The organism is Bradyrhizobium sp. HKCCYLRH3061, assembly GCF_051168015.1.
GTDB lineage: Bacteria > Pseudomonadota > Alphaproteobacteria > Rhizobiales > Xanthobacteraceae > Bradyrhizobium.
Genome location: NZ_JBNPUE010000013.1, coordinates 165,832 through 223,502 on the forward strand (window position 1 = coordinate 165,832; position 57,671 = coordinate 223,502).

Consider the following 57,671-nt stretch of genomic DNA (forward strand, 5'->3'; position numbering starts at 1 on the left):
CGCTGCGCTTTGCCCACCGTACGCGCAACTGATCAGTTTCGTCATGGCGAGGAGCGAAGCGACGAAGCAATCCAGACGTCCTTCCCGCTTTGCTCGCAATGACGGAACCGCGAGGTCGGCGACCTCAGGCCCAAACCCCTTAAAACACCGTGCCGTCGGTGAGGATGGTCAGCGGCGGCGAACCGTCCGGGCGGCGGGCGAAGGCGAGCTTGCGGCCCGCGGCCCAGCTGCCGCCTTCGAGGATGCGCGCCAGCGGTAGCTGCTCCGCGGTCTGGCCGGTGCGCCGGCGGATCAGTTCGGCCAGCCGGTCGAGCAGGGCGACGGTCAACGCGCGCCATTCTACCACCAGCGGAGAATCGACCTCATGCACGCGCGCGGCATCGGCGGGATCGCGCAAGCTCAGCACGCCGCCGTCGACGAACAGGCCGCCGTTGCGGTATTCGGCGAGGCCGGTGAGGCCGTCGATGTTGTCCACCACAAGGCCGGCGCGCTGCAGCGGTTCGATCAGCGAATAGCTCAGCCATTGCGACAGCTTGTGCAGCGGGACGAGACCGGTGGTCGCGTCATCGGTGATCAATGATGGATGCCGCCAGCAATCGCCGAGCGCCGTGCCGTGCAGCGTCAGGCGTGACGGCCAGATCGGGCCGAGCTGACGCAGCACCTGCTGCAAAATCGAAGGGGCCTCGATGCGGCCGCCAGCAGCCAACCGATCGAACAGGCCACCCGGCCGCGGACCGTCCTTCGCACCGAAGACCTCGGGACTTGCCGCCACGACGGCGCCTAGCCGCCGCAGCAACTCCACGCGCCCCTCGAGCCCGACCAGCGGATTGTCGGCACCGACCTGAAAACCGCGTTCGAGATCCGCGACCGTGAGCTGCCTGAGCCTCGCCGCATCGGCCCGCAGCGGATCGCTCGCATTGGACGAGAACGCGCCGCTTGCGAACATCTCGAGGCTGGCCAGCGCCAGCCCCTCGGAGCGGCCGACGCTGAAGCCGCTGGCTTCGTCATGATAGCGCCACGCCGCGCCGGCGCCGGCGTCGAGCAGCACGCTCGCGATGGCGAGATCGAACTCGGCGCGCGCCCGCGACGCCGCATTCGGCCAATTCACTTTGTCGGCGATCGCGGCCCAGCGATCGACACCACCGACCACGAAATGCCGCCAGCGCGAGTGGAACGGCACCTCGCCGTCGGGATAGGCCTTGCGGGTCACATCGAGCACGACGTCGGCGATCGCGTCGAGCCGGGCGATGTCGATGCGGAAATGCGGCAGCTTGTCGGCGAGACCGAGCGCAAGCAGCTGATGCGACCGCTCGCGCACGGCGCGGGCCGACAGGAGATATGAGACGTCGTCCATGATCTGCTGCTGCGCTCAGTACTTCTCGAGCGGGCGGCCGACGGTGTCGCCGAGCGCCTCGGGTTTCTGCGGCTCCAGCGAGAAATAGCCGGCCGCCTTCTTGGCCGCGATCTCGACATGGGCGTCGGCGGGAATCAGCTCGTCCGGGATCGGCACGCGCTCGACGATGTCGACGCCTTGGCCCACCAGCGCGTCGTGCTTCATGTCGCTCATCGAGATGAAGCGGTCGATGCGTTTGATGCCGAGCCAGTGGATGACGTCGGGCATCAACTGCTGGAACCGGGCGTCCTGCACGCCGGCGACGCATTCGGTGCGCTCGAAATAGGCCGCTGCGGCGTCGCCGTCCTCCTGGCGCTTGCGCGCATTGTAGACCAGGAATTTCGTCACCTCGCCGAGCGCGCGGCCTTCCTTGCGGTTGTAGACGATGATGCCGAGCCCGCCGTTCTGCCCGGCCGCAACGCATTCCTCGATACCGTGGATCAGATAGGGGCGGCAGGTGCAGATGTCGGAGCCGAACACGTCGGAGCCGTTGCACTCGTCATGCACGCGGCAGGTGATCTTGGTGCGGGGCTCGTTCAGCTTGGTGACGTCGCCGAACAGATAGACCGTGGTGCCGCCGATCGGCGGCAGGAACACCTGCAGGTCGGGCCGCGTCACCAGCTCCGGATACATGCCGCCGGTCTGCTCGAACAGGCCGCGGCGCAGATTGGTCTCGCTGGTGCCGAAGCGCGCGGCGACGCCGGGCAGATACCACACCGGGTCGATCGCGACCTTCACCACCGAGACGCTGCCATTGGCATGCACGACGTCGCCGTCATGGACGAGGCGCTTGGCCGCGAGCGCTGCATGCAGCTCGGGGAGCTCGATGCGCGCCTTGGTCACGGCGATGGTCGGCCGGATATCGATTCCTTCCGCGATCTCGCCGCCGAAATTCTCGGCCACCAGATGGCCCCAGGGATCGAGCGCGACGATCTTCGCCGGATCGCGCCACTGCGCGAACGGGCCGATCGTGGCGGCGGGATGGGTGTTGGTGAGATCGGGGCGGCGGATCGGATCGAGCGCACCGGATGATACCGCGAGCGCGCGGTAGACCGTGTAGGAGCCACCATGGCTGCCGATCACGTTGCGGTCCTGCGGCCGCGACACGGTGCCGATGATCGGCCCGCGCTCGCGCGCGGTCTCGGCGCCCCAGTGGAGCGGGAAATTATGCTTGGCGCCTGGCACCGGGTGCGAGGTCAGGCGGATATGATCCGTGCGGTTGGAGCGAGTCATCGGACAGCCACCCCCAAAACGGCAACGGCCCGCCTTGACGACGGGCCTGAGCAGAACGCGTTTACGTTTTCCATGCATCAATATAGCAGTTTTTCTGCAGCAAACAAGGGTATCCCGGGCGGCATCTATTTGTAAACGAATGGTGACGACGGCCGGCTTGCAATGCAGCGCGGCCTCGCCCGCTGGCATGGCGCTTGCCTTTTGGACGCGACGCCGCCAGCTTGGCGCGCGTAGGGAGTCTTCGGCGGCAAAGGCGGCATGGACCTGATCATTCGCAACGCGGTGCTGGCGCAGCAGGGCGAGCTGCGCCGCGCCGATATCGGAATTTCCAAAGGCCGCATCGCCGCCATCGAGTCCGCGCTGCCGGCCGAGGTGGAGGAGCGCGACGCCGAACATTGTCTCGTCGTGCCCGGCTTCATCGAGACCCATATCCACCTCGACAAGACCTGCATCCTCGACCGCTGCAGCATCCGGGAGGGGACAGTCGCCGAGGCGGTGCGGGAGACCGCGGCGGCCAAGCGCAACTTCACGCCGGAGGATGTCTATGCCAGGGCGAAGCAGACCGTTGAGCGCTGCGTCAGCCATGGCACGATGCGGATGCGCACCCATGTCGAGCTCGATCCCGGCATCGGCTTCATCGCGTTCGAAGCCATCCAACAGCTCGCGCGCGACTACGCCTGGGCGCTCGATCTCGAGATCTGCGTGTTCCCGCAGGAAGGCCTGACGAACTATCCGGGCACCGAGGAGCTGCTGATCGAAGGACTGCGTCGTGGCGCGCGCACCATCGGCGCCGCCCCGTATTTCGACACCAACCCGCCGGCGCAGATCGACCGCATCTTCGCGATCGCGCGCGAACACGACGTCGACATCGACATGCATCTCGATCTCGCCGAGACGCTCGACCACATGCAGATCGAATATGTCTGCCGCAAGACCGAGGAGTACAAGTGGGGCGGGCGCGTCGCTGTCGGCCATGTCACGCAGCTGTCGCTGCTGCCGCCGGAACGCTTCAACGCGATCGCCGCGCAGCTCGCCAATGCCGGTGTCGCCGTGACCGTGCTGCCCTCGACCGACCTGCATCTGATGGGACGGCGGCAGGATCATGCGATCCCGCGCGGCGTGGTCCCGCTGGAGCCGTTGCGCGAGAGGGGCGTGACCTGCTCGCTCTCGACCAACAACGTGCTCAACCCGTTCACGCCCTATGGCGACGGCTCGCTGATCCGGATGGCCAACCTCTACGCCAATGTCTGCCACGTCTCGCGCCCTGACCATCTCGCCGGCTGCCTCGACATGGTGACCCATGATGCGGCGAAGCTGATGCGGCTCGGCAACTACGGCATCACCGTCGGCGCGCCGGCCGATCTCGTCTGCATCGATGCCGCCGATCCGACCGAGGCGGTCGCAACGCTGGCGCAACCGCTGTGGGGCCTGAAGCGGGGGCGGCCGTCGTTCTCGCGCACGCGCCCGGTGCTGCATCGGCCGGGATGATGGCGGCACCAGGTACTTTGGGCATAGTGGCACACGCCGCTCTCTCGATATCGGTTCGGTGCCGCCGGTCATCTCAGCGCTGTCCGATGCAGCGCCCTCTCCCCTTGTGGGAGAGGGCATGTACGGCCATCCGCGTACGCGGTCGGGTGAGGGGTCTCGTTCGACGAGTGCCGCTCGTGGAGAAAGACCCCTCACCCAACCGAGCTTGCCGAGACGTCATACATGCCCTCTCCCACAAGGGGAGAGGGCGCATATACGAACTGATTGTGGAGTTCCATCATGCGCATCGTCAACGTTGCCGCGGCCCAGATGGGGCCGATCCAGCGCGCTGACAGCCGCGAGGCCGTCGTCACGCGCATGATCGCGCTGCTGGACGAGGCCAAGCGCAGGGGCGCTGATCTCATCGTCTATCCGGAGCTGGCGCTCACCACGTTCTTTCCGCGCTGGTACATGGAGGATCAGGCCGATGTCGATGCCTGGTTCGAGCGCGAGATGCCCAACGCCGCGGTGCAGCCGCTGTTCGACCGCGCAGCGCAGCACGGCATCGCGATGTATCTCGGCTATGCCGAGCTGACGCCGGATGGGCATCACTACAACACGGCAGTTCTCACCGACCGCGCCGGCAACATCGTCGGCAAGTATCGCAAGGTACATCTGCCAGGCCACGAGGAGTTCGAACCGGAGCGCAGCCACCAGCATCTGGAGAAGCGCTATTTCGAGCCGGGCGATCTCGGCTTTCCCGTCTGGCGCAATCTCGGCGGCATCATCGGTATGGCGATCTGCAACGACCGCCGCTGGCCGGAGACTTATCGGGTCATGGGCCTGCAGGACGTCGAACTGGTGCTGATCGGCTACAACACGCCGTCGGTGAATTCGCTGAAGTCAGCGGAGGGACTGAAGCAGCGCCTGTTCCACAACCGGCTGTCCGCGCAGGCCGGCGCCTATCAGAACTCGTGCTGGGTCGTGGCGGTCGCGAAGGCTGGCGTCGAGGACGGTCATCACCTGATCGGCGGCAGCCTGATCGTCAATCCCGACGGCGAGATCGTCGCGGAAGCGCTGACGGAGGGCGACGAGGTGCTGGTCGTACCTTGCGATCTCGATGCGACACGGTTCGGCAAGGAGACGATCTTCGACTTCGGGCGGCATCGCCGGGTCGAGCATTACGGGCTCATCACCAGCCGCACCGGCGCAGTGCCGCCGGAGTGACCCAATGTTGTAGTTTGTAGGCGAAATCCTCGCGCGGATCTCGGTGCGCTCCCTCTCCCCGTTCTTACGAGGAGAGGGTTGGGGTGAGGGGCAGCCACGCGCACCGACCGTGCGGAGAGTCCCCCTCACCCGGATTGCATCTGACGATGCAATCCGACCTCTCCCCGCAAGCGGGGCGAGGTGCGCCGAGGTCGCCGCGCGAGTGTTGCCACCAAACAATGCGCTCAGCTGGCAAACGCCACCGCGCCCAGAGCCATGGTCACCGCAGCCTGGGTCGGATCGATCACCGGGATGCCCAGCGCGTCCTCCAGGTTCTTGCGATGCCGCGCCATGCCGGCGCAGCCCATCACGATGGCGCCGGCGCCGTCCTCCTCCTTCAGCGCGCGGCCGACCGCGATCATCTTCGCCAAGGTGCCTTCACCAGATGCCGTCTCGGCCACCGTCATGTCGAGCGGACGCTCGGCGGCGAGGCGGTCCATCAGCCCCATCTGGCGGAGATAGCGGATGTGGCGGCGGATCGAGCGCTGCGCGATGGCGAGCACGCCGAACGTATCGGCGCGGGTCAGCGCGGTGAGCACGCCGCATTCGGCGATGCCGAGCACCGGCCGTGCCGTGGCCTCGCGGCAGACATGCAGCCCAGGGTCGCTGTAGCAGGCGATCACGAAGGCGCTGGAGGCGTTGTCGCCCTCGACGAAGCGTCGCAGCGGCAGAGTGACGCTGTCCGCGTCCTTCTGGCTCTCGATGCCGTAGGGGCCTTCCTTCAGTGTCTCGCAGACGATCTCGGGCCCCTCCGCGAACATCAGCGGCTTGAGCGCCGCCGCGAGACCGTCGGTGACCACCTGGTTGGAGTTCGGGTTGATCACGGTGATGCGCGGGCGGGACATGGGAGCTACCTGCTTCTTCAGTGTTGACGGCGCGTGACAGGCAATCACTATGCCACGGCTGACGCAATGGGGCCGATGCGGCCATCTCGCGTCGACGGCGTTCCATTTGACAGAACTAGGAGATCGCGATGACCGAGCCGGCCTATGACCTGATCATCCGGGGCGGGCGCGTCGCCACCACCACGGATACGTTCGAGGCCGATGTCGCCGTATCAGGCGAGACGATCGCGGCGATCGGCCGCGGGCTCGGGCCCGCCAGGCGCGAGATCGATGCGCGCGGCAAATATGTGCTGCCCGGCGGCGTCGACAGCCATTGCCACATCGAGCAGCTCTCGGCTGCCGGCATCGTCAATGCCGACACGTTCGAGAGCGCGACGACCTCCGCCGCGTTCGGCGGCACCACCAGCGTGATCTCGTTCGCCGCGCAGCATGTCGGTATGCAGCTGCCGCAGGTGCTCGAGGACTATCACGCGCTGGCACGCAAGGGCGCGGTGATCGACTACGCGTTCCACATGATCATTGCCGATCCGACCAAGGAGACCTTGGAGCGCGACCTGCCGGCGCTGATCCGGCAGGGGCACGGTTCGATCAAGATCTTCATGACCTATGACCGGCTCAAGATCGACGACGAGCCGCTGCTCGACATTCTCGTCGCCGCGCGCGAGGGCGGCGCGATGCTGTGCGCGCATGCCGAGAACCACGGCATCATCTCATGGATGGTGAAGCGGCTGCTGGCGCGCGGCTACACCGCGCCGAAATACCACGCCATCAGCCATGCGCGCTTCTCCGAGGCCGAGGCGTTCAACCGCCTGATCGGCATGGCGGCGCTGGTCGATCAGCCGATCATGATCTTCCACGTCTCGACCGCGGAAGGCGCCAAGGTGATCCGCGACGCGCGCGGGCAGGGGCTGAAGGTGTTCGCGGAAACCTGCCCGCAATATCTGTTCATGACGGCTGATGATCTCGACAAGCCTGGCATCGATGGCGCGAAGTGGATGTGCAGCCCGCCGCCGCGCCGCGCGCCCGACCAGGAGGCGCTGTGGCAGGCGCTGGCGCTCGGCGATTTGCAGACGATCTCGTCGGACCACGCGCCGTATCGCTTCGACGAAACCGGCAAGCTGCGCGCCGGTCCGAGCCCGAACTTCAAGCAGATCGCCAACGGGCTGCCGGGCCTCGAGCTGCGGCTGCCGCTGCTGTTCGACGCGATGGTGTCGAAGGGCCGGCTCGGCCTCAACAAGTTCGTCGAGCTGACGGCGACGGCGCCGGCGAAGATTTACAATCTGCATCCGCGCAAGGGGGCGATCGCGATCGGGGCCGATGCCGATATCGCGCTGTGGGATCCGGACAAGCGCGTCACGATCACGGATGCCGCGATGCACGACCTCGCCGGCTACACGCCGTTCGCCGGACGCAGCGTGCAGGGCTGGCCGGTGACCGTGCTGTCGCGTGGCCGGGTGATCGTCGATGGCGGCAAGGTCTCGGTGCAGCCCGGCTCGGGCCAGTTCCTCGCTCGCAGCGGCGGCGAGGCGGCGAAGCCGACGGGACGACTGGTGGCGGACATGGACCCGGAGCAGAATTTCGGGGCGACGCTGCTGTGAGGGCGCGAGCACACGTCGGCCGGTGGCCTCGTGCTTCGAGACGGGCGCTACGCGCCCTCCTCAGCATGAGGAGCGAGGGCGAGGTTCGCGGCGCGCGAGCCGTGTCCCCTCATGGTGAGGAGGCTGCGTCAGCAGCCGTCTCGAACCATGAGGCCCTCGGGGAGGCGTCTTTCGCATGCATGTCCTGATCTTCGGCGGGGCCGGCTTCGTCGGCCTCAACATCGCGCAAGGCCTGCTGGAGCGCGGCCATGCCGTGACGATCTTCGACGCAACAGGTCTGCCCGCGGCGGCGCAGCGTGCGTTTGAACCCTATCGCGAGCGTCTGCACCTGGTGCAGGGCGACGTCACCGATGCGAGCGCTGTGGCGGCCGCGATCGGCAATGGCTGCGATGCCGTCGTGATGGGCGCCGCGATCACCGCGGGCGCCGAGCGCGATGCAGCCGACCCCGAGCGCATCCTCGCGGTCAATCTGCTGGCGCAGGTGCCGATCCTGCGGGCGGCGCGCGGCAGCGGCATCCGCCGGGTCATCAACCTGTCCTCGGCGGCGTCCTATGGCGCGAGCGGTCAGCGCTTTGCCGTGCTGGAGGAGACGACGCCGTGCGAGCCGGTGTCGCTCTATGCGATCAGCAAGTTCGCCTCCGAGCGCGTCGCCGCGCGGCTGAGCGATCTGTGGAAGACGGATGTCATCAGCGTGCGCCTGTCCGCCGTGTTCGGCCCGTTCGAGCGCGGCGGCGGCGTGCGCGACACGCCCTCGCCGCAGGCGCTCATCGCCGCCTGCTGCGCGCGCAACGAGCCTGCGCTGCTGAGCGAGCCGGGCGACAAGGACTGGGTTTACGCGGTCGACGTCGCGGATGCTGTCTGTCTGCTGTTGGAGGCTGAGAAGCCGCAGCACGCGCTCTACAACATCTCCAACGCGGCGACGTTCACAGCCGAAACCTGGGGCCGCGCCTTCGCGACCGGTCGAGCTGGATTCACCTGCCGGCTCAAGGAGCAGGGGGAAACGCCGACGGTGCCGGTGTTCGCGCCCAATCGCGGCCGGCTGTCGACGACGCGGCTGGCCGAGGAGTTCGGCTGGCGCGCGCGCTTCGACTGCGCGGCTTCCGCCGAGCATTTCGGCCGCTGGTTCGATCAGTACGGGAGAGACTGAGATGAGGCTCAAGGCCAAGGTCGCCGTCATCACCGGCGGCGGCTCCGGCATCGGCCGCGCCAGTGCCGTGATGTTCGCGCGCGAAGGTGCGTTCCTCGCGTTGGTCGATCGCGATGCTGCAGGCGCCGAGGAGACACTGGCGCTGGTGCGCAATGCGGGCGGCGACGGCAGCGTCCATGTCGGCGATGTCGGCGACGCCGACTTTGCCAAGGCAACCATCGAGAGCGTGGCCGCCGCGCGCCGCCGGCTGGACGTGCTGATGACCGCGGCCGGTTTTTCCTGTGGCGGCACCGTCGTCACGACCGATCCGGCGGATTGGGATGCGGTGTTCCGAGCCAACGTCGGCGGCACCTGGCTGTGGGCCAAGGTCGCGGTGCCGATCATGCAGAAGCAGAAGGCCGGCTCGATCATCACCGTCGCATCGCAGCTCGCGGTCGCCGGCGGCAAGGGCAATAGCGCCTATATCGCCGCCAAGGGCGCGATCATCAGCCTGACCCGCACCATGGCGGTGGACTTCGCCACCGATGGCATCCGCGTCAACGCACTGGCCCCCGGCGCGATCGACACGCCGCTGCTGCGTCGGAGCTTCGCGCGCCACGCCGATCCCGAGCCGGTGCGCGAGGCCTCGCGCCAGCGCCATGCCATGAAGCGGTTCGGCGCGGCCGACGAGGTCGCCGCCGCCGCGTTATTCTTGGCGAGCGACGAGGCGTCGTTCACCACAGGCATCGTGCTGCCGGTGGATGGCGGCTGGCTCGCGGCGTAACTCAACGCTTCGTAGCCACAGGCTTGCGATCCCGCCCTCGCAAAATATCCGCGAGCGCGGCTGCGTTGCGCGACAGCGGCTCGAACCGAGGCGTCAGCAGATAGGCCCGCATCGGCGTCTTGGGCGCCAGCGGCCGCGCGATCAGGTCGGGCCAGGCGCGGCCGCGCAGCACGAACTCGTCGACGACGGCGAGGCCGGCGCCGGCGCGCACCATGGCGCAGGCGTCGGGCGTGTAGCGCACGATCGTGGCTGGCTCCGGGCCGCCGGCCAGGGCCGACGTGACGATGTGACCATAAGGCGTCTGCGGGCCGAAGCCGACCAGCGGATAGGGCAGCATGTCCTTCGGCCTGATGCTGCGCAGCCTCGTCAGGGCATGGTCGGCCGGCATGATCACGTGTAGCGCGCCCTCCGCGATCGTCTCTACCGCGACTGTCGGCTCGTCGACCGGCAGCACAGTGATGCCGAGATCGGCGCGGGCTGTGCCGACGCGGCCGACGATCTCCAGCAGGGTCAACGATTCGAACTCGACGCGCAGATCTGGAAAGCGGCCGCGCAGCCGCGACAGTGCCTCCGGCAGCATGCCGTGGCCCGCGCTCGGGCTCGCCACCACGCGGATGGTGCCGGTGCCGCCGGCGCGCAGTTCGTCGGCGAGGTCGTTGATGCGCGCGACGCCGCGATGGACGTGCTCGACCTCGGCGAATAACCGCTTGGCCTCCGGCGTCGGCTGCACCCGGCCGCTGATGCGCTCGAACAGCTTGAGCTTGAGGCCATCCTCGGTATAGGCCAGCAGCCGGCTGATCGCGGGCTGCGATACCGAGAGCAGCCGCGCAGCGCCGCTGATCGAGCCTGTCATCATGATCGCGCGGAACACCTCGATCTGGCGCAGATTGAGCGGCATGCGACCTCTTGTCTCGCTGTGGATGGCTGTCGACTCTAGCCGCGGCTGCCGCCCCATAACAAGCTGTTATGGGCGGCGGACAAATCGGTATGGTCGGTCCCAGACCTGCTTTGCTAAGCTTCGCGTGCCGGGTGACATGACTGATGGAGAGAGCGTGAGCGACAGCGAGCGTTCCGATCGCGATTGCGCGTGTTTCATCCGGTGGCCGGCATGAGCGACGGTCTTGCCGCGCTGACGGCCCAGGTTCGCAGCGATCTTGCCAGGATCGCGCATCCCAGCATGCCATGGCTGACGCCTGTCACCGGTCCCGATGGCGGACCTGCGTTCGATGTGCTGATCGTCGGGGGCGGGCAATCGGGTCTCGCGACCGCCTTCGCGCTGCTGCGCTCCCGCGTCGGCAACATTCTCGTGCTCGACAAGGCTGAGGCAGGCCGCGAAGGACCGTGGCTCAGCTATGCGCGCATGCCGACCCTGCGCAGCCCGAAAGACTTCACCGGACCCGATCTCGACATACCTTGTCTGACCTATCAGGCGTGGCACGAGGCGAAGTTCGGCGGCGAGAGCTGGCGCAATCTTGATCTGATTCCGCGCGAATATTGGGCAGACTATCTCGCCTGGTATCGCGAGGTGCTCGACCTTCCCGTGCGCAACGGCTGCGACGTCGTCGATATCGCACCCGCCGCTGACGGACTGCTGCAGGCGACCGTGCGCAGCAAGGATGGTGAGACGACGATCCATGCCCGCAAGATCGTGCTGGCGACCGGGCAGGAGGGGATGGGCGACTGGAGCATTCCGGAGCCGCTGCGCCATCTGCCCGCCACGCGCGGCGCCCATTCCGGCGCCGAGATCGATTTCGACAGCCTGCGCGGCCGCCGCGTCGCCGTGATCGGCGCCGGTGCCTCGGCGTTCGACAATGCGGCGGCTGCACTCGAAGCCGGTGCGGCGCGCGTCGATCTGCTATGCCGCCGCGCGGAAATCCAGCTGATCCAGCCCTATCGCTGGCTGACGTTCCGCGGCTTTCTCAGGCACTTCTCCGAGCTCGACGATGCCTGGCGCTGGCGCTTCATGCGCGCAGTCCTGGAACTGCGCGAAGGTTTTCCGCAGCACACTTATGATCGCTGCGCCCGCCACGCGGCGTTCCGCCTGCAAGAAGGCGCGCCGGTCACGGGCGCGCGCGAGACGGCCGACGGCGTCGTGCTGCAGACAGCGAAGGGCGAGATCACGGCGGACTTCGTGATCAGCGCAACCGGCATCTCGATGGACTTCGCAAAGCGGCCGGAGCTGCGGCGCTTCGCGGCCAACATCGCGCGCTGGTCTGACCGCTACACGCCCGATGCGAGCGAACGCAACGATCGGCTCGGCGCCTTCCCTTATCTTGCAGACGACTATGCGCTGTGCGAGCGCAACGCGGGAGAGACGCCGTGGATCGGCAACATTCACGTGTTCGCCATCGCCTCGACGATGAGCTTCGGCGCGTCGGGATCGTCGATCAACGCAATGACGACCGCAGTGCCGAAGCTCGTGCATGGTTTGACGCGTGGGCTGTTCACGGCTGATATCGACAAGCATTGGGCGAACTTCCGGGCCTATGATGTGAAGCAGGCGACGGTGCGCCGTGGCACGTGATTTGCTGTTGAGCGTCGATGCTGAGAGTCGATCTTGTGCGTCGATCTCATGGTAGCGCGTCGCGGATCTCCGCCGACGCGCGATTTCAGTGCCGGATTTTGAGACCAATGAGGGAACAGGGGCGATGAGTTTCGAGATGTCCAAACGTTCGTTGTTCGCGGCGACCGCGTTGCTCGCGGTGATGCTGGCTGCGCCGTCGGTGCATGCGCAGAGCCGCGCCGAGACTCTGCGCTACGTCACCGGCGCCACCGTCAACACGCTCGATCCGAACATTCCGGGCTCGACGCGCGAGGCCTTCGCGCTGTCGATGTCGAGCTACGACCGGCTGGTGTCGTTCGGCCGCAAGCAGCTCAATGGTAAGTGGGTGTTCGATCTCGACACGATCACCGGCGAGCTCGCCGAATCCTATTCTGTCAGCGCCGACGGTCTGAAGATCACCTTCAAGCTGCGCCCTGATGCGAAGTTCCAGGACGGCTCGCCGGTCACCGCCGAGGACGTCAAATGGTCGCTCGACCGCTGCGTCACCGCGCCGATCCTCGGCAAGGCGCAATTGCTGACGGGGTCGCTGACGTCGGCCGATCAGTTCAAGGTCATCGATCCCCTGACGTTCGAGGTGACCTTGCCGAAGCCGGACAAGCTGGCACTGCCGAATCTCGCGACCGTCTACCCGATCATCATCAACTCCAAGCTCGCAAAGGCGCATGCGACGGCCGAAGATCCGTGGGCGCTGAACTGGACCAAGGAGAATGCGGCCGGCAGCGGCGCCTACATCGTCGAGACCTTCAAGCCCGGCGAGCAGGTGATCGCCAAGCGCAACGAGGCCTGGAATCGCGGCACGCCGGACAAGCCGGCAGCATTCAAGCGCCTGATCATCCAGTCGGTGCCGGAGCCGGCGACGCGCGCCAACCTCGTCGAGCGCGGAGACGCCGATCTCGTGATCGACCTGCAGGCCAGCGACGTGCAGTCGTTGGAGGGCAAGGGCAAGCTGAAGGTGATCTCGACGCCGCAGTATAATGCGGTGACCTTCATCTCGATGAACAACACCATTCCGCCGTTCGACAACGTCAATGTGCGCCGCGCGATCGCCTATGCGCTGCCTTATGACGACATGTTCAAGGCCGCGCTGTTCAGCCGCGGCGCGCCGCTCTATGGCGCGACCTGGGCCGACGGCAAGCCGCCGAGCGGCGGCTATCCGATCCCGCAGCCGATCAAGCTCGACCTGGAGAAGGCCAAGGCCTATCTGAAGGACGCCGGCATGCCCGACGGCTTCTCGACCACCTTCAGTTTCAATGTCGGCCAGGCCGCGACCGCCGAGCCGATGGCGGCGCTGGTGAAGGAGCAGCTCGCCAAGATCGGCATCAAGGTCGACATCCAGAAGCTGCCGGACGCGCAGATGTCGACCGCGATCAACGAGAAGAAGCTGCCGTTCTTCACCGAGGGCATCGTCGCCTGGCTGCCCTCGACGGACTATTTCTACCGCAACTTCTACACCGGCAAGCAGCGCTGGAACTATTCCTCGACCGACAATGCCGAATTGGAGAAGATCGCGCAGGAGGCGCGCTTCGAGGCCGACAAGGCGAAATACGAGGAGCAGGGCAAGGCGCTCAACGCGATCCATTTCGACCAGATGTTCCAGATCCCGATCTGGCAGGCGGCGCAGGATGCGGTGATGCAGCCGACGGTGGACGGCTACGTCTACCAGTTCACGCGACAGGTCGATTATCGTAACCTGAGCCGCAAGTAACCGGGACGGCTGAGGACCATGGGCACGATCGGCGCAACATTGCTGCGGGCGGGACGGCGTTTCGTCTCGTCGCTGCCGGCACTGTTCGGTGTCCTGGTCTTCACCTTCCTCTTGATGCGCGTGCTGCCGGGGGATCCGGCCGTGTTCTTTGCCTCCGGCCCCAATGCCGGCCAGGAGGAGATCGAGGTCATCCGCCGGCAGCTCGGGCTCGACAAGCCGCTGCCGAATCAGCTCGCGATCTACCTCTATGATGTCGGTCGCGGCAACCTCGGCCGCTCGATGATGACCGGGCAGCCGGTCGCCAAGGATCTCAAGGAGCGACTGCCGGCCTCGCTGGAGCTGACCTTGACGGCGCTGCTGATCGCGCTGGTCTCGGCGGTGCCGCTCGGCGTGCTGGCTGCGCTGCGGCCGGGCTCGCTGGTCGATCACGGCGTCCGGCTATTTTGTTCGTTCGGCGTCTGCGTGCCGACCTTCGTCTCCGGGCTCCTGCTGATCTACGTGTTCTATTATCTGCTCGGTTTCGCGCCGGATCCGACAGGGCGGATCGATATCTTCACCACGATGCCGCCATCGCGCACCGGCTTCCTGATCATCGACTTCCTGCTCGCAGGCGATGTCGAGGGCTGGTGGGCGGCGGCGCGGCAGCTGATGCTGCCGGCGCTGACCATGGCGTTGTTCGTGATCGCGCCGCTGGCGCGCATCACGCGGGCCTCGATGCTGGTCTCGCTCGGCAGCGATTTCGTCCGCACCGCGCGCTCGGTCGGGCTGTCGTGGTGGCGCATCGTCGTCACCTATGCCTTGAGGAACGCGATCCTTCCCGTCATCACCATCGCCGGCATCGTGTTCTCGACCATGCTGGGCGCGAACGTGCTGGTGGAGAAGGTGTTCTCCTGGCCCGGCGTCGCTTCCTACGCGCTCGATGCGCTGCTGGTCTCCGACTACGCGCCGGTACAGGGCTTCGTGCTGCTGATGGCGACGATCTTCGTGATCGTCAATCTCCTGGTCGATGTGCTCTATGGCATCGCCGATCCCAGGGCGACGGTGGCGTGAGCATGAGCACGATAGAGACCTCCTCGACCCTGCGCCACACGGCCTTCGTGCTGCGCGGCAATCCGGTCACCGCCGTCGCGGCTAGCGGCGCGCTGCTGCTGGCGCTGATCGCGGTCTTTGCGCCGTGGCTGGCGCCTTACGATCCCGTTGCGTCCGAGGTCTCTGCCGCGTTACAGCCGCCGAGCTCCGCGCACTGGTTCGGCACCGACCAGCTCGGCCGCGACGTGCTCAGCCGCCTGATCGTCGCGAGCCGGCTCGACCTCATGATCGCTGTGACGGCGGTCGCGGTGTCCTTTGCGCTCGGCTCCGTCATCGGTGCGCTGTGCGGCTATGCCGGCGGCCGGCTCGACAAGGCGGTCGGCCGCTTCGTCGACGTGCTGATGGCGTTTCCGCTGTTCGTGCTGGCGATGGCGATGGTCGCGGCGCTCGGCAACCGGGTCGAGAACATCGTGATCGCGACCGCGATCATCAACCTGCCGTTCTACATCCGCTTCGCCCGCGCCGAGGTGAACATCCGCCGCAATCTCGGCTGGGTCGAGGCCGCGCGTGCCTGTGGCGAGAGCCATGTTGCTGTCGTGCTGCGCTTCCTGTTGCCGAACGTGCTGCCGGCGATGGCGGTGCAGATGTCGCTCAATCTCGGCTGGGCGATCCTCAATGCCGCGGGCCTCTCCTTCATCGGCCTCGGCGTCAAGCCGCCGACGCCGGAATGGGGCATCATGGTCGCCGAGGGCGCCCGCTTCATCTCCACCGGGCGCTGGTGGCTGGTGGCGTTTCCCGGCTTCGCGCTGATGACAGCGGTGCTGTGCTTCAATCTGCTCGGCGACGGCCTGCGCGACATCCTGGATCCCCGGATGCGCACATGATGTCTCGTCAGAACACAAATAGCTGGGGCGCATCCGAGGATGCGGACGTGACGGCGCCTGATATTTCCAAGCCGCTGCTCGAGGTCGAGAATCTCAAAGTGACCTTCTCGACCCGTCGTGGGCTCGTCGAGGCGGTGCGCGGCGTGTCGCTGTCGCTCCAGCCGGGCGAGATGCTGGGTCTCGTCGGCGAGAGCGGCTCCGGCAAATCGGTGACCGGCTTTGCCATCACCCATCTGCTCGACAAGGCCGGCCGCATCACCGATGGCTGCATCCGCTTCAAGGGCCAGGACGTCACCCGCGCCGGCGGTGCCGATCTGCGCAGCCTGCACGGCGCGGCCATGGCGATGATCTTCCAGAATCCGCGTGCCGCGCTCAACCCGATCCGCACCGTCGGCCAGCAGATCGCGGATGCGATCCTCGCCCATCGACGGCTGTCGCGGCAGGAGGCGCATGCGGAGGCCTTGTCGCTGCTGAAGGCCGTGCAGATCCGCGATCCTGAGCGCCGCATGGGCGCCTATCCGCACGAACTCTCCGGCGGCATGTGCCAGCGGGTGATGATCGCAATCGCGATCTCCTGCAGCCCGCAGCTGCTGATCGCGGACGAGCCGACCACTGGCCTCGACGTCACCACGCAGAAGGTGGTCATGGATCTTCTTGCGAAGATCGCCGGCGATCGCGGCATGGCGACGATCCTGATCACGCATGATCTCGGGCTTGCCGCGCGCTATTGCGCGCGCGTGGTCGTGATGGAGCAGGGCAGGCTGGTCGAGGAGGCCGCGCCGCTGACACTGTTCCGCCGGCCGCAGCATCCCTACACCAAGCGCCTCGTCGCGGCGTCGCCGACGGCAACCTCGCGTATCGAGGATCTGGTGCCGGACGGCGAAAAAATTCCGCTGGTCGCTGTGACGGAGCTGCCGCCGCTGCCTCACGGCACGCCGCTCCTGCTCGACGTCAAGGGCGTCAGCAAGCGATTCGACGACGGTACGGTCGGCGTCGCCGACTTCTCGATGACCATGCGCGGCGGCGAGAGCGTCGGTCTCGTCGGCGAGAGCGGTTCCGGCAAGAGCACGACCTCACGCATGATCTGCCGTCTGATCGACCCCAGCGCCGGCGAGATCCTGTTCGACGGCCAGGCGATCGGCCAGATTCCGGCTCGCGACTTTCACGCGAGCGAGCTGCGCAAGGACATCCAGATCGTCTTCCAGGATCCGAACGACAGCCTCAATCCGCGCTACACGGCGTTCGACTGCATCGCCCATCCGCTGCTGCGGCTGATGAACATGCGCTCGGGCGACAGACTGCGTCAGCGCGTCGAGGAATGCGCCGATCGCGTCGGCCTGCCGCGCGAGCTGTTGTCGCGCTTTCCGCATCAGCTCTCCGGTGGGCAGAAGGCGCGCGTCGGCATCGCCCGCGCCATTGCCTGCAAGCCGCGGCTGCTGGTGCTGGACGAGCCGACCGCGGCGCTCGACGTCTCCGTGCAGGCCGTGGTGCTGCAGCTCCTGAACCGGCTGCGGCGCGAGGACAACCTCGCCTTCCTGTTCGTGAGCCACGATCTCAACGTCGTGCGCATGATGTGCGACCGCACCATCGTGCTGCGCACAGGTCTCATCATCGAGCAGGGCGAGAGCCGGGCGCTGTTCGCCAATCCGCAGACCGACTACACGCGCGAGCTGGTCGACGCCGTCCCGCATATCGCCCCGCCGGCGGCTTTCGCGTCCGTCTGAGCCGCCCATAACATTCGATTATGGGTGGCGGACAACTCGGTATTGGGGACGAGAGGCACTGTCCTGTTAGTTTGTGCGCATCGCAAGTGCAGCTTCCGGAGTCATCGAAGCGCGCGTCATGACCGAACTGATCGAACGCCTGCAACGCCTCGTCGGTGTCGCGCATGTTCTCGTCGCAGCCGAGGATCAGGCGCCTTATCTGCACGACTGGCTCGGCAAGTATCACGGGGCCACGCTGGCGGTGGTTCGGCCGGGATCGACGGACGAGGTCGCGGCGGTGATGGAGGCCTGCGCCGCCGCCCGCGTGGCCGTCGTGCCGCAGGGCGGACACACCAGCCTGTCGGGCGGCGCGACTCCGGATGCGGGCGGCCGGGCGATCGTGCTGTCCCTGTCGCGGATGAACCGCATCCGCGCGGTGGATCCCGTCGGTCAGACCATCGTCGTCGACGCCGGCATCGTGCTGGCGAGGGTGCAGGACGCGGCGCGCGAGGCCGGCCTGTTCTTTCCGCTCAGCCTCGGCTCGGAGGGCAGTTGCACCGTCGGCGGCAATCTCGCCGCGAATGCCGGCGGCGTCGCCGTGCTGCGCTATGGCGTGATGCGCGAGCTGACGCTGGGGCTCGAAGTGGTGCTGCCGGATGGCCGCATCTGGGACGGCCTGCGCGCCTTGCGCAAGGACAACACCGGCTATGCGCTGCGCGATCTCTTCATCGGCTCCGAAGGCACGCTGGGGGTCATCACCGGCGCCGTGTTGAAGCTGTTTCCGCGGCCGACCGCACGGGCCACCGCGTTCGTCGCGGTCGCCGATGCGGCCGCCGCGCTGAACCTGCTGCGGCTATCGCGCGCGCGTTGTGGCGATCGCCTCACCGCATTCGAGTTCCTGACCTCGGCAACGCTCGAGATGATCCTGCGCCAGATGCCGGATATACGGCTGCCGTTCGCTGCACTTCCCGAGGCTGCTGTCCTGATCGAGCTGAGCGATATCGGCGAGGAAGCCGCGCTGACCGCACGGCTCGAAACCACGCTGGCCGCCGCGATGACGGAAGGGCTCGCCTCCGACGCCGTCGTCGCCCAGGACGGCACCCAGGCCAAGGCGTTCTGGCGGGTGCGCGAGAGCGTCTCCGAGGCTCTGGTCCGCGAAGGCAGGGCGCTCAAGCACGACATCTCGGTGCCCGTCGCCGAGATCGCCGATTTCGTCACGGTCATGGACGCTGCGGTCGGCGCGGCGCTGACCGGCATCCGTCCGATGGTGTTCGGCCATCTCGGCGACGGCAATCTGCACTACAATCTGATGCGCCCGCTCGACATGAGCGAAGACGAGTTCTATCGGCACGGTCCGCGCATCACCCGCCTGGTCCATGACGAAATCACCCGCCGCCGCGGCTCGATCAGCGCCGAGCACGGCATCGGCCAGCTCCGCACGGCAGAGATGCCGCTGTGCAAGCCGCCGCTCGAGCTGGAGCTGATGCGGCAACTGAAGCGCACGCTCGATCCGCACGGCCTGATGAATCCCGGCAAGCTGCTGCCAGGCGGCTGATGTCGGCGGTCGCCGGAGCCGGAGCTGCGTCCAAGCCGATGTTCAGCGGGCGGCCCGTCGCGTCTCCGCCACCGTGGCACGGGTACCCTTCTGGAACAGATCGTCCAGGGCCGTTTCGATTGCGAGCTCGAAGCGCGGGTCTCGTGGCAGCTCGCTGCCGAACACCGAGGTGAGCGACAGCAGCGCCGGCGTGAGCCGGCTGGCGACCGGGCCGGCCTCGTCGGCGAGCGCGCGCAACTGCGCCGCCAGCGGATCGCGCAGCGCGATCGGCTGGCCGTGCTCGTCCGTGCCGCTGACGTAGCGGATCCACCCGGCGACGGCGAGCGCAAGCCGGGTGATGGGAAGGCCGCGGGCGAGGCGGTCGCCGATGGTGCCGAGCAGACGCTGCGGCAGCTTCTGCGAACCATCCATCGCGATCTGCGCGGTCTTGTGCTTGAGCGCGGGATTGCGGAAGCGCTGCAGCAGCGCGGCGCGATAGGCTGCGACGTCGAAGCCTCCGAGCGCGGGCAGCGTCGGCGTCACCTCCTCGCGCATCATGTCCTCGACGAGGCCGGCCAGCTCGGGCTCGGCCATGGCCGCGGCGACGGTCTCGCAGCCCATGAGATAGCCGAGATAGGCGATTGTCGAGTGCGCGCCGTTGAGCAGCCGCAGCTTCATCAGCTCGAATGGGGCGACGTCGCGCACGAACTGTGCGCCGCTGACGTCCCAGGCGGGGCGCGCGCCGGCGAAATCATCCTCGATCACCCATTGGCTGAACGGCTCGGTGACGATGGGCCATGCATCATCGAGGCCGAGCGCGGCGCCGACGTCGGCGCGGTCGGCATCGGTGGTGGCAGGCACGATGCGATCGACCATCGTCGAGGGAAAGCGGATGTTGTCCGTGATCCACGCGGCGAGATCGCGATCGACCAGCCCGGCGAAGGCGATCACCAGACCGCGCAAGGTGTGGCCATTGGCCGGAAGGTTGTCGCAGGCGAGCACCGTGTAGGGCTGCAGGCCGCGCTGTCGCCGCAGTTGCAGGCCGCCGACGATGAAGGCGAGCGTGCTGCGGGGATGGCCGAGGTTGAGACTGTCGTGCAAGATGTCGGGATCGTCGACGCGCAACGCGCCGGTCGCCGGATCGTGGCTGTAGCCCTTCTCGGTGACGGTGGTCGAGAGGATGCGTATGGCGGGATCGGCGAGGCGTGCCAGAAGGGCCGCCGGATCCTCGGGCGCAACCGCAAGGCCGGTGAGTGCGCCAATGATGCGGCGCTGCCGGCCGGCGCCGTCGCTCGCCGTCACGCTGTAGAGCCCGCCTTGCGGTGCCAGCGCATCGCGGGTGTCCGGCGAGCGCAGGGAGACGCCGAGGATGCCCCAGCGCGGATCGTGCTTGAGCAGCGCATCGGTGTAGACCGCCTGATGCCCGCGATGGAACGCGCCGAGGCCGAGATGGACGATACCGGTTGTGATTGCTGCGCGGTCGTAATCCGGCTTGATGATGCCGGCGGGCAGGCGGGGAAGCGTTGCGGGGCTGAGACGATCCATGCCGGGACTTCAGAAGATCAGCTGCACTTTGCAGCATTCGGTCTGGTTGTGCTCGAAGGTGTCGAAGGCGGTCGCGTAGGCGCCGAGCCCGAAGCGGTGGGTGATCAGCCGCTCCGGCTGCAGCGCGCCACTGGCGAACCAGTCGATGACCTTGGCGAACTTGCCGCTGTTGAGCCTGGAAGCGTGGATCGCGAGCTCCTTCGCGGTGACCTTCTGCTGCACGATCGTCGACGGCTCGGCCGAGAAGCCGAGCAGGCCGATGCGTGCGGCAGGCGAGGCGATCTCGATGGCCTCGGCGAGAATGGCGGGATGGCAGGCGGCATCGATAATCAAGGTCGGCGTCACATCGGCCGCGGCGAGGGCCTCGGGCAGGGCGGTCCTGGCGGTGTTGATGACGCGGTCGGCGCCGTTGTGCCGCGCCGCTTCGAGCCGGGCATCGATGCGGTCGGTGACGATCAGCTGCTTCACGCCGTAGACGTGCTTGAGCACCTGGATCACGGTCAGCCCGATCGGCCCGGCGCCGTAGACCAGCGCGACGTCTGAGGCGAACACGCGGGTGTGGTCGGTAATGTTGGCGGCGATCGAGAACGGTTCGACCAGCGGCGCCTTGTCGTCGTCGACGCTGTCCGGCAGCAGATGCGCGTTGGCCGCCGGCACGCAGGCATATTCGGAAAAGCCGCCGTCGCGGTGGACGCCGAGCACGGCGAGATGGGCGCAGACATTGGGGCGGCCGACCGAGCAGGGGTAGCAGTGGCCGCAGGCAACGACGGGATCGACCACCACGCGGGCGCCGAGCCGTGCGCTGACACCGTCGCCGAGCTTGTCGATGCTGCCGAAGAATTCATGGCCGATCACGCGCGGATAGCGCGCGAACGGGTTGCTGCCGTGGAGGATGTGGATGTCGGAGCCGCAGATGCCGGCGCGCTCGACCTTGATGCGGACCTCGCCCGTCGAAGGCTCGGGAACGGGGCGCGTTTCGATCGACAGGCGGCCGGGCCGCTCCACCACGAGGCTCTTCACGCGTTCCTCCATCCTTCTCGCCAATCTCGACCGCAGGCTGCCATCGTATAGCAACCCAAGAACTTGGATACAAGTTTCCTATTGAAAGCCTATTTGGTATCCCTTATAGGCTTGAGATACAGGAATGACATACAAAGGCCCCCGCAGCGGGCCGGCAGGGGAGGTTTGCCAGTGTCTTTGCCCACATCCATGTCTCGTCGCAGCTTCGTCGGCACCGCGCTCGCGGGAGCCTCGGCCTTGGCGTTCGCACCCGCCCGGGCGCAATCGGCGAAGTATCGCCTGCGTTACGGCACGGCGTTCCCCGCCACCCATCCCGGCGTCGTCCGCATCATCGAGGCGTCGGAGGTCATCAAGAAGCAGAGCAATGGTCTGGTCGACCTGCAGGTCTATCCGAACAGCCAGCTCGGCAGCGAGCCCGACATGTTCTCGCAGGTGCGCAGCGGCGCGCTCGACTTCATGTCGACGTCAGGCGTGAACCAGACGGTGGTGCCGATCGGCGGCATCAATGCGGTGGCCTTCGCGTTCGAGAGCTACGACCAGGTGTGGTCGGCGATGGACGGCGATCTCGGCAACCATGTGCGCCGCGAGTTCGCCAAGGTCGGCCTGCACGTGCTGCCGAAATGCCTCGACAACGGCTATCGCAACATCACGTCCGGTGCGAAGCCGATCGCCTCGCCCGACGACCTCAAGGGCTTCAAGATCCGCGTGCCCGGCAATCCGTTGTGGGTGACGCTGTTCAAGACGCTCGGCGCGGCGCCGACGCCGATCAATTTCGGCGAGCTCTATGCGGCCCTGCAGACCCGCATCGTCGACGGCCAGGAGAATCCGCTGGCGCTGATCCAGAGCGCCAAGCTCTACGAGGTGCAGAAGTACATCGCGCTATCAGGCCATATCTGGGACGGCCACTACATCTTCGCCAATGCAGCGCGCTGGAATGTCATGCCTGCCGACGTCCGCGACGCCGTCACCGCGGCGCTGTCGGAGGCCGCCGTCAAGGAGCGCCAGGACATCCAGAGCTTCAACGACAAGGCGCAGGCGGAAATGCAGGCCGCTGGCGTGACCTTCAACAAGGTCGACACCAAGCCGTTCCGCGATGCGCTGCGCACCGCCGGCTTCTACACCGAATGGAAGACCAAGTTCGGCACCGAGGCGTGGGGGCTGCTGGAGAAATCCGTCGGTCAGCTGTGAGACTTGCGTGAGAGACCGCGTAGTCGACAGCGTGCCTGCCACCGTCCTTCGAGACGCCTGCCTCCGGCAGGCTCCTCAGGACGAGGGCTGATTTCGCGGCGAGATCCTGCCCCTCATGGTGAGGAGCGTCGGCCTTGCGACGCGTTCAGGCGATGCAATTGCATCGCCTTGAGAACCATGAGGCCCGAGTAGTTTCGACTTCAGCTGCGATCGGTGGAAAAAACGGTCGGCCTGTGTGAGCCGGGGAGGATGCAATGGCCGTTGATATGACAGCGACGACCTCGGTGCCGTCGCATGGCGCGTTCGCGCGCTTCGATCATCTGCTTGGCCGCGCCGTCGAGGCGCTGGCTGCGGCGATCGTCATCGCCGAACTCGTTCTGCTCGGCGCGGCGACCGCCGCGCGCTACGTCTTCAATGCGCCGCTGATCTGGTCGGACGAGCTCGCCACCGTGCTGTTCGTGTGGCTGGCGATGCTCGGCGCCGTCGTCGCATTGCGACGCGCCGAGCACATGCGGCTCACCGCCTTCGTCCGCAATCTGTCGCCGGCGTGGCGGGCGCGCACCGATGCGCTCGGCCTGATGCTGGTCTGCACCGTCCTGGTGGCGCTGGTGATGCCGTCCTGGCACCACCTCGAAAGCCACCTGATCAGCCAGATGCCCGTGCTCGAGATCAGCGAAGGCTATCGCGAGGCCGCGATGCTGGTCGGCGTGCTGCTGATGCTGCTGACCGCGGTCGACCGGCTGATCCAGCAGGCGAGCCTCATGCAGATCGTCGGCGCTCTGGCGCTCGTGCTCGCCGGTGCAGGGGCGCTCTATGCCGCCGCGCCTGTGCTGGAGGAGCTCGGCAACTACAATCTGTTCATCTTCTTCTTTGTGCTCGTCGCCAGCGCCATGGTGATCGGCACGCCGATCGCCTTCACCTTCCTGCTCGCCACCGTGGCCTATCTGCATTTCAGCACCACCGTGCCGGTCCTGATCGTTCCCGGCCGGGTCAGCGAGGGCATGTCGCACATGGTGCTGCTGGCGGTGCCGATGTTCGTGCTGCTCGGCGCGCTGATCGAGATCGCCGGACTGGCGCGGGCGATGATCCTGTTCCTGGTTTCGCTCATCGGCCATCTGCGCGGCGGCCTGCAATATGTGCTGCTCGGCGCGATGTACCTCGTCTCGGGCATCTCCGGTGCGAAGGCGGCCGACATGGCGGCGGTGGCGCCGGCGCTGTTTCCGGAGATGAAGCAGCGTGGCAGCTCGGAAGGCGACCTGGTGTCGCTGCTGTCCGCCTCCGCTGTGATGTCGGAGACGATCCCGCCCTCGATCGTGCTGATCACGGTGGGCTCGGTGACGGGCGTGTCGATCGCGGCGCTGTTCACCGGCGGGCTGCTGCCGGCGGTGGTCGGCCTGATCGCGCTCTCCGTCGTCGTCTTCCTGCAGACGCGCAAGGAGGACATGAGCGGCGCGCAGCGTTTCGATGCCAGGACGCGATTGCGGCTGTTTGCGATCTCCATTCCCGGTCTCGGTCTGCCGATCGTGATCCGCTCGGCTGTGGTCGAGGGCGTCGCCACCGCGACCGAGGTCGCGGCGATCGGCGTCATCTACACGGTGCTGGTCGGCATCTTCGTCTATCGCCAGTTCGACTGGAAGCGGGTGTATCCCATCCTGGTCGATACGGCCTCGCTGTCCGGCGCGATTCTGCTGGTGGTGGGGGCTGCGACCGGCATGGCCTGGGCGCTGACCCAGTCCGGCTTCTCGCAGCAGCTCGTGGACCTCATGGTGGCTGTGCCCGGCGGCCGCTGGGGCTTCCTCTTGATCTCGGCGCTCGCCTTCGTCGTGCTCGGCAGCGTGCTCGAAGGCGTGCCGGCGGTGGTGCTGTTCGGGCCGCTGCTGTTCCCAATCGCGCGCATGATGGGCGTGCACGAGGTGCACTACGCCATCATCGCAGTGTTCGCGATGGGCCTCGGCCTGTTCACGCCGCCCTTCGGTGTCGGCTTCTATCTCGCCTGCGCCATCGGCCGCGCCTCGCCGGATGAGGTCATCCGCCACGTCTGGCCGCATCTCGCCGCACTCGTCGTTGCGCTGCTCTTAATCGTGTTCCTGCCGTGGATCTCGATCGGCTTCCTGTGAATCGGGTAGACTGCCGTCATGGATGACGATCTGACACCATTGACGCGACTGGACGGCAAGGCCGGCCGGCGGCTCGCCGACCAGGTCTATGAGCGGCTGCTCGAGGACATCGTGTCCGGCGCGCTGCCACCGGGCACGCCGATGGCCGAGCTCGACCTGTGCGAGCGGCTCGGCGTCAGCCGCACGCCGGTGCGCGAGGCGCTGATCAAGCTCGCCGATGTCGACCTCGTGCGCATCTATCCGCAGAGCGGCAGCGTGGTGGCGCCGGTGTCGCGCGAGGCGTTCGGCGAGGCGCAGTTCATCCGCGAGCATCTCGAATGCGCGCTGGTTGCCGAGGCCGTCCGCTACATCGATGCGACGGCGCTGCGCGAGCTGACCGAGCTGATCGACAAGCAGAAGGCGGCGGCGACGCCGGCGGAGTTCTACGCCCATGACGAGGCGTTCCATCAGACCATCGCCCGCACCAGCCGGCATCCGCATGTCTGGCAGGTGGTCCGCCAGACCAAGATCCATTTCGACCGCGTCCGGCATCTCACCCTGATCGAGGACGCCGGCCATATTCCGCTCCTGATCGCGCAGCATCAGGAGATCCTGGACGGGCTGGCCGCCTGCAACGAGGCCCAGGCGGTCGCGGCGATGCGCCGGCATCTGCGCGAGGTGTTTCGCCGCGCCGACGGCATCTTTGCCCGGCAGGAGGAGATGGCGCAGGCCGAGCCGCGCACGCGGGCACGGCGGCGGCGCTGATCGCGCGCGTGATTCATTTTGGAAGGTGACGACATGGAACAGACGTGGCGCTGGTTCGGACCCGATGATCCCATCACTTTGCCGCAGGTTCGCCAGACCGGCGCGACCGGCATCGTGACGGCGCTGCATCACATCCCCTACGGCGTGGTGTGGAGCACCGATGAGATCATCAAGCGCATCGGCGTGATTGAAGGCGATTCATCGCTGCGGCTGCGCTGGAGCGTGGTCGAGAGCCTGCCGGTCTCCGAGGCCATCAAGCTGGGCGAGGGCGATCTGACGTCCCTGTTCGACAACTACCGCCAGTCGCTGCGCAACCTCGCCGCCTGCGGCGTCACCACCGTCTGCTACAATTTCATGGCGGTGCTGGACTGGACCCGCACCGAGCTCGCCTTCCGTCTGCCGGGCGGCGCCACGGCGCTGCGCTTCGATATGGATCGCCTTGCTGCGTTCGACTGCTACATCCTGCAGCGGCCCGGTGCCGAGGCGGAGTTCTCCGCCGACGTGCTCGACCGCGCCAAGGCCTGGGTGGCACAGGCGTCCGAATCCGACAAGGACCGGCTGCTCGCGACCATCATGGCCGGCCTGCCCGGCGCCTATGACCGCTATGACGTGCCCGGTCTGCGCCGCATGCTGGAGAAATATCGCGGCATCGGCCATACCGAGCTGCGCGCCAACTACGCGCGCTTCCTGCGCGAGGTGGTGCCTACGGCCGAGGAATGCGGCGTCAGCCTCTGTGTCCATCCCGATGATCCGCCGCGTGACCTGTTCGGTCTGCCGCGCGTGGTGTCCTCAGCCGAGGATCTGCAGTTCATCGTCGATGCCGCCCCGTCGAAGGCCAACGGCCTCACCTTCTGCACCGGCGCGCTCGGCGCCGGCGGCCACAACAACATCCCGGCGCTCGCCGAGCGGTTCGCGCCGCACATCCGCTTCGTGCACCTGCGCAACGTCACCAAGATGCTCGACGGCTCGTTCATGGAGGCGGAGCATCTGCGCGGCGACGTCGACATGGTCGCGGTCGTGACGACCTTGCTGAAGGAGCAGGCCCGGCGCAAGGCGGAAGGCGAGCCGGACTGGCGGATCCCGTTCCGGCCCGACCACGGCCATGAGCTCGCCGACGACATCGGCCGCGGCACCCATCCGGGCTATCCGCTGGTCGGCCGCCTCAAGGGCCTCGCCGAGATCCGCGGGATCATGACCGCGGTGGCGGCCATTAACCGCTTGCCGGTCTGATCCCGCCGGTGCCGGACAACCCGCTTGTCAGCGCGCGTCCCGTGGCCGAGGATGCCGGCCCGCATTTGCCCATTCGAGTTGAACAAATGTCGACCTCGCTCTTCGATCTCTCCGGCAAGACCGCGCTGGTGACCGGCTCCTCGCGCGGCCTGGGCCGCGCCATCGCGGAGGGTTTTGCCAAGGCGGGGGCGCGGCTCGTCATCAACGGAACCGACCCCGCGCGTACCCTGGCTGCCGTGGAAGAATTCCGCGCCGCGGGCCATCAGGCAGAGGCCTGTCCGTTCGACGTGACCGATGAGGACGCCGTCGTCGGCGCCTTCACGCGCTTCGACGCCGAGGGGATCGCGATCGACATCCTCGTCAACAATGCCGGCATCCAGCACCGCAAGCCGCTGGTCGAGTTCACCACGGATGAGTGGCGCCGCGTCATCGAGACCAACCTCACCAGCGCCTTCGTGATCGGGCGCGAGGCGGCCAAACGCATGATCCCGCGCAAGAGCGGCAAGATCATCAATATCGGCTCGCTCGGCAGCGAGCTGGCACGGCCGACCATCGGGCCCTACACCACGGCGAAGGGCGGCATCCGCAACCTGACCCGCGCGATGGCGGTCGAATGGGCGGCGCACGGCATCCAGGCCAATGCAATCGGACCGGGCTACATGCTCACCGACATGAACCAGGCGCTGATGAGCAACCCCGACTTCAACAACTGGCTGATGTCGCGCGTCCCGTCGAAGCGCTGGGGCCGGCCGGACGAGCTGGTCGGCACCGCGATCTTCCTGGCCTCGGAGGCGTCGACCTATGTCAACGGCCAGACCATCTATGTCGACGGCGGCATGCTGGCGGCGATGTAGGATCGCGGAAGACAAGAGACAGGGAGGCCGGCCATGCGTGCGGTCGTCATTCACGCGCCGAAAGATCTGCGCATCGACAGCTTTCCCGATCCGGCGCCGGGACCCGGCGAGGTGCGGGTCAAGATTGAGGCCGGCGGGATCTGCGGCTCGGACCTGCATTACTATCATCACGGCGGCTTCGGCACCGTGCGCATCAGGCAGCCGATGGCGCTGGGCCATGAGATCGCAGGCCACGTTGCCGCGGTCGGTGCCGGCGTGACCGGCCTCGCCGAGGGCACGCGCGTCGCCGTCAATCCGAGCCTGCCCTGCGGCCGCTGCAGCTATTGCCGCGAGGGGCTGCGCAACCAATGCCTCGACATGCGCTTCATGGGCAGCGCGATGCGTGATCCCCACGTGCAGGGCGGCTTCCGCGAGTTCGTCACCATCGATGCCTCGCAGGCAGTGCCGATCGCGCCGTCGCTGTCGCTCGGTGAGGCCGCGATGGCCGAGCCGCTGTCGGTCTGCCTGCATGCGGCGCATCAGGCCGGCTCGCTGCTCGGCAAGCGCGTGCTGGTGACCGGCTGCGGCCCGATCGGCGCGCTGTCGATCCTGGTGGCGCGCTACGGCGGTGCGGCCGAGATCGTGGTCACCGACATTGCCGATGCGCCGCTGGCGGTGGCGCGCACGCTCGGTGCCAGCCATGCGTTCAATGTCGGGGCGGAGCCGTCGGCGCTCGATCCGTGGCGGAGCGGGAAGGGCACGTTCGACGTGCTGTTCGAGGCCTCCGGCAACCAGGCCGCCTTGCGGGCCGCGCTCGACGTCATGAGGCCCGGCGGCGTCATCGTCCAGCTCGGGCTCGGCGGCGAGATGACCTTGCCGCTCAACACGCTGGTCACGAAGGAGCTGCAATTGCGCGGCACGTTCCGGTTCGACCGCGAATTCGAGCTGGCGCTGCGGCTGATGGGCGAGGGTCTGCTGGACGTCAAGCCGCTGATCTCGGCTGCGCTGCCATTCGAGCAGGCGGTCGCCGCCTTCGAGCTCGCCAGCGATCGCAGCCGGTCGATGAAGGTTCATTTGACGTTTTGATGGATGGATTGACGCCGATGAAAGTCGCCTGCATCGGAGAGTGCATGGTGGAGTTTGCGCAGGAGGACGGCTCGCTGTTCCGGCGCGGGTTCGGCGGCGACACGCTCAACACCGCGCTCTATCTGGCCCGGCTCGGCGTGCCCACCTCCTACGTGACGGCGCTCGGCGATGATCCCCTGAGTGCGATGATGCTGGCGGCCTGGCAGGCCGAGGGCATCGACACCTCGGAGGTGCTGCAGGTCGAGGGCCGCGTGCCCGGCCTGTACATGATCGAGCGCGATGCCAAGGGCGAGCGCAGCTTCCTGTATTGGCGCGACCGCGCGCCGGCGCGCGAGCTGTTCGATCGCGCCGATCGCGATATGCTCGACAGGCTCTCGCGCTTCGACTGGATCTATCTCTCCGGCATCAGCCTCTCGCTCTATGGCGAGACCGGCAAGGCCAAGCTGCGCGAGCTCCTGACGGTGGCGCGCAAGCGCGGCGCGCGGGTGGTGTTCGACGGCAACTACCGGCCGCGCGGCTGGGCCAGCCGCGAGGTCGCCCAGCGCGCGTTCCGTGCGATCCTGCCGCTGGTCGACGTTGCGCTGCCGACCTTGGAGGACGAGCAGATGCTGTTCGGCGATGCCGACGCCTCCGTCAGCCTGCGCCGCTTCAAGGACGCCGGGGTCAACGAGGTCGTGGTCAAGCGCGGTGCGCGCGGCTGCCTGATCCATGCCGATGGCGTGCTGGTCGACATCGCGCCACCTGCGGTGCTCAAGCCGATCGACACCACGGCGGCCGGCGATTCCTTCAATGCGGGGTATCTCGCCGCGCGCATCAAGGGCGCGCCGCCCCGCAAGGCGGCGTTGGCCGGCCACCGGCTCGCCGGTGCCGTGATCATGGCGCCGGGGGCGGTGATCCCGGCCACCGCGATGCCGCGGGACATTCTGACGATGAGCGAGGCGTGATGAACAATTTGGACAAGCGCGCGAAGCTCGATGCGGTCTTCGCGCTGGCGCCGGTGATCCCGGTGATCACGATCGAGGACGCGGCGCATGCCGTGCCGCTTGCGCGTGCGCTCGTCGCCGGCGGCCTCCGCGTCATCGAAATCACTTTGCGGACGCAGGCGGGGCTCGATGCCGCGCGCGCGATCATCGATGAGGTGCCGGACGCCGTCGTCGGCATCGGCACGGTGCTGACGCCGGCGGACTACGAGCGCGCCGCCAGGCTCGGCGCCGCCTTCGCGATCAGTCCGGGCCTCTCGCTCGGCCTGCTCGACGCCGCGAATGCCGGCGAGATGCCGTTCGCGCCGGGCATTCAGACCGCCTCTGATCTCATTGCCTGCGTGACGCGCGGCTACGAGCTGGTGAAGTTCTTTCCCGCGGTGCCGGCCGGCGGGCTCGCCGCGCTGGATGCGCTGGCGGGGCCGTTCCCCAACGTCCGCTTCTGCCCGACCGGCGGCATCAATGCCGGCAATGCTGCGCAATGGCTGGCGCACAAGAAGGTCGTTGCCATCGGCGGCTCCTGGGTGGCACCCGCGGCCGACATCAAGGCCGGTGCGTGGGCCGCGATCGAGCAGCGCGCCCGCGAAGCGACGAAGCTGCGCTGATCCAGCCTATTTACAACTTAAAATTTTGTTTGTGTCCGACGCTTATCTTCGGCGGCAGTGGGGCTGCGCCGGCGCCTGTCATTCTCAAAAAGTATTACAGTCAAATAATATGACTAGTCATCCCCTGGGTTCCGTGAAATAACGGACGTCACCGGCCGTCGAGGCGGGTGAATAGGTGCGTCAACACCGCTGTCGCGGCGGCGCATCAAAAAACAGTACCTTTGTGGGAGAGAACGTCTGATGACCCTGAAAGCCCTCTTTGCGGCCTCGGCCACGGCCGCCTTGTTGCTTGCCACGTCCGCTGGCGCCGCGGAGCTGACCGTCGGCTTCTCGCAGATCGGATCGGAGTCCGGCTGGCGCGCCGCCGAGACCTCGGTCTCGAAGTCGGAAGCCGCCAAGCGCAAGATCAACCTGAAGATCGCCGACGCTCAGCAGAAGCAGGAGAACCAGATCAAGGCGATCCGCTCCTTCATCGCCCAGGGCGTGGACGCGATCTTCCTCGCACCGGTCGTGGCCTCCGGCTGGGACGCCGTGCTGAAGGAAGCCAAGGAAGCCAAGATCCCGGTCGTGCTGCTCGACCGCGACATCGATCCCTCCGGCAAGGACCTCTATCTGACCGCCGTCACCTCCGACAGCGTGCACGAGGGCGAGGTCGCCGGCGAGTGGCTCGCCAAGACGGTCGGCGGCAAGGCCTGCAACGTCGTCGAGCTGCAGGGCACGGTCGGCGCCAGCGTCGCCACCAACCGCAAGAAGGGCTTTGACGCCGTCGTCGCCAAGAACGCCAACCTGAAGGTCGTGCGCAGCCAGACCGGCGACTTCACCCGTGCCAAGGGCAAGGAGGTGATGGAAAGCTTCATCAAGGCCGAGAACGGCGGCAAGTCGATCTGCGCGGTCTATGCCCACAACGACGACATGATGGTCGGCGCGATCCAGGCGATGAAGGAAGCCGGCCTCAAGCCGGGCAAGGACATCCTGACCGTCTCGATCGACGCGGTGCCGGACATCTTCAAGGCGATCGCCGCGGGCGAAGCCAATGCCACCGTCGAGCTGACGCCGAACATGGCGGGCCCGGCGTTCGACGCGATCGTAGCCTTCAAGGAGAAGGGCACCGTTCCGCCGAAGTGGATCCAGACGGAATCGAAGCTCTACACCGCGACGGACGATCCGCAGAAGGTCTACGACAGCAAGAAGGGCTTGGGCTACTGAGCTGAAGCCTATGTTGTTGCCGTCGTCCTGGCGAACGCCAGGACCCATAGCCACCGATCTTTGTGAGGTCTGCGGTATTGGCCCAGTGCCTCAATCGACTATTCCGCGGTATGGGTCCCGGCGTTCGCCGGGACGACGAAATCAGGTGCTGGCGTCCGCTCATTCGGCGGGCGTCAGCTTCCTGGCTGATGTCCAATCGTCGCGCCAAGTAGCTCGTCATGTCTGATCCTTCAGCTCCGCCGGCGACGCGTCCAGCCCTGCTGGAGATCCGCGGCCTGACCAAGAGCTTCGGAGCGCTGAAGGCGCTTGACGACGTCGACTTCACCCTGGGTGAGGGCGAGATCCATGCGCTGCTCGGCGAGAACGGCGCCGGCAAGTCGACCCTGATCAAGGTGGTCACCGGCGTGTTCGCGCGGGACGCCGGCACCGTGCGGCTGGCCGATCGGGAGATCGCGCCGCGCTCGGCCAAGGACGCGGTCGATGCCGGCATCGCCACCGTCTATCAGGAAGTCAATCTGCTGCCGAACCTCTCGGTGGCGCAAAATCTCTATCTCGGCCGGCAGCCAACGCGGTTCGGCGTCGTGCGCGAGGCCGAGATGCGGCGGCGCGCGCACGCGCTGCTGCTGGACTATGGGCTGGACATCGACGTCGGTGCGCCGCTTTCGAGCTACTCGGTCGCGGTCCAGCACATCACGGCGATCGCGCGTGCGGTCGATCTGTCGGCGCGCGTCCTCATTCTCGACGAGCCCACGGCGAGCCTCGACCGCCACGAGGTCGAGATCCTGTTCAAGGTGATGCGAAAGCTCGCGGCTGATGGCATCGGCATCGTGTTCGTCAGCCACTTCCTCGATCAGGTCTACGAGATCTGCGATCGCGTCACCGTGCTGCGCAACGGCCGGCTGATCGGCTCGCGCGACGTCGCCGACCTGCCGCGGCTCGACCTTATCAGAATGATGCTGGGGCGCGAGCTGGCCGAGACCACGCACGAACGCGCGGCGAGCCAGCCCGACACGGCGCGCGAGGTCTGCATCAGTTTCAAGGGCTATGGCAAGCAGGGCTATCTTGCGCCGTTCGATCTCGAACTGCGCCGCGGCGAGGTGGTCGGGCTCGCGGGCCTGCTCGGCTCCGGCCGCACTGAGACGGCGCGGCTGGTGTTCGGGGCCGAACGCGCCGACAGCGGCGAGGCCACCGTCAACGGCGAGACCGTCCGGCTGAATTCGCCGCGCGATGCCGCCGGGCTCGGCTTCGGCTACTGCCCCGAGGAGCGCAAGACCGAGGGCATCGTCGCCGATCTCACCGTGCGCGAGAACATCGTGCTGGCGCTGCAGGCGCGGCGCGGCCTGCACCGGCCGTTGTCGCGGTGCGAGCAGGACGAGATCGCGCTGCGTTACATCCGCATGCTCGACATCCGGCCGCCGGATCCGGAACGTCCCATTGGGCTGCTGTCGGGCGGCAACCAGCAGAAGGCGCTACTGGCGCGCTGGCTCGCGACGTCGCCGAAGCTCCTCGTCCTCGACGAGCCGACGCGCGGCATCGATGTTGGCGCCCATGCCGAGATCATCCGTCTGGTGCGTGAGCTGTGCGAGCAGGGGCTGGCGCTGCTCGTGATCTCCTCGGAGCTCGACGAGATCGTGACCTATTCCAACCGCGTCGTCGTGCTGCGCGACCGCGCCCATGTCGAGGAGCTGAAGGGCGACGCCGTCGAGGTTTCCAGCATTCTTGCGGCGATCGCGGCCGATGGTGAGCCTGTGCGCGAGGCCGTGTCATGATGCTTCGCATTCCGCGCCGTGGTCTCGCGCAGGCGTTCGCGCTGATCGTGATCCTGATCATCGATCGCGCGGTGTCGCCGCAGTTCTTCAATCTCCATCTGCAGGATGGCCGGCTGTTCGGCAGCGTGATCGATGTGCTCAACCGCGGCACGCCGGTGGCGCTGTTGTCGCTCGGCATGGTGCTGGTGATCGCGACCGGAGGCATCGACCTTTCGGTCGGCGCCGTCATGGCGATCGCGGGCGCCACCGCGGCGAGCCTCGCCGATACGCATTCGCTGCCGGTGGTCATCGGCTCCGCGCTCGCTGTCGGTTTGGTGTGCGGGCTGTGGAACGGCGTTCTCGTCGCTGTCCTGCGCATCCAGCCGATCGTCGCCACGTTGATCCTGATGGTGGCGGGCCGCGGCATCGCGCAGTTGATCACCGAAGGGCGCATCGTCACCTTCACCTCGCCCGATCTGGTGCGGATGGGCAACGGCGCCGTGTTGGGCCTGCCGACCCCGGTCGTGATCGCGATCGGCATGCTGCTGCTGACGGGGGCGGTCGTGCGCGGCACCGCGCTCGGGCTCTTGATCGAGGCGACCGGCGGCAACGCGCGCGCCAGCGAGCTGTCGGGCGTCGGCACGCGCGCCATGATCCTGGCGGTCTATGTCTGGTGCGGCCTGTGCGCGTCGCTCGCCGGCGTGATCGCCGCGGCCGACATCATGGGTGCGGACGCCAACAATGCCGGGCTGTGGCTGGAGCTCGACGCGATCCTCGCGGTCGTGATCGGCGGAACCTCGCTGTTCGGCGGCCGCTTCAGCCTGGTGCTGGCGGTGGCCGGCGCACTGATCATCCAGGCCATGAACACCGGCATCCTGTTGTCGGGCTATCCGCCGGAGCTCAATCTGCTGGTCAAGGCCGTGGTCGTTCTCGCCGTCCTGCTGGCGCAGTCGCCGCGGCTCGGCGATCTCTCGCGCTTCACCGCGCGCTGGCGGAGGACCAAGCCATGAAGGCCTCGACCTCGGCTGCGATCACCGCCTTCGTGCTGGTCGCCGGCTTTGCGCTGTGCGCGCTGCAATTCCCGAACATCGCTTCGACCCGCGTCGTCGCCAATCTGCTCACCGACAATGCCTTCCTCGGCATCGTCGCCGCCGGCATGACCTTCGTCATCATCTCCGGCGGCATCGATCTCTCGGTCGGCTCGGTGATCGGCTTCACCACGGTGTTCACGGCGCTGGCGATCGAGCGCTGGGGCATTCCGCCCTTCGCCGCCTTCGCGCTGGTGCTGGTGCTGTGCGCGCTGTTCGGTGCCGCGATGGGCGCGGTCATTCACGTCTTCGATCTGCCGCCCTTCATCGTGACCCTCGCCGGCATGTTCCTGGCGCGCGGCGTCAGCTTCCTGCTGTCGACCGAATCGATTCCGATCACCGCCCCGATCTACAGTGCCGTCTCCGACTTCGCGATCAGGCTGCCAGGCGGCGGACGGCTCACCGCGATTGCGATTGCGATGCTGGTGATCCTGGTGCTCTGCGCGCTGCTGCTGCATTTGACCCGGTTCGGCGCCAACGTCTACGCGCTCGGCGGCAGCCGTGCGGCGACGGCCCTGATGGGCATTCCGGTCGGGCCGATGACGATCCGCATCTATATGCTGTCGAGCGTGCTTGCGGGCCTCGCTGGCATCGTCTTCTCGTTCTACACCGCGGCCGGCTATTCGCTGTCGGCTGTCGGCGTCGAGCTCGATACCATCGCTGCCGTGGTGATCGGCGGAACCTTGTTGACGGGCGGACAGGGCTCGGTCATCGGCACCTTCCTTGGCGTCCTGATCCAGGGCATGATCCAGACCTACATCAATTTCGACGGCACGCTGTCGAGCTGGTGGACCAAGATCGCCACGGGGGTTCTGTTGTTCGTCTTCATTGCGCTGCAGCAAGGTCTGATGGCGCTCGCGCGCCGCTCATCCGTCAAGCCCGCAGGGGCCAAGCCGATGGGGGCGCCGACATGACGGCGTCGCACATCGTCTCGATTCCGACCCGGCGCGCGCATTCCAACCATGCCGAGGTCGCCCGCAGCATCGGCATCGACATCATCTCCGGCCGGTTGGGCGAGGGGGCGCGGCTTCCGGGTGATGCCGAGCTGACCGCGACCTTCGGCGTCTCACGGCCGGTGCTGCGCGAGAGCGTGAAGACCCTCGTTGCAAAAGGTCTGCTGTCGACCAAGGCCCGCGTCGGCACCGTGGTGCGCGGACGCTCGGACTGGAACATGTTCGATCCCGACGTGCTCGCCTGGCACCTCGACGCCGGCATCGACAAGCGCTTCCTCGCCGACCTCGCCGAAATCCGGCTGGCGATCGAGCCGCGCGCCGCGGCGCTCGCGGCCGAACGCCGCACGGAGGACGACGTCGCGGCGATGCGCAAGGCGATGGCGCAGATGGAGCGCGAGCCATCGACATCGGTGGCTTTCGCCGAGGCCGACCTGGCGCTGCACATCGCGATCGCCAACGCCTCGGGCAATCCCTTCATGCGCTCGATCGGCGCCGTCATCGAGGCGGCGTTGCGTGCATCGTTCGTCCTGAGCGCGCCAATCGAGACCGCCGATCGCGACACCGTGCTGGTCTGGCACCAGCGCATCATCGACGCGATCGCGGATGGAAACGCCGAAGGCGCCTCCGAGGCCATGATCGAAGTCATCTACAACGGCCGGCGGCGCCATGCGCAGTCGGCTGCACGAACGGACCAGGAATGAGCAACGACAACGAGAAGAAGACGCTGCGGAGCCAGGCGTGGTTCGGCCGCCAGGACAAGATGGGCTTCTACTATCGCTCGTTCCTGAAGAACAGCGGCACGCCGCAGGATCGCTTCGAGGGCCGTCCGGTCATCGGCATCTGCAACACCTGGTCGGAGCTGACACCCTGCAACGCGCATTTCCGCGTCATCGCCGAGCATGTCCGCCAGGGCGTGCTCGATGCCGGCGGCTATCCGCTGGAGTTTCCGGTCTCCTCGCTCGGCGAGGTGACGATGCGTCCGACCGCGATGCTGTTCCGCAACCTCGCCTCGATGGATGTGGAGGAGGCGATCCGTGCGCATCCGCTCGACGGTGTCGTGCTCTTGATGGGCTGCGACAAGACCACGCCGGCGCTCTTGATGGGCGCGGCCTCCGCCGACCTGCCTGCGATCGGTGTTTCAGGCGGCCCGCAACTGCGCGGCGTCTATCGTGGCCAGATCATCGGCTCCGGCACCAACATCATCTCGATGAGCGAGCAGCTGCGTGCCGGCGAGATCACCTTGAAGGAATTCCACGAGGCCGAGGCCGGCATGAACCGCTCCGCCGGCAGCTGCATGACCATGGGCACGGCCTCGACGATGGCCTCGATGGTCGAGGCACTCGGCATCGGCCTGCCCGAGAATGCCGCGATCCCCGCCGCCGATGCGCGCCGCAACCTGCTGGCCCGCATGGCCGGACGGCGCATCGTCGAGATGGTCGGCGAAGACCTCAAGCCATCGGACATTCTCACCCGGCAGGCGTTCGAGAATGCGATCCGCACGCTCGCGGCGATCGGCGGCTCGACCAACGCTGTGGTGCATCTGCTTGCGATCGCCGGACGTGTCGGCGTTGAGCTCACGCTCGACGACTTCGACCGTCTGTGTCGCGACGTGCACTGCCTGGTCGACCTGATGCCGTCGGGCCGCTTCCTGATGGAGGACTTCTACTACGCCGGCGGCCTGCCGGCGGTGCTGCGTGCGCTCGGCGAGCGCGGCCTGTTGCACAAGGACGCCCGGACCGTCAACGGCAGGACGCTGTGGGACAATGTCGCCGAGGCGCCGAACTACAATGCCGAGGTCATCACGCCGTTCGAGACGCCGTTCAAGACCGAAGCCGGCATCGCGATCCTGACCGGCAACCTCGCCCCCAACGGCGCCGTCATCAAGCCGTCGGCGGCCTCGCCGGAGCTGATGAACCACACCGGACGCGCCGTCGTGTTCGAAAGCGTCGAGGAAATGCACGACGCGGTCGACGACGACAATCTCGACATCGATGCGTCCTGCATCATGGTGCTGAAGAATTGCGGGCCGAAGGGCTATCCGGGCATGGCCGAGGTCGGCAACATGCCACTGCCCGCGAAAGTGCTGCGCCAGGGCGTGCGCGACATGATCCGCATCTCGGACGCACGCATGTCCGGCACGGCGTACGGCACCGTGGTGCTGCATGTCGCCCCGGAAGCCACCGTCGGCGGGCCGCTGGCGCTGGTCAAGAATGGCGACATGATCACGCTGGACGTCGCTGGCCGCCGGCTGCACCTGCATGTCAGCGACGAGGAGCTCGCCGCGCGCCGCGCCGCCTGGACGCCGCCGAAGCCGCATGCGGCCCGCGGCTATCAGAAGCTCTACATCGATCACGTGCTGCAGGCCGATCGCGGCGTCGATTTCGACTTCCTGGTCGGCCGCACCGGCTCGCCCGTGCCGCGCGACAATCACTAAAGAGGTGCCCATGACCGCTTCCGCCAAAAAGCTCTACAAGGGCGTCTTCCCGGTGGCGCCGACCGTGTTCGACGCCGACGGCCGTCTCGACCTCGAGGGCCAGAAGCGCGCGATCGACTTCATGATCGATGCCGGCTCGCACGGCATTTGCATCCTCGCCAACTTCTCCGAGCAGTTCGTGCTGACCGACGACGAGCGCGATCTGGTCATGACGACCGTGCTGGAGCATGTCGCCGGCCGCGTGCCGATCATCGTCACGACGACGCATTTCTCGACCTTTGTCTGCGCCGAGCGCTCGCGCCGGGCGCAGGAGAGGGGCGCCGCCATGGTCATGGTGATGCCGCCCTACCACGGCGCGACCTTCCGCGTGCCGGATAGCTCGATCTACGAGTTCTATCGCGGCGTGTCGGACGCGATCTCGATCCCGATCATGGTGCAGGATGCGCCGGTCGCCGGCACGCCGCTGTCGGTGCCGTTCTTGGCGCGCATGGCCAAGGAGATCGAGAACCTCGCTTATTTCAAGATCGAGGTGCCGCGCGCGGCGGACAAGCTGCGGGCGCTGATCGAGGCCGGCGGCGTGGCGATTGAAGGCCCGTGGGATGGCGAGGAGGCGATCACCCTGATGGCCGACCTCGATGCCGGCGCCACCGGCGCGATGACCGGCGGCGGCTATCCCGACGGCATCCGCAAGATCATCGATCCGTATTTCGCGGGCGACCGCGAGGCCGCGGCCGCAGCCTATGAGCGCTGGTTGCCGCTGATCAACTACGAGAACCGGCAGTGCGGCCTTGCGACCTGCAAGATCCTGATGAAGGCGGGCGGCGTGATCAAGCACGACACGCTGCGCGCGCCGCAGCCGCCGATCCATCCGGCGACACAGAAGGGTCTGATCGAGATCGCGCGCCGGCTCGACCCGGTCGTGCTGCGCTGGGGACGCTAGAGATGAGCGAGCTTCGTGTCGCCATCGTCGGCTTCGGCAAGATCGCCAGGGATCAGCACGTGCCGGCCATCGCCGCCACCGAGGGCGTGACCTTGACGGCCGTCGCAAGCCGTAACGCCTCGCTGCCCGGCCTGCCGCATTTCGGCACCATCGAGGAACTGCTGCGCGATGGTCCCGAGATCGACGCGGTTGCGTTGTGCACGCCGCCGCAGGTGCGCCGTGCGCAGGCGCTGGCGGCGCTCGAGGCCGGCAAGCATGTGATGCTGGAAAAGCCGCCCGGTGCTGCCGTCAGCGAGCTCGATCCGCTGATTGCACTCGCCGCCGCAAAGGGGCGCACGCTGTTCGCGACCTGGCATTCGCGCTACGCGCCCGCAGTCGAGCCGGCGCGGCAATGGCTGTCACAGCGTCGGATCCGCAGCGTGCGGATCGACTGGAAGGAGGACGTGCGTGTCTGGCATCCCGGCCAGGCCTGGATCTGGGAGCCGGGCGGTCTCGGCGTGTTCGATCCCGGCATCAACGCACTGTCGATCCTGACCCGCATCCTGCCCGAGCCGGTGTTCCTGACCGAGGCCGAGCTGTCGTTTCCGTCCAACCGCCAGGCGCCGATCGCGGCCAACCTGTCGTTGTCGACAGCCAGCGAGCTGCCGATCGCGGCCGAGTTCGACTTCCGCCAGACCGGGCCGCAGAGCTGGGACATCCGGATCGAGACCGACGCCGGGCAACTCAAGCTGTCGCTAGGCGGCGCGCGGATGACCGCGGATGACCAAGTGATGATCGACGAGAAGGAGCGCGAATATCCCGGCCTCTATCGCCGCTTCGTCGAGCTGACGAAGACCGGCGCTGGTGACGTCGATCTCGCGCCGCTGCGGCTGGTGGCCGACGCGTTCCTGCTCGGCCGCCGCCACTTCGTCGAGCCGTTCGAGGACTAGAGCGATGGCAGAGGCTGATATCACCAGGGATGTGTTTGGCAGCCTGCCGGACGGCCGCGAGGTCGAGCGCGTCACCTTGCGTGGCGCCGACGGCTTCGAGGCGCGGATCATCACCTACGGAGCGGTACTGCAGGCGCTGCTGGTGCCGGATGCGCAGGGCGTCGTCGACGACGTGGTGCTCGGTCATGACGACCTGCTGAGCTACTTGCTGCTCCGGAAATTTTTCGGCGCGACGGTCGGACGCTACGCCAACCGCATCGCCAAGGCACGTTTCGTGCTCGATGGTCAGGACATCCGTTTGGAAGCGAATAATGGCGCGCACGCCTTGCATGGCGGCCCTGACGGCTTCGACCGCAAGCTCTGGCAGATCGTCGCCACCGAAGACGGCGACCAGCCCTCGGTCACGATGCTCTATGTCAGCCCCGACGGCGAGGCTAACTATCCGGGGCGGCTCGACGTCCGTGTCACCTATCAGTTGACCGGGCCGATGGAGCTGGCTGTCAGCTTCAGCGCCCGGACCACCCGGACGACGGTGGTCAACCTGACCAATCACAGCTTCTTCAATCTCGACGGCCTGGCCGCCGGCACCGATATTCTCGATCACCGTCTGACGCTCGCTGCGGACCACTACCTGGCGATCGACGAAACGGCGATCCCGCTGGAGGGGCCGCCGCACAGCGTTGTTGGTACGCCGTTCGATTTCCGCGACGCGCATGCGATCGGCGCGCGCATTCGTGCCGACGATGCGCAGATCAGATGCGGCCGCGGCTATGACCACAATTTCTGTCTGCGCGCCGGCGACGGCGTGCGCTTCGCGGCACGGATCGAGTCGCGGCGGTCGGGACGGATCATGGAGTTGCTCACCGATCAGCCGGGCCTGCAGGTCTATTCCGGCAACTATATTGACGCGACCGTGAGCGGCAAGGGCCGCGTCTATCGCCAATCCGACGCGCTCTGCCTGGAGCCGCAGGTCTGGCCGGACAGTCCGAACCGTCCGGATTTTCCGAGCGCACGTCTCGCGCCCGACGACGTCTACAAGCACGAGACGGTGTATCGCTTCTCGATCGCGGGAGCGTCGACATGATGGAGCAGGTGCCGACCACGATCCTTTGCGACGAGCGCTGCCATCTCGGCGAGGGGCCGACCTACGATCCTCACACCGACACCGCCTGGTGGTTCGACATCCGCGAAGGCCTGCTGTTCGAGGCCAATATCGGTAGCGGCGACGTCCGACGCCACGGGCTCGGCAGGATGGCGAGCGCGCTCGGCCGCATCGATGCCGTGAGGCAGTTGATCGTCGCCGAGGACGGACTCTATGTCCGCACCGTCGCCGACGGCGCGCTGTCGCTGTTCCTGCCGCTCGAGGCCGACAATCCTGCGACGCGGTCGAACGACTCGCGGGTCCATCCCTCCGGGACGTTCTGGATCGGCACCATGGGGCGCAACGCCGAGTGCGGCCTGGGCTCGATCTATGCGCTGCATCGCGGTGAGATCATCCGCCTGTTCCCCAACGTCACCATTCCCAACGCAATCTGCTTCTCGCCGGATGGCGCGATCGGCTATTTCGCCGATACGGACGAGAACGTGCTCTACCGCGTCGCGCTCGACCCGACGACCGGCCTGCCGCGCGGCGAGCCGGAGGTGCTGCTGCGCCATGCCGGCGTCGGCGGGCTCGACGGTGCCGTCGTCGACGCCGAGGGGCGGATCTGGAACGCGCGCTGGGGCGGCGGTTGTGTCGATGTCTACAGCCCGCAGGGCGAGCATCTGCGCTGCATCGCGGTTCCGGCCAGCCAGGCGAGCTGCCCGGCCTTCGTCGGTCCCGGTCTGTCGCGCCTGCTGGTCACGTCGGCCTGGCAGGACATGGACGCGGCGGCCAAGGCGGCCGACCCCGGCCACGGCCAGACTTTCCTGCTTGAGGTCGGCGCCCGCGGTCGCGCCGAGCCTGACGTGAAGCTGTCGATCTGAGAGGAGGAACAATCGAGTCGAGCGTCGTTCAGCCTAACAGCTATCTGGTATCAAGATACGCAATCGCGTATTCCTAGTTCAAATCTGAAAATCTTAGAGGGAGTGAAGCATGCTGAATTTCAAGACCATCATGGCCGCCGCGCTGGCCGGCCTCGGCGCCGTGGCGCTGTCCAGCGCCGCAATGGCGCAGGGCAAGGCAACCGTCGGCATCGCGATGCCGACCAAGTCCTCGGCGCGCTGGATCGACGACGGCAACAACATCGTGAAGGTGCTGAAGGAGCGCGGCTACAACACCGACCTGCAATATGCCGAGGACGACATCCCGAACCAGCTCTCGCAGGTCGAGAACATGGTCACCAAGGGCGCCAAGGTGCTGGTCATCGCCGCGATCGACGGCACCACGCTGTCCGACGCGCTGAAGCAGGCCAAGGAGAAGGGCGTCACCGTCATCGCTTATGACCGCCTGATCCGCGACACGCCGAATGTCGACTACTACGCGACCTTCGACAATTTCCAGGTCGGCGTGCTGCAGGCGCAGTCGATCGTCGACAAGCTCGGCCTGAAGGACGGCAAGGGCCCGTTCAACATCGAGCTGTTCGGCGGCTCGCCGGACGACAACAACGCCTACTTCTTCTACAACGGCTCGATGTCGGTGCTGCAGCCGTACATCGACTCGGGCAAGCTCAAGGTTGCGTCCGGCCAGATGGGCATGGACAAGGTCGCGACCCTGCGCTGGGACGGCGCCACCGCCCAGGCCCGCATGGACAACCTGCTCAGTGCCTATTACGGCAACAAGCGTGTCGACGCGGTGCTGTCGCCCTATGACGGCCTCTCGATCGGCATCATCTCGTCGCTGAAGGGCGTCGGCTATGGCAGCGGCAACCAGCCGATGCCGGTCATCTCAGGCCAGGACGCCGAGGTGCCGTCGGTCAAGGCGATCCTGCGCGGCGACCAGTACTCGACGATCTTCAAGGACACCCGCGACCTCGCCAAGGTGACCGCCGATATGGTCGATGCCGTGCTCAACGGCAAGCAGGTGCAGGTCAACGACACCAAGACCTACAACAACGGCGTCAAGGTCGTTCCCGCTTATCTGCTCAAGCCGGTCGTGGTCGACAAGAGCAATTGGGAGAAGGTCCTGATCGAGGGCGGCTACTACAAGAAGTCGCAAGTCGAGTGATCACCGGTGGCCGGCGAGCGCGGTCATGCGCTCGCCGGCCACCTCCAAGACGGCTCAAGTTGCGGGATACAGAGCGATGACGGCAATCCTCGAAATGCGCGGCGTCAGCAAGAGCTTCGTGGGCGTGCAGGCGCTGCGCGACGTCAGCTTCACGGTCGAGGCGGGCGAGATCCACGCTTTGGTCGGCGAGAACGGCGCCGGCAAGTCGACCCTGATGAAGGTGCTGAGCGGCGTCTATCCGTACGGTCGCTATGAGGGCCAGATCATCTTCGAGGGCGAGGAGCGGCGATTCCGCGACATCAACGATTCCGAGGCGCTCGGCATCATCATCATCCACCAGGAGCTTGCGCTGATCCCGCTGATGTCCATCGCCGAGAACATCTTCCTGTCGCATGCGCCGCAGCGCTTCGGCGTCATCGACCGCGACGAGGTCTACCGGCGCACCCAGCAATTGCTGGCCCAGGTCGGCCTGAAGGAATCGCCGGATACACTGATCACTGATCTCGGTGTCGGCAAGCAGCAGCTCGTGGAGATCGCCAAGGCGCTGTCCAAGCGCGTCAAGCTCTTGATCCTGGACGAGCCGACGGCGAGCCTGAACGAGGCCGACAGCCAGGCGCTGCTCGACCGCCTCGTCGCCTTCCGCGAGCAGGGCATCTCCTCGATCCTGATCACGCACAAGCTCAACGAGGTCGCCCGCGTCGCCGACCGCATCACGGTGCTGCGCGACGGGCGCAGCGTCGACAGCATCGACTGCCGCGCCGAGCCGGTCCTGGAGGACCGCATCATCAAGAGCATGGTCAATCGCGACATGGCGCACCGCTTCCCGGAGCGGCAACCCAAGATCGGCGAGCCCGTGTTCACGGTCGAGAACTGGTCGGTCTACCACCCGCAGCATACCGATCGGCAGGTGATCAAGAACGTCGACTTCCAGGTCCGCCGCGGCGAGATCGTCGGCATCGCCGGCCTGATGGGGGCGGGGCGCACCGAATTCGCCATGAGCCTGTTCGGCCGCTCCTGGGGCATCAACATCACCGGCCGCGCCCGGCTCGAAGGCCACGACGTCCATCTCACCAGCGTCCCGGCGGCGATCGATGCCGGCCTCGCCTATGTCACCGAAGACCGCAAGCAGCTCGGCCTGATCCTGGCCGACGACGTCCGCAAGAACATCACCCTGGCGTCTCTCTCCCAGGTCGCGCCGAAGGGCGTGATCGACGACATCGCCGAGCTCAAGGCGGCGTCCGGTTACCGCGGCCGGATGCGGATTCGCTGCTCGGACGTCTACCAGGAGGCCGGCCAGCTCTCCGGCGGCAACCAGCAGAAGGTCGTGCTGTCGAAATGGCTGATGACAGATCCCAAGGTCTTGATCCTGGACGAGCCGACGCGCGGCATCGACGTTGGCGCAAAGTACGAGATTTACTGTATCATCCAGGAGCTCGCTGATGCCGGCCGGGGTGTGGTGGTGATCTCCTCGGAGATGCCGGAGCTGCTCGGGATCTGCGACCGCATCTGCGTGATGAATGACGGCGCCTTCGTCGGCGAGTTCGCCGGGCCGGAGGCGACGCAGGAAAAGATCATGCGCGCCATCATGCGCAACGAAACCATCAAGAACCAGGAGACGGCCGCGTAAGCGGCCGGGAGGACGCCAGCAATGACCGACAAGACGGTTTCGCTCCCGGAGGAGAAGTCGCACAGCGGCTTCCTGAAGAACAATCTGCGCAGCTACGGCATGCTGCTGTCGCTGTTCGTGATCATGCTGTTCTTCCAGTTCATGACGGACGGCACCCTGCTGCAGCCGCTCAACCTCACCAACCTGGTGCTGCAGAACAGCTACATCGTCATCATGGCGCTGGGCATGCTGCTGGTGATCGTCACCGGGCACATCGACCTGTCGGTCGGCTCGGTCGCGGGCTTCGTCGGCGCGGTCGCCGCCGTGCTGATGGTGCGCTATCACGTCGACTTCCCGCTCGCGATCATTGCCTGCCTGATCGTCGGCGCCGCGATCGGCGCCGCGCAGGGCTATTGGGTGGCCTATTTCGGCATTCCCTCCTTCATCGTGACCCTGGCGGGCATGCTGGTGTTCAAGGGGCTGGCGCTGGCGCTGCTGCAGGGGCAGTCGGTCGGGCCGTTCCCGGGCACGTTCCAGAAGCTGTCGTCCGGCTTCATCCCTGAGTTCATGCCGAGCGCGGCGCACCTCTATCCGACGTCGCTCGCGATCGGCGCGGTGCTGACGCTCATCCTGGTCTATGCCAGCGTCAAGGGCCGCGCGCGCGAGGTGGAGCACGGCATCGCGGTCGAGCCGTTCGGCTTCTTCGCCGCCAAGAACGTCGTGCTGGCCGGCGCCCTGATGTATTTCACCTATCTGATCGCCTCGCATCGCGGCCTGCCCAACGTGCTGGTCATCATGACCGCGCTGATCGCGCTCTACGGCTTCATGACCCGCCGCACCGTGGTCGGCCGGCAGATCTATGCGGTCGGCGGCAACGCCAAGGCCGCCAAGCTGTCGGGCATCAAGACCGAGCGGCTGGTGTTCATGACCTTCGTCAACATGGGTGTGCTGGCGGCACTGGCCGGCCTGATCTTTGCCGCGCGTCTCAACACGGCGACGCCGAAGGCCGGTCTCGGGTTTGAGCTCGACGTCATCGCGGCGTGCTTCATCGGTGGCGCCTCGGCCTATGGCGGCGTGGGGCGGGTCGGCGGCGCTGTCATCGGCGCCATGATCATGGGCGTGATGAACAACGGCATGTCCATCCTCGGCATCGGCATCGACTATCAGCAGGTCATCAAGGGCCTGGTGCTGCTCGGCGCCGTCTGCATCGACGTCTACAACCAGCGCCGCTGAGTTCGGCGCGCAGCGTCCGGCGACGCTGCGAGGTAGGGTGGGCAAAGCGCCGCCGCAAGGCGGCGCGTGCCCACCATGTTTCGGCACCCTCGTAGCAAAATGGTGGGCAAAGGCGCATTCGCTTTGCGAATGCGCCTTTGCCCACCATACGGTTCGATCGACCTACACCACGTGGAAATTCGACACGCTATCGTTGGCGAGCTGGGCGACGAGCTGCAGCTCCCAGTCGATATAGGCCTGCATCGCTTCGGCCGCGTTGTCGGTGCCCTCATAGGGCCGCTTGTAGACGTCGTCGGCAGGCGAGATCCGGGACTGCCGCTCCGTCTCCAATGCGTGACCCGCGGCCGTCCATGCGCGCGTGCCACCTGAAAGCACGCGGACCTCGCGCGGCGTCGCAGCCCGTGCGTCGGCCAGCGCGAAAGCCGCCTCGGCGCCGTCATCGCTGGTCAGCACGATTGCGCTACTGCCGGGCAGCTTGGCCAGATCGTTGGCAAAGCGCGACGCCAGCACGAAATGTGCGCCGGGAATGTGCCCGGCCTTGTAGCTCGGACTGCGTGTGAGATCGACGATGGTCCACGCCGCCGCATCGGCCGCGAGTTGCTCGGCGCTGATGGTCGCTTCGCCAAGTTGCGGCAGCGGCGGCCGGCGTGCGGCGCGGATTTCGGTTTCGGTGGCTGCAACGACATCCGGTCCCACGACCGACACCTCCCAGCCCATCTGCTTGAGCCACGACGCCGTCATGCGCGCGCGCACGCCGTCATCATCGAACAGCACCAGGCGGGCGCCGCGCACGCCGACCCATTCGTCGATCGCCTGCACGAGCTGGCCGCCCGGCGCCGACGCGAAGCCGGCGGGATGCGAGCTGGCATATTCCTCGGGCGTGCGAACGTCGAGGCAATACAGCGTGCGCGTCCCGGCCTCGGCCTGATGGCGCGCGAAGGTCGCGGCATCCAGCACGCCGACGCCGACGCGCTCGGCCCAGGCCTTGGCATCAGCCAGCGCGGTCGCGTAGCTCGCCGCTGGCCGCTCCAGCATGCGCGCGGTCCTGCCGCGTTCGACCTGATGGCCGGCCAGCGTCCAGCCGATCGTGCCGTTGCGCAGCGCATAGATCCTGTTCGGCAGCCCGGCATTGATCAGCGACTGCGTGCCGATGATCGAGCGCGTGCGTCCGGCGCAGTTGACGATGATCGTGGTGTCGGGCGACGGCGCGATCTCGCGCGCCCGGAACGCCAGCTCGCCGCCGGGGACGCTGACCCCGCGCGGAATGCTCATGGTGCGGTATTCCTCGAAGCGGCGGGCATCGAGCACGACCAGGTTCGACTCGCGCTCGATCAGGGCCTTGGCTTCGTCGGCCGACAGCGACGGCGTGTGCCTGATCGCCTCGACCAGTTCGCCGAACGCCTTGCTCGGCACGTTGACGTCGCGGAACACCTCGCCATGGCGCGCATAGCCGGACAGTCCGCCATCGAGGACCGACACGTCAGTGTAGCCCAGCGCCCGGATGCGCGGCACCGCGCGCGCGGCATAGCCTTCGTCATCGTCATAGACGACGACAGGCACGTTTAGCCGCGGCACGAGATCGAGGATGCGCAGCTCGATCTGCGACAGCGGCAGCGACACCGCGAAGAACGGGTGCGACAGCGAATAGGGGCCTTCCTCGCGGACGTCGAGCAGCGCCACCTCCTCGCCGGCGCGCCAGCGCCGCCGCAACTCGGTCGGAGCCATCAGGCGCGGCTGATCAGATGCATTCGGGAACAGGCGAGAAGGCGTCGGCGATGTCATTCGGGAGTCCGCAGGTGAGCTCCGCCGCGGCTTCCGGAACCGTTCATGCGTCCGTGGAGCAAACCTGCGGCATGGAGCGGCAATCACGGTGCGCAGCCCGGGCCGGGGCGCATGGGATGTCGCACCTGTGTGGCGGCATGGCGGCCGTTTGTCCAGCCCGCCGCCCCTGATTGCGCTCGGCAGCAGCGCCGGTCAGACGTGCGGTCCCAGCATGGCGATGTAGAACAGGTCCTCGCTCGAGAGCCCGGCGGACCGCCGCGGAAGAACGGCGGCGTTTCGTCCGGTCGTTCTCTGCTCCGACATGCGCTCGGAACGGAAGCTGCCGAGCCAGCCTTCAAACCACGAGACGTAGCGCACGAGATCCTCCGCAACTGCTGTGGCCACTCGACTATCACGCGGCAGGACTGCCTGGACAAGGGCCGTTGATGCCGTCGCCCCGACTTTGACAAATCATGCTCGCTGTAACGCCTCGCCGGCAAATTCCTTTCCCGCTGCGCGTTCGTCGCAGAGCTCTGCTTCTCCACCGGAGGCGTGAACGTCGCCATTCCGTCCCATCAGGTCGTCATGCCAATGGGTACGGAACGCCATCCAAGAGGCGTGATCCTGGAACGCGACCTCGGCGAACCACTCGACCGTGACTGCGCCGCTCGGCCAGTAGCGTTCCTGGTCATGCCAGCACACCACCGGCCAGCGCGGATTGCGATAGGAGCGGCCGGTCTCATCATGCAGCGAGGGACGGCCGAGGTGATCGATCAGCCACGCCATCACCTCGGGCAGGAACGTCGCGGCAAACGACACGCCGTGGCGTCCGAGCCGTTGCGGCATCCGCATGACGCGCTGATCGATGATGGCGAACGCCGGCGGCACGGCACCGACGTTGAACTGCCTGATCATCAGCAAGCGGAAGCCGCAGTCGCAGAGCTCGGCGGGAACGGCGTGGATCGCGGTCGGCTGTAGCGGAGCCGTGATGTTCATCCCAGTGCTCCCCGCGCCTGGCCGAACGTGAGGTCGATGGCGTGCTGCAACGCTGTGCGCGTCGGCACATCGCTGCGCTTCAGATAGGCGGTCAGAACGCGTGCCATCCCGTGTCTCCCGTCGGCATCTGCACACTGCTGGTCGCAGCCTTCGCAGATCGCCTTGCGTGGAGACGGACATCCGGTCCGAATCCGACGCGACGAAAATCAACAATCTCCGACATTGCTGCCGGTCAGGGAGGACACATCAAGTTTCGTGCCAGATGCGACGATCAGTGGAGGCGATGGCCGTCGGCGTCGTCTTCCGGTGTCGCGAGCTGCGCGATCGGGCTGGATTGGTGGTGGATCATCCGCCAGGCGCCGTCGATGCGCGCAAAGTGATTGGCCGCGGCGAGCGCCGCGCCATCCACCAGCTCGATGCAGAGCACGTGACCATGATCGCCGCTGACGATCGCGTGCGGATCCGCACAGACGATGTTCGGCCGGCCCGGGTTGGCGAGGATATCGCGCCAGCTGCCGATCACGGCGGCGCGGCCGACGATCGCCGGCCAGCCGGGATGAATGCAGGAGATACCGTCGCGATCGGCCCAGAGGGCGACGAGCGCCGCGAAATCACCGTCCGTGAAGGCAGCATAGAAGGCCGCATTGGCGGCCAGGATCTCGCGCTCGTCGCTCATTGTGATGAGGTGAGCCAAGCCGTTGCGAAAATCAAGCAATGTTTGGAAACGCACACGCGCGCGCCTGCAAAAACTTGCAAGCTTTTTGCAGGACCCGGTCGAGACGCGATCGCAACGCATCAGCCGAGGTCCTGCCATGCTCGAAACGGCCATTGTCGGAGGTGGATTGTGCGGAATGGCACTCGCGCGCAGCCTGCAGCAGCGCGGCAGCACGTTCGCTTTGTTCGAAGCCCGACATCGCCTGGGCGGGCGGGTGCTGTCGGCCAGGAGCAAGGGCGGGCTTGCGCTGGACCTCGGCCCGACCTGGTTCTGGCCGGACACCCAGCCGCTGCTCGCCGGCCTGGTCGCGGAGCTCGGCCTGTCTGACTTTGCCCAGCACGATGATGGCACGCATCTTCATCTGAGAGAGGCGGACAAGCCGGCCGAGCAGATCGGCGGGCCGCCGGTCCACCAGGGCGCGCGCCGGCTCTCCGGCGGCATGGCGAAATTGATCGAGGCGCTGGCACGCGATCTGCCGCAGCCCTTTATCCATCTCGGCCATGAGCTGATGCGCATCGTCGACTGCGGCACGCATGTGCGGCTGATCTTCGCCACAGCAACGGAATCGGCCGCGATCGAGGCCAGGCGCGCCGTGCTCGCGCTGCCGCCGCGGCTGCTGATCGACCACGTCGGCTTCTTTCCCGAGCTGGACGACGCGACCTTCGAGGCGATGCGTGGCGCCGAGACCTGGATGGCGGCGCAGGCCAAGGTCGTGATCGCCTACGACCAGGCGCATTGGCGCGACCAGGGCCGGTCCGGCAATGCGTTCGTCAGCCACGAGCAGGCCGTGATCGGCGAGATCTTCGATGCCTGCGATGCGGGCGGCGACCGCGCTGCGCTCGGCGGCTTCCTCGCATTCTCGCCCGATCTGCGCGCGGCCTTCAGCGTCGGGCTGCCGTTGCTGATGGACAGCCAGATGGTGCAGTTGTTCGGCTCCGCGCTGGAAGGCGGCGAGCAGCACTACCAGGACTGGGCGGCCGAGCGCTTCACCTGCAGCGCACTGGATCGCACCACGCCACGCGGCGAGCACAGCGAGATCGCCAATCCGATGCTGCGGCGGGCGCTGTGGGACGGGCGGCTGTATCTTGGCGGCGCTGAAACCGCAAGCCACGCGGCCGGCTATCTCGAAGGCGCGCTGAACGCCGCCAGGCGCATCGAGCGCGCGATCGCCCGGGGCATCGGCGAGACCGCCGCGCCGCGCGCGGTCGCCGCGACCGGCGACGGGCTGTCGGGCAACGCCGCGAGCCTCGCCTGGTTCGGCGCCTGGGTCGCCGCGCAGCGTGACACCGCGTTCGACGACTATCGGCAGCGGCTCAATCGCGGCCTCGCCGCGCAGCAGCGCGAGCAACTGACCCAGCTCGCTCTTCTCGGAGCCACCGAGCAGGTGTTCGCTGCGGCGCTGCAGGTGCTGGACGCACTGACCTTCGACATGCGCGACGTTGCCGTCGAGCGCGGCCGCTCCGCCCTGATGCCGGAGATCCAGAAGCCGTTTCGCGATGTCATGCAGTCGCTGCTCGACGATGCCATAGCCTTCAACCGCACGTCCTGCGCGCTGTCGAACTTTCCGTTCGAGCACAAGCCGTCGAAGGATTATGTGCAGACGATCCTGCGCGACATCGCCGCCGCCTGGCAGGAATTCTCGCTCGCCGCGAACCGCCTGCTGCTGGCGAAGGCGGACGCGGCGATGCGCCCGCCGACGAGAGTGCCGTCGTGAGTGGGACGGCATCGAGGTACGCAACATGAAGCTGCAGATCGAACGTCCCACCATCGAGGAGATGGCGGCGGCCTTTCCGCACCTCGCCTCGCTGAAGGAGCAGTTGCGCTTCGGCGACAGGGTCGAGGTCGACGTGGCGCAGCTCGCGACCGCCGAGCTCGACTTCCTGCGCGACAGCTACCAGAAGGCCGGTCCCGAATGGCACGCCCGTGCGGCGCAGATCGCGACCCTGCAGCGCGCCTTTGCCGATTCCGGCGCCCGCTTCGCCGAGCACGAGCTGGAATCGGTACTGCCGGCGATTGCGCGCTACCTGATCTCGGGCGCCATCCGCGGCTGGATGTTCACCGCCAACGTCGCCAGCCGTCCGTTGCCCTATGTCGTGACGCGGCTCGACTACACGGCGCCGTCGAACGACGAGGCCGGCCGTGTCTTCATCGAGCTCAAGGCCAATGCCAAGGGCGCGATCACAACGTCCACCTTGCGCATCTCCGCCGGCGACATCGTCGGCAGGACGGTCGCCGAGATCTTCGCCGCCAAGGGCTTCCTCAAGGAGACGCCCGAGCTGATATCCGCCTACGATGAGACGGCCGAGCGGTACTTCGCCTGGCGCGGCCGCTATGGCGCGCAGTTCTCCGGCCGCGGCATCGGCTTCTTCGCCGATGATCCGAACTCCTCGCATCGCGACATGGACTGGTCGCGCAAGGACGTGATCGTGCTGTCGTCGGGCGGCGGCAGCGCGCGCCTCGTCAACGACGAGGGCGTTCTCACCGAGCGGGCGCTGACGCTCGAGGTCACCGGCGACATTCTCGGGCAGTACCTGCGCAAGGCCGCCAAGAGCAATCTCTATGATGCCGAGCAGGAGGTCGCGGACTCCAGGGCGGCGATCCCGAAGGGCCTCTTCTGCAAGATCCCCGTCCATCCCTACATGCTGATGTTCCATCTCGACCTGCACCATTATCTCTGGGTGCACGCCGACGACATGGTGCCTTACGCCTATCAGCCCGAGCTCAAGCAGAAGCTGGTGCTGCCGGAGGAGCAGACCGACCTGATCGACATTCTCACGGCCGAGATGGACCTGCTGATGGACGACATCGTCGCCGGCAAGTCGGGCGGCACTACGGTGCTGTGCGCAGGCCCGCCCGGGGTCGGCAAGACGCTGACGGCGGAGGTCTACGCCGAGATCATCGGGCGGCCGCTCTATCGCGTGCATTCCGGCCAGCTCGGGCTGAACGTCGCGGCAATGGAGGGCGCGCTGAAGGATGCGCTGACCCGGGCGCAGCGCTGGGGCGCGGTCATGCTGATCGACGAGGCCGACGTCTACATCAAGCGGCGCGAGGACGACATGACGATGAATGCCGTCGTCGGCGTGTTCCTGCGCGTGCTGGAATATTTCAATGGGCTGTTGTTCCTCACGACGAACCGCATCGACGACATCGACGAAGCCATCGTGTCGCGCTGCATTGCGTTGATCAAGTTCCAGGCGCCGGACGCCGCAGCGCGCGGCCGGATCTGGCGGGTGATGTGCGAGCAGTTCGGCTTGAAGATCGACGCCGGCCTGGTGGAGCTGCTGGTGGAGACGTTCCCGGGTGCCTCGGGCCGCGACATCAAGGGGCTGGCCAAGCTGGTCGCCAAATACTGCCACCACAAGGGCGTCGGTCCGACCATCGAGGTCTTCCGCCGCTGCGCCATCTTCCGCGGCATCGATCTCGGAGACCACGCGCTGCTGCCGGAAGCCGCGGAGTAGTCACGGCGTCGTCGTCTTCCCCAGCGTCGCCGGATTGTAGCCTTCCTCGCGCAGCACCCGCTGCACGACCGGCCGCGCCAGCATCCGCCGGTAGTGCGCGAGCAGGTTGGCCGGCAGCGCAATGCCGGTCTTGTCGGCCCAGAACGCGACGTAGAACAGGATCGGATCCGCCACGGAGAATTCGCCGCCGAGATAGGGCCGCGTGCCGAGCATCTTGTCGAGCACTGCGAAGCCTTTCACGACGATGTTGCGGCCGAGCGCGCGCACGGACTCCTGGTCGGCCTCGTTGCGGCTGAAGGTCGGCGTCGCAAAAATGCGCGCGAAGCCGTGGCCATGCACGGTACCGGCAATGTAGCTCATGGCTTCGAGCAGCCGCGTTTCGGTCTCGATATCCGAAGGCCATAATCCGGCGCGTGGCCGCGAGCGGCCGAGCCAATAGGCGATCGCCGGCACTTCCGTCAGCACACTGCCGTCGCTGCGCACCAGCGCCGGAATCGTCGATTTCGGGTTGATGGCCACATAATCGGGTTTGAAATTGTCTCCGGCCGGGAGATTGACGATATGGGCCTCGAACACCTCCTCGAGCTCTTCGAGGATGATGTGGATGCCGGTCGAGCACGATCCCGGCGTCATATACAACTTCATCGTGGCCATCATTGTCTCCAAGCCGACATCGCGCGCGCAGGCGGCATGCTTCATGCAAGGATCGGGACAGATCGAGAGTGACGCGCCGAGGCCCGCCAGTTCGGGCCGCTGCCGTCAGGTTTGCGACAGGAGACTCTTCACGGTCCCGCAGCTCCGTCGCCTCGTTGAGGGAGCGTCGCGCATGACGGAACGTGAGCCGGAAGTCTTCGTCATCTGTCCGACGACGAGCATCGCGCCGGCTGAAGCCAGGGCGTTCAGCCTGTCGCGGATCGGCGACAATGGCGAGGCGCGGCCGTTTCCGATCGTGATCATCCATACCGTGTCCGGCGGCTTCGTCGGCTATGTCAACAGCTGCCCGCACGAAGGCAAATGGCTGAACATCGGCAGCGGCCAATTCTTCAACGCGGAGCGCACGATGCTGCGCTGTGGCCGCCATGGCGCGATCTTCGAGATCGACACCGGATTGTGTACCAGCGGTGATTGCGAGGGCCAGAGCCTGGAGCCGATCGCGCTCGCGGTCATCGACGGCGAGGTCTGCCTGTGCGGCGTCGCGCTGGTGGAGGATACGAGCTTTCCCGATCCGTTCGATGATCTCGACGAGACCATGGAGATCATGATCCATCCCGAGTGAGGCATTCTTCCATCCGCCCGTCATTGCGTGGAGCGGGGGTGACGAAGCAATCCAGGGCCGCGCGCGTGGTCGTGGATTGCTTCGCTGCGCTCGCAACGACGTCGTCACGGTGATGGGGGCTCAGAACCCATCCGCCTTCGCGCCCCACGGATGACTTCCGGGCACCAGCGGCGCCTTGATGCCGGCTTTCTCGACATCGGCCTTGGTCTTGAAGAACGTCGCCTCGTGCACCAGCGTGCCGTTCTTCGTCGTCACCGCGACATAGCGCGCGACCGTGTCGATGTCGCACAGATAGCCGCCGCCGGGATCGGCGGCGCTGCGCAGATTGCCGTCCCAGTCCACGAAGAAGCCGTCACTCGACATCTCGAACTCCATCTCGTCGTTGATTCAGGTTTCGGGTTGATCGGCGACCAGTTGCGCATAGGCGCGCTCCACGATCGCCCGGCATTGCAGCAGGCGCTGATGCTCGGCCTTGCCGATGCTTATCGTCTCATCGCCGGAGTCGGCTGCGGTCGTCGCCGCCTGCAGCGCATCGAACAGGGCCTTCTCGAGCTGATAGATGCGCTCGCTGGCGCGCTCCAGATAGGGAATGGGATTGGCGCGGACATTGGCCTCGTGCAGCGCATCGAGGCTGAGCAGCGTGCGAAACCGGCGTTCGACCTGGCGCTGCTGCATGCCGAAATCGTGCTCGATGACGCTCATGGCCGGGCCTCGGGCGCGGCCGCCTTCGACGCCGCCGCTTTGGCGGCGCGGCGCAGCAAGGTGAGGCATTCGAGCGAGGCGGCCATGTCGAGCGCGGAAAAGCCGTCCAGCGTCTCGGTGCTGATGTCCGCGCCCTTGGCCAGCAGATGCGCGACCATTTCGGCCTTGCCGGAGGACGACGCATACATCAGCGCGGTGGCACCATTGTCGTTGCTGTTGTCGAGATCGATGCCGGCCTCGACCAGCGCGTCGATGGCGGCGAGATGCCGGCCGACGCAGGCGAGCCACACTGCGTTGTTGCCGTCGGCGTTCCTGGCGGTGACGTCGGCGCCGGCAGCGAGCAGCTCGCGGATGACGGCGACGTTGCCGAGATGTGCCGCCTTCATCAGCGGCGTGGTGCGATTGGCGATGATGGCGTCGACGTCGTCGGCGGGAAAGCCCTCGGCGGCGAGCCACGCCGCCAGGGCCGGACCGACGTTCGCCGCGTCGCTCCGCGCGGGATAACGCTGGCGCCACGCCTCATAGCCGCCGTCGAGGCTATAGACCTCCGCGAAGCCGAAATCGGAGAAGGTCTGCGCATACTCCTGGCTGGCATTGCCGTGATAGCAGTAGATCAGGATCGGCGTGCGCTTGGTCGTGCCGGCGATGATTTCGGAGAGATTGCGCTGGGTGAGATGCCGCGCGCCGGGCAAATGCGCAGTGTCGAACGAGGCGGGGTCGCGGACGTCGAAGCGCAGCACGTCGTCGCGCTGCAGCAGCTCGGCCGCGTGGTCGACGTCGATGCGCTGGAACGGAATGCGCGGTCTCATCGCAGGTCTCCCGCTTCGTTGCGTGTGCGGCCCGGATAGGCGGCCAGTGTCGTGATGCGGTCATCGGTCAGGGCACGGCCGACGGTGAAGTGGTAGAGCGTCTGGAAATCGGCTGCGACGACGCCGAGCATCTCGTGCACGGAGTCGTCGAAGAAGCAGCCGATGCCGGTGCCGCGCAGGCCCGCCGCTTCGGCTTCAAGGTAGAGTACGTGGCCGATCAGGCCGGCCTCCCAATGCAGTTGCCGATAGCGCCACGGATGGTCGCTCACGGCAGGCGTGAACTCGGCGAGCATCGCCATCGCAAAGCAGCTATCGCCCGCGATCGCCTGGTGACAGCTCGCGGTGCGGATCACGCCGCGGCTGTCGGTCGGCAGCAGCCGGAACAACGGCAGATGGTCGGCTGCGCGCTCGACGTGCTGCCAGTCGAAGTCGGGACGCAGCGCGCGCCGCAGGCTGCTCTCCGCCTCGCCGTTGCGCGGTAGCGCATAGAGCCCGGGCGTGAGGCCGTCGACGCGGTGGACGAACAGCAGCGGATGCAGCCGTGGCGCGAATGGCCAGGCGGTCCATGGCGGCGCGGCGCGCGGCAGCAGCGCGTCGAGAAGGTGAAGGAACGCTGCGAGGTCCATCGTGAATCTGGCGTCGAAGCGCTGCGCGCTGCGCCGGCTGAGAATGAGCTCGGCCGCGCGCGCGCCTGACCGCCGCGGCAGCGGCGGGCACTGCGACGGAACGGAGACCGCATCCTGCGCCGCACCGGCCGTGGCCGTGCTCACCTCGGGAATGACGGGCCAGCGATAGAGCGGATGGCGATCGAGCCGGTTCGCCTGGCCCTTCCAACTGTCGTCGATCTTGGCCGGCGATGGCATCGGCGGCCGCGAGCGCGCATCGCGCGGCACGATCGCGAGCAGCACATCGGCGTCCTCGGTCTCGACGCCGGCGAAATCATCCGCGCGATCGAGTCCCATCAGTGCCGCGAGTTGCGCGCTGTCGATGCCGTCGATCACGTGCGCGCTCCAGCCTAGCCCAGCGGCGGCGTAGCTGACGGCGCCGATCGCATGTCCGAGGTCGAGCTGGCAGTAGCGGAACGCGCGCTCGCCATATTTCCACGCCTCGCGCCAATGGATCGAGGACAGCGCGAGCCGCAGTCGCGGCTCGCCGGGCGATGTCCTGCCGCGACGGCAACGTTGCTCAAGCGCGTGATCGCGGCTGACATAGTGGTGAAGACCGTCGCTGAGCCCCGGCACGTTCTCCGCGATGACATAGGCCTCGGTCGGATGCAGATTGCCGCTGGAGGGATTGCAGCGCAGCGCCCAGCGGTCCGGGCCAAGCTCCTTCCATGCGGCCAGTCCGAACGACAGCTCCAGCAGGAGCGCGATGCCGTCGATCGTGAACGGATGGATCGGCGCCGTCCCGCTGCAGGCGTCGGCGAAGCTCGCGGCGAGACGATCGGAGGTCAGCGGCAGATTGATGCGCGGGCTGCCGGCGAATTCGCGGAACGGATTGGGCTGCGCATCCCAGTCCAACGTCTCCGGCCCCGCGGCATAGCGCTTGAGACTATGCTTGGTGCGGGCGTGATAGGCCAACGCGATGTCGGCGGCGGCAGGGACCTCAGCCGCGCTGGACGGTGACAAGGACATGGCTCCTCACAAGGCGCGACAGGTGAGTTGCCGCGCATGTTGGGTGGTCGCTCGCGACCGGATGCAGCTGAGCAAATTCCGTTCCGGATAGCTGCGACGGCCTTCCCGTCGTCATTCCGGGATGTGCCCATTTGGGCGCAGGCCCGGAATCCATAACCACGGCCAGAGGGTCGGGATTCCGGGCTTGCCGCTGTGCGTCGCCTCCGGAATGACAGTGGGAAATAGCGGGCGCGCCAAATTGAATGCTGCGTGAAGGCATCGCTGCGCGCTGATCGCGTGCGATTCCAGACAACGCTTTCAGCGCTGTCCGATTCTCGACATCAATGCCGGTGCGCGCCGGCCGATGCGCTGGCGTCGATCAGCACGGTGACCTTGGCCGCGATCGACAGCCACGCCCGATGCGCGGCGAGCTTGTGGCCGAGCTTGAAGCTGTCGGCCATGCGGGCCGCGAACGCCGGCCCCTCGGTCCCGTGCTGTTGGGCGATGATCCACGCGGTCTGCCACAGATCGGTCTCGCTGGTCACGGCGGATGCCTGCTAGAGATCGAGCACCAGCCGGTC

The 57,671-nt window shown here is 67.0% G+C and carries 52 protein-coding genes (1 of these 52 running past the window's edge); 35 read left to right on the plus strand and 17 right to left on the minus strand.

What is annotated here, in order from left to right; translation table 11 throughout:
* Positions 1-139: 139 nt before the first annotated feature.
* Positions 140-1,354: a URC4/urg3 family protein gene (locus tag ACQR2C_RS21525; RefSeq protein WP_315804442.1), complete on the minus strand. Its 1,215-nt coding sequence runs from the start codon at positions 1,352-1,354 to the stop codon at positions 140-142.
* 15 nt (positions 1,355-1,369) lie between these two features.
* Positions 1,370-2,626 (minus strand): GTP cyclohydrolase II, encoded by a 1,257-nt coding sequence (locus ACQR2C_RS21530; protein WP_434882056.1) that lies wholly within the window; start codon positions 2,624-2,626, stop codon positions 1,370-1,372.
* A 258-nt stretch (positions 2,627-2,884) separates the two neighbouring features.
* On the opposite strand from ACQR2C_RS21530, the gene ACQR2C_RS21535 reads away from it, so the two are divergent.
* On the plus strand, positions 2,885-4,114 hold the full coding sequence (locus tag ACQR2C_RS21535; RefSeq protein ID WP_316177938.1) for an amidohydrolase family protein: 1,230 nt from the start codon (positions 2,885-2,887) through the stop codon (positions 4,112-4,114).
* A 279-nt stretch (positions 4,115-4,393) separates the two neighbouring features.
* Entirely contained in the window at positions 4,394-5,320 is a 927-nt protein-coding gene (locus tag ACQR2C_RS21540) for an N-carbamoyl-D-amino-acid hydrolase (protein WP_434882057.1), read from the plus strand.
* A 224-nt stretch (positions 5,321-5,544) separates the two neighbouring features.
* Here ACQR2C_RS21540 and ACQR2C_RS21545 read toward each other — a convergent pair whose 3' ends face one another.
* Positions 5,545-6,204, minus strand: coding sequence for an aspartate/glutamate racemase family protein (locus tag ACQR2C_RS21545; RefSeq protein ID WP_315804446.1), 660 nt, complete (start codon positions 6,202-6,204; stop codon positions 5,545-5,547).
* Positions 6,205-6,332: 128 nt separating this feature from the next.
* Here ACQR2C_RS21545 and hydA point away from each other — a divergent pair, with 128 nt between their 5' ends.
* From hydA to ACQR2C_RS21560, 3 genes are all read left to right on the plus strand, one after another.
* Positions 6,333-7,802: a dihydropyrimidinase gene (hydA, locus tag ACQR2C_RS21550; protein WP_434882058.1), complete on the plus strand. Its 1,470-nt coding sequence runs from the start codon at positions 6,333-6,335 to the stop codon at positions 7,800-7,802.
* 175 nt (positions 7,803-7,977) lie between these two features.
* The gene (locus ACQR2C_RS21555) at positions 7,978-8,949 is read left to right on the plus strand and encodes an NAD-dependent epimerase/dehydratase family protein (protein ID WP_315804448.1); all 972 of its coding nucleotides are present in this window, start codon (positions 7,978-7,980) and stop codon (positions 8,947-8,949) included.
* Between the two features lies 1 nt (position 8,950).
* Positions 8,951-9,712, plus strand: a complete 762-nt coding sequence (locus ACQR2C_RS21560) for an SDR family oxidoreductase (protein WP_316177944.1) — start codon at positions 8,951-8,953, stop codon at positions 9,710-9,712.
* A 1-nt stretch (position 9,713) separates the two neighbouring features.
* Here ACQR2C_RS21560 and ACQR2C_RS21565 read toward each other — a convergent pair whose 3' ends face one another.
* Complete coding sequence (locus tag ACQR2C_RS21565) at positions 9,714-10,610, minus strand: LysR family transcriptional regulator (protein ID WP_316238418.1); 897 nt, start codon at positions 10,608-10,610, stop codon at positions 9,714-9,716.
* Positions 10,611-10,820: 210 nt separating this feature from the next.
* Between ACQR2C_RS21565 and ACQR2C_RS21570 the strand changes: the two genes are divergently transcribed.
* From ACQR2C_RS21570 to ACQR2C_RS21595, 6 genes are all read left to right on the plus strand, one after another.
* Positions 10,821-12,236, plus strand: a complete 1,416-nt coding sequence (locus tag ACQR2C_RS21570; protein ID WP_315804451.1) for an NAD(P)/FAD-dependent oxidoreductase — start codon at positions 10,821-10,823, stop codon at positions 12,234-12,236.
* A gap of 124 nt (positions 12,237-12,360) precedes the next feature.
* Positions 12,361-13,980, plus strand: a complete 1,620-nt coding sequence (locus ACQR2C_RS21575) for an ABC transporter substrate-binding protein (protein WP_434882059.1) — start codon at positions 12,361-12,363, stop codon at positions 13,978-13,980.
* An 18-nt stretch (positions 13,981-13,998) separates the two neighbouring features.
* Entirely contained in the window at positions 13,999-15,030 is a 1,032-nt protein-coding gene (locus ACQR2C_RS21580; protein ID WP_316177948.1) for an ABC transporter permease, read from the plus strand.
* Positions 15,031-15,032: 2 nt separating this feature from the next.
* Positions 15,033-15,893: an ABC transporter permease gene (locus tag ACQR2C_RS21585; protein WP_434882060.1), complete on the plus strand. Its 861-nt coding sequence runs from the start codon at positions 15,033-15,035 to the stop codon at positions 15,891-15,893.
* Between the two features lie 74 nt (positions 15,894-15,967).
* Positions 15,968-17,617 carry a nickel ABC transporter ATP-binding protein NikE gene (nikE, locus tag ACQR2C_RS21590; RefSeq protein ID WP_434882082.1) on the plus strand — a complete coding sequence of 550 codons (1,650 nt, stop codon included), beginning with the start codon at positions 15,968-15,970 and terminating at the stop codon, positions 17,615-17,617.
* Positions 17,618-17,735: 118 nt separating this feature from the next.
* On the plus strand, positions 17,736-19,151 hold the full coding sequence (locus tag ACQR2C_RS21595) for an FAD-binding oxidoreductase (protein ID WP_434882061.1): 1,416 nt from the start codon (positions 17,736-17,738) through the stop codon (positions 19,149-19,151).
* A 42-nt stretch (positions 19,152-19,193) separates the two neighbouring features.
* Here the strand turns inward: ACQR2C_RS21595 and ACQR2C_RS21600 are convergent, their stop codons facing one another.
* Positions 19,194-20,675: a mannitol dehydrogenase family protein gene (locus ACQR2C_RS21600; RefSeq protein ID WP_434882062.1), complete on the minus strand. Its 1,482-nt coding sequence runs from the start codon at positions 20,673-20,675 to the stop codon at positions 19,194-19,196.
* 9 nt (positions 20,676-20,684) lie between these two features.
* Complete coding sequence (locus tag ACQR2C_RS21605; RefSeq protein ID WP_316218660.1) at positions 20,685-21,695, minus strand: Zn-dependent oxidoreductase; 1,011 nt, start codon at positions 21,693-21,695, stop codon at positions 20,685-20,687.
* Positions 21,696-21,866: 171 nt separating this feature from the next.
* Here ACQR2C_RS21605 and ACQR2C_RS21610 point away from each other — a divergent pair, with 171 nt between their 5' ends.
* The 21 genes from ACQR2C_RS21610 (at position 21,867) to mmsB (ending at position 45,760) form a co-directional block, all read left to right on the plus strand.
* On the plus strand, positions 21,867-22,883 hold the full coding sequence (locus ACQR2C_RS21610) for a TRAP transporter substrate-binding protein (protein ID WP_315804458.1): 1,017 nt from the start codon (positions 21,867-21,869) through the stop codon (positions 22,881-22,883).
* A 254-nt stretch (positions 22,884-23,137) separates the two neighbouring features.
* Entirely contained in the window at positions 23,138-25,000 is a 1,863-nt protein-coding gene (locus ACQR2C_RS21615) for a TRAP transporter large permease (protein ID WP_316218659.1), read from the plus strand.
* An 18-nt stretch (positions 25,001-25,018) separates the two neighbouring features.
* Positions 25,019-25,744 carry a GntR family transcriptional regulator gene (locus tag ACQR2C_RS21620; RefSeq protein ID WP_434882063.1) on the plus strand — a complete coding sequence of 242 codons (726 nt, stop codon included), beginning with the start codon at positions 25,019-25,021 and terminating at the stop codon, positions 25,742-25,744.
* A 33-nt stretch (positions 25,745-25,777) separates the two neighbouring features.
* Entirely contained in the window at positions 25,778-26,974 is a 1,197-nt protein-coding gene (gene uxuA, locus ACQR2C_RS21625; protein WP_434882064.1) for a mannonate dehydratase, read from the plus strand.
* A gap of 86 nt (positions 26,975-27,060) precedes the next feature.
* Entirely contained in the window at positions 27,061-27,828 is a 768-nt protein-coding gene (locus ACQR2C_RS21630) for an SDR family oxidoreductase (protein ID WP_315804462.1), read from the plus strand.
* Positions 27,829-27,861: 33 nt separating this feature from the next.
* Entirely contained in the window at positions 27,862-28,893 is a 1,032-nt protein-coding gene (locus tag ACQR2C_RS21635; RefSeq protein WP_434882065.1) for an L-idonate 5-dehydrogenase, read from the plus strand.
* Positions 28,894-28,940: 47 nt separating this feature from the next.
* Positions 28,941-29,837, plus strand: a complete 897-nt coding sequence (locus tag ACQR2C_RS21640; RefSeq protein WP_409997971.1) for a sugar kinase — start codon at positions 28,941-28,943, stop codon at positions 29,835-29,837.
* The gene (gene eda, locus ACQR2C_RS21645; protein WP_316177963.1) at positions 29,834-30,478 is read left to right on the plus strand and encodes a bifunctional 4-hydroxy-2-oxoglutarate aldolase/2-dehydro-3-deoxy-phosphogluconate aldolase; all 645 of its coding nucleotides are present in this window, start codon (positions 29,834-29,836) and stop codon (positions 30,476-30,478) included. The genes ACQR2C_RS21640 and eda overlap by 4 nt, the downstream gene beginning before the upstream one ends.
* A gap of 240 nt (positions 30,479-30,718) precedes the next feature.
* On the plus strand, positions 30,719-31,684 hold the full coding sequence (ytfQ, locus tag ACQR2C_RS21650) for a galactofuranose ABC transporter, galactofuranose-binding protein YtfQ (protein ID WP_315718196.1): 966 nt from the start codon (positions 30,719-30,721) through the stop codon (positions 31,682-31,684).
* 218 nt (positions 31,685-31,902) lie between these two features.
* Positions 31,903-33,453, plus strand: coding sequence for a sugar ABC transporter ATP-binding protein (locus ACQR2C_RS21655; protein WP_434882066.1), 1,551 nt, complete (start codon positions 31,903-31,905; stop codon positions 33,451-33,453).
* On the plus strand, positions 33,450-34,442 hold the full coding sequence (locus tag ACQR2C_RS21660; RefSeq protein WP_434882067.1) for an ABC transporter permease: 993 nt from the start codon (positions 33,450-33,452) through the stop codon (positions 34,440-34,442). The genes ACQR2C_RS21655 and ACQR2C_RS21660 overlap by 4 nt, the downstream gene beginning before the upstream one ends.
* Entirely contained in the window at positions 34,439-35,434 is a 996-nt protein-coding gene (gene yjfF / locus ACQR2C_RS21665; protein ID WP_434882068.1) for a galactofuranose ABC transporter, permease protein YjfF, read from the plus strand. Before ACQR2C_RS21660 ends, yjfF begins: the two co-directional genes overlap by 4 nt.
* Positions 35,431-36,174, plus strand: coding sequence for a FadR/GntR family transcriptional regulator (locus ACQR2C_RS21670; protein WP_434882069.1), 744 nt, complete (start codon positions 35,431-35,433; stop codon positions 36,172-36,174). Before yjfF ends, ACQR2C_RS21670 begins: the two co-directional genes overlap by 4 nt.
* A complete protein-coding gene (locus ACQR2C_RS21675) occupies positions 36,171-37,907 on the plus strand; it encodes an IlvD/Edd family dehydratase (RefSeq protein ID WP_315804471.1) in 1,737 nt (578 codons plus the stop codon). Before ACQR2C_RS21670 ends, ACQR2C_RS21675 begins: the two co-directional genes overlap by 4 nt.
* Positions 37,908-37,917: 10 nt before the next feature.
* The gene (locus ACQR2C_RS21680) at positions 37,918-38,847 is read left to right on the plus strand and encodes a dihydrodipicolinate synthase family protein (RefSeq protein ID WP_315804472.1); all 930 of its coding nucleotides are present in this window, start codon (positions 37,918-37,920) and stop codon (positions 38,845-38,847) included.
* Positions 38,848-38,849: 2 nt separating this feature from the next.
* Positions 38,850-39,776, plus strand: coding sequence for a Gfo/Idh/MocA family protein (locus tag ACQR2C_RS21685; RefSeq protein ID WP_434882070.1), 927 nt, complete (start codon positions 38,850-38,852; stop codon positions 39,774-39,776).
* 4 nt (positions 39,777-39,780) lie between these two features.
* Positions 39,781-40,860, plus strand: a complete 1,080-nt coding sequence (locus ACQR2C_RS21690) for an aldose epimerase family protein (RefSeq protein ID WP_434874155.1) — start codon at positions 39,781-39,783, stop codon at positions 40,858-40,860.
* Entirely contained in the window at positions 40,860-41,741 is an 882-nt protein-coding gene (locus tag ACQR2C_RS21695; protein WP_434882083.1) for an SMP-30/gluconolactonase/LRE family protein, read from the plus strand. The genes ACQR2C_RS21690 and ACQR2C_RS21695 overlap by 1 nt, the downstream gene beginning before the upstream one ends.
* 109 nt (positions 41,742-41,850) lie before the next feature.
* On the plus strand, positions 41,851-42,921 hold the full coding sequence (chvE, locus tag ACQR2C_RS21700) for a multiple monosaccharide ABC transporter substrate-binding protein (protein WP_315804475.1): 1,071 nt from the start codon (positions 41,851-41,853) through the stop codon (positions 42,919-42,921).
* A 76-nt stretch (positions 42,922-42,997) separates the two neighbouring features.
* Entirely contained in the window at positions 42,998-44,548 is a 1,551-nt protein-coding gene (gene mmsA / locus ACQR2C_RS21705; protein ID WP_316218647.1) for a multiple monosaccharide ABC transporter ATP-binding protein, read from the plus strand.
* A 21-nt stretch (positions 44,549-44,569) separates the two neighbouring features.
* The gene (mmsB, locus tag ACQR2C_RS21710; RefSeq protein WP_434882071.1) at positions 44,570-45,760 is read left to right on the plus strand and encodes a multiple monosaccharide ABC transporter permease; all 1,191 of its coding nucleotides are present in this window, start codon (positions 44,570-44,572) and stop codon (positions 45,758-45,760) included.
* 162 nt (positions 45,761-45,922) lie between these two features.
* Here mmsB and ACQR2C_RS21715 read toward each other — a convergent pair whose 3' ends face one another.
* The 4 genes from ACQR2C_RS21715 to ACQR2C_RS21730 all read right to left on the minus strand — a co-directional run bounded on the left by ACQR2C_RS21715 (position 45,923) and on the right by ACQR2C_RS21730 (position 49,193).
* Entirely contained in the window at positions 45,923-47,542 is a 1,620-nt protein-coding gene (locus ACQR2C_RS21715; RefSeq protein WP_434882072.1) for a rhodanese-like domain-containing protein, read from the minus strand.
* Between the two features lie 192 nt (positions 47,543-47,734).
* The gene (locus ACQR2C_RS21720; protein WP_316238436.1) at positions 47,735-47,926 is read right to left on the minus strand and encodes a hypothetical protein; all 192 of its coding nucleotides are present in this window, start codon (positions 47,924-47,926) and stop codon (positions 47,735-47,737) included.
* Between the two features lie 66 nt (positions 47,927-47,992).
* Positions 47,993-48,511 carry a hypothetical protein gene (locus tag ACQR2C_RS21725; protein WP_315804531.1) on the minus strand — a complete coding sequence of 173 codons (519 nt, stop codon included), beginning with the start codon at positions 48,509-48,511 and terminating at the stop codon, positions 47,993-47,995.
* A 277-nt stretch (positions 48,512-48,788) separates the two neighbouring features.
* Positions 48,789-49,193 (minus strand): nuclear transport factor 2 family protein, encoded by a 405-nt coding sequence (locus ACQR2C_RS21730; RefSeq protein ID WP_315804532.1) that lies wholly within the window; start codon positions 49,191-49,193, stop codon positions 48,789-48,791.
* 136 nt (positions 49,194-49,329) lie between these two features.
* Between ACQR2C_RS21730 and ACQR2C_RS21735 the strand changes: the two genes are divergently transcribed.
* A complete protein-coding gene (locus ACQR2C_RS21735; protein ID WP_434882073.1) occupies positions 49,330-50,946 on the plus strand; it encodes a flavin monoamine oxidase family protein in 1,617 nt (538 codons plus the stop codon).
* Between the two features lie 25 nt (positions 50,947-50,971).
* Positions 50,972-52,690: an ATP-binding protein gene (locus ACQR2C_RS21740; RefSeq protein ID WP_434882074.1), complete on the plus strand. Its 1,719-nt coding sequence runs from the start codon at positions 50,972-50,974 to the stop codon at positions 52,688-52,690.
* On the opposite strand, the gene ACQR2C_RS21745 is transcribed toward ACQR2C_RS21740, so the two are convergent.
* Positions 52,691-53,335, minus strand: a complete 645-nt coding sequence (locus tag ACQR2C_RS21745; protein WP_316218643.1) for a glutathione S-transferase family protein — start codon at positions 53,333-53,335, stop codon at positions 52,691-52,693.
* Between the two features lie 181 nt (positions 53,336-53,516).
* Between ACQR2C_RS21745 and ACQR2C_RS21750 the strand changes: the two genes are divergently transcribed.
* The gene (locus tag ACQR2C_RS21750) at positions 53,517-53,966 is read left to right on the plus strand and encodes a Rieske (2Fe-2S) protein (protein WP_434874158.1); all 450 of its coding nucleotides are present in this window, start codon (positions 53,517-53,519) and stop codon (positions 53,964-53,966) included.
* 120 nt (positions 53,967-54,086) lie between these two features.
* Here ACQR2C_RS21750 and ACQR2C_RS21755 read toward each other — a convergent pair whose 3' ends face one another.
* From ACQR2C_RS21755 to ACQR2C_RS21780, 6 genes are all read right to left on the minus strand, one after another.
* The gene (locus ACQR2C_RS21755; RefSeq protein ID WP_315804482.1) at positions 54,087-54,329 is read right to left on the minus strand and encodes a hypothetical protein; all 243 of its coding nucleotides are present in this window, start codon (positions 54,327-54,329) and stop codon (positions 54,087-54,089) included.
* A gap of 24 nt (positions 54,330-54,353) precedes the next feature.
* Positions 54,354-54,668: a hypothetical protein gene (locus ACQR2C_RS21760; RefSeq protein WP_316177992.1), complete on the minus strand. Its 315-nt coding sequence runs from the start codon at positions 54,666-54,668 to the stop codon at positions 54,354-54,356.
* Positions 54,665-55,408 carry an ankyrin repeat domain-containing protein gene (locus ACQR2C_RS21765; protein ID WP_434874177.1) on the minus strand — a complete coding sequence of 248 codons (744 nt, stop codon included), beginning with the start codon at positions 55,406-55,408 and terminating at the stop codon, positions 54,665-54,667. Before ACQR2C_RS21765 ends, ACQR2C_RS21760 begins: the two co-directional genes overlap by 4 nt.
* 65 nt (positions 55,409-55,473) lie before the next feature.
* Positions 55,474-57,111, minus strand: coding sequence for a nitroreductase family protein (locus ACQR2C_RS21770; RefSeq protein ID WP_434874159.1), 1,638 nt, complete (start codon positions 57,109-57,111; stop codon positions 55,474-55,476).
* Positions 57,112-57,431: 320 nt separating this feature from the next.
* On the minus strand, positions 57,432-57,635 hold the full coding sequence (locus tag ACQR2C_RS21775) for a hypothetical protein (RefSeq protein WP_315804485.1): 204 nt from the start codon (positions 57,633-57,635) through the stop codon (positions 57,432-57,434).
* A 12-nt stretch (positions 57,636-57,647) separates the two neighbouring features.
* Positions 57,648-57,671, minus strand: partial view of a PDR/VanB family oxidoreductase gene (locus ACQR2C_RS21780; RefSeq protein ID WP_316177996.1) — the 3' end only. Its footprint extends 939 nt past the window's final position; the window shows 24 of its 963 coding nt (coding positions 940-963); its start codon lies off the right edge, out of view; its stop codon occupies positions 57,648-57,650.

Coding starts and splice junctions, on each gene's coding strand:
- ACQR2C_RS21525 (WP_315804442.1), bottom strand. CDS start 1,354: ATGGACGACGTCTCATATCTCCTGTCGGCCCGCGCCGTGCGCGAGCGG.
- ACQR2C_RS21530 (WP_434882056.1), bottom strand. CDS start 2,626: ATGACTCGCTCCAACCGCACGGATCATATCCGCCTGACCTCGCACCCG.
- ACQR2C_RS21535 (WP_316177938.1), top strand. CDS start 2,885: ATGGACCTGATCATTCGCAACGCGGTGCTGGCGCAGCAGGGCGAGCTG.
- ACQR2C_RS21540 (WP_434882057.1), top strand. CDS start 4,394: ATGCGCATCGTCAACGTTGCCGCGGCCCAGATGGGGCCGATCCAGCGC.
- ACQR2C_RS21545 (WP_315804446.1), bottom strand. CDS start 6,204: ATGTCCCGCCCGCGCATCACCGTGATCAACCCGAACTCCAACCAGGTG.
- hydA (WP_434882058.1), top strand. CDS start 6,333: ATGACCGAGCCGGCCTATGACCTGATCATCCGGGGCGGGCGCGTCGCC.
- ACQR2C_RS21555 (WP_315804448.1), top strand. CDS start 7,978: ATGCATGTCCTGATCTTCGGCGGGGCCGGCTTCGTCGGCCTCAACATC.
- ACQR2C_RS21560 (WP_316177944.1), top strand. CDS start 8,951: ATGAGGCTCAAGGCCAAGGTCGCCGTCATCACCGGCGGCGGCTCCGGC.
- ACQR2C_RS21565 (WP_316238418.1), bottom strand. CDS start 10,610: ATGCCGCTCAATCTGCGCCAGATCGAGGTGTTCCGCGCGATCATGATG.
- ACQR2C_RS21570 (WP_315804451.1), top strand. CDS start 10,821: ATGAGCGACGGTCTTGCCGCGCTGACGGCCCAGGTTCGCAGCGATCTT.
- ACQR2C_RS21575 (WP_434882059.1), top strand. CDS start 12,361: ATGAGTTTCGAGATGTCCAAACGTTCGTTGTTCGCGGCGACCGCGTTG.
- ACQR2C_RS21580 (WP_316177948.1), top strand. CDS start 13,999: ATGGGCACGATCGGCGCAACATTGCTGCGGGCGGGACGGCGTTTCGTC.
- ACQR2C_RS21585 (WP_434882060.1), top strand. CDS start 15,033: ATGAGCACGATAGAGACCTCCTCGACCCTGCGCCACACGGCCTTCGTG.
- ACQR2C_RS21595 (WP_434882061.1), top strand. CDS start 17,736: ATGACCGAACTGATCGAACGCCTGCAACGCCTCGTCGGTGTCGCGCAT.
- ACQR2C_RS21600 (WP_434882062.1), bottom strand. CDS start 20,675: ATGGATCGTCTCAGCCCCGCAACGCTTCCCCGCCTGCCCGCCGGCATC.
- ACQR2C_RS21615 (WP_316218659.1), top strand. CDS start 23,138: ATGGCCGTTGATATGACAGCGACGACCTCGGTGCCGTCGCATGGCGCG.
- ACQR2C_RS21620 (WP_434882063.1), top strand. CDS start 25,019: ATGGATGACGATCTGACACCATTGACGCGACTGGACGGCAAGGCCGGC.
- uxuA (WP_434882064.1), top strand. CDS start 25,778: ATGGAACAGACGTGGCGCTGGTTCGGACCCGATGATCCCATCACTTTG.
- ACQR2C_RS21630 (WP_315804462.1), top strand. CDS start 27,061: ATGTCGACCTCGCTCTTCGATCTCTCCGGCAAGACCGCGCTGGTGACC.
- ACQR2C_RS21635 (WP_434882065.1), top strand. CDS start 27,862: ATGCGTGCGGTCGTCATTCACGCGCCGAAAGATCTGCGCATCGACAGC.
- ytfQ (WP_315718196.1), top strand. CDS start 30,719: ATGACCCTGAAAGCCCTCTTTGCGGCCTCGGCCACGGCCGCCTTGTTG.
- ACQR2C_RS21655 (WP_434882066.1), top strand. CDS start 31,903: ATGTCTGATCCTTCAGCTCCGCCGGCGACGCGTCCAGCCCTGCTGGAG.
- ACQR2C_RS21660 (WP_434882067.1), top strand. CDS start 33,450: ATGATGCTTCGCATTCCGCGCCGTGGTCTCGCGCAGGCGTTCGCGCTG.
- yjfF (WP_434882068.1), top strand. CDS start 34,439: ATGAAGGCCTCGACCTCGGCTGCGATCACCGCCTTCGTGCTGGTCGCC.
- ACQR2C_RS21670 (WP_434882069.1), top strand. CDS start 35,431: ATGACGGCGTCGCACATCGTCTCGATTCCGACCCGGCGCGCGCATTCC.
- ACQR2C_RS21675 (WP_315804471.1), top strand. CDS start 36,171: ATGAGCAACGACAACGAGAAGAAGACGCTGCGGAGCCAGGCGTGGTTC.
- ACQR2C_RS21680 (WP_315804472.1), top strand. CDS start 37,918: ATGACCGCTTCCGCCAAAAAGCTCTACAAGGGCGTCTTCCCGGTGGCG.
- ACQR2C_RS21685 (WP_434882070.1), top strand. CDS start 38,850: ATGAGCGAGCTTCGTGTCGCCATCGTCGGCTTCGGCAAGATCGCCAGG.
- ACQR2C_RS21690 (WP_434874155.1), top strand. CDS start 39,781: ATGGCAGAGGCTGATATCACCAGGGATGTGTTTGGCAGCCTGCCGGAC.
- ACQR2C_RS21695 (WP_434882083.1), top strand. CDS start 40,860: ATGGAGCAGGTGCCGACCACGATCCTTTGCGACGAGCGCTGCCATCTC.
- chvE (WP_315804475.1), top strand. CDS start 41,851: ATGCTGAATTTCAAGACCATCATGGCCGCCGCGCTGGCCGGCCTCGGC.
- mmsA (WP_316218647.1), top strand. CDS start 42,998: ATGACGGCAATCCTCGAAATGCGCGGCGTCAGCAAGAGCTTCGTGGGC.
- mmsB (WP_434882071.1), top strand. CDS start 44,570: ATGACCGACAAGACGGTTTCGCTCCCGGAGGAGAAGTCGCACAGCGGC.
- ACQR2C_RS21715 (WP_434882072.1), bottom strand. CDS start 47,542: ATGACATCGCCGACGCCTTCTCGCCTGTTCCCGAATGCATCTGATCAG.
- ACQR2C_RS21730 (WP_315804532.1), bottom strand. CDS start 49,193: ATGAGCGACGAGCGCGAGATCCTGGCCGCCAATGCGGCCTTCTATGCT.
- ACQR2C_RS21735 (WP_434882073.1), top strand. CDS start 49,330: ATGCTCGAAACGGCCATTGTCGGAGGTGGATTGTGCGGAATGGCACTC.
- ACQR2C_RS21740 (WP_434882074.1), top strand. CDS start 50,972: ATGAAGCTGCAGATCGAACGTCCCACCATCGAGGAGATGGCGGCGGCC.
- ACQR2C_RS21745 (WP_316218643.1), bottom strand. CDS start 53,335: ATGAAGTTGTATATGACGCCGGGATCGTGCTCGACCGGCATCCACATC.
- ACQR2C_RS21750 (WP_434874158.1), top strand. CDS start 53,517: ATGACGGAACGTGAGCCGGAAGTCTTCGTCATCTGTCCGACGACGAGC.
- ACQR2C_RS21755 (WP_315804482.1), bottom strand. CDS start 54,329: ATGTCGAGTGACGGCTTCTTCGTGGACTGGGACGGCAATCTGCGCAGC.
- ACQR2C_RS21760 (WP_316177992.1), bottom strand. CDS start 54,668: ATGAGCGTCATCGAGCACGATTTCGGCATGCAGCAGCGCCAGGTCGAA.
- ACQR2C_RS21770 (WP_434874159.1), bottom strand. CDS start 57,111: ATGTCCTTGTCACCGTCCAGCGCGGCTGAGGTCCCTGCCGCCGCCGAC.